This window comes from Stenotrophomonas sp. Bg11-02, from assembly GCF_002836635.1.
Taxonomy (GTDB): domain Bacteria; phylum Pseudomonadota; class Gammaproteobacteria; order Xanthomonadales; family Xanthomonadaceae; genus Stenotrophomonas; species Stenotrophomonas lacuserhaii.
On record NZ_PJAY01000052.1, the window covers coordinates 1 to 57,017 of the forward strand.

50 protein-coding genes, 1 tRNA gene and 1 pseudogene (1 of these 52 running past the window's edge) are annotated in these 57,017 nt (G+C 62.1%); 14 read left to right on the forward strand and 38 right to left on the reverse strand.

Annotated features, from left to right (window positions below):
- Nucleotides 1-130 precede the first annotated feature (130 nt).
- On the reverse strand, nt 131-1,966 hold the full coding sequence (gene ilvD, locus CXG43_RS06370) for a dihydroxy-acid dehydratase (RefSeq protein WP_101099201.1): 1,836 nt from the start codon (nt 1,964-1,966) through the stop codon (nt 131-133).
- A gap of 189 nt (nt 1,967-2,155) precedes the next feature.
- On the opposite strand from ilvD, the gene CXG43_RS06375 reads away from it, so the two are divergent.
- Nucleotides 2,156-2,728: a DUF1190 domain-containing protein gene (locus CXG43_RS06375; protein ID WP_101099202.1), complete on the forward strand. Its 573-nt coding sequence runs from the start codon at nt 2,156-2,158 to the stop codon at nt 2,726-2,728.
- A gap of 3 nt (nt 2,729-2,731) precedes the next feature.
- Complete coding sequence (locus CXG43_RS06380; protein ID WP_101099203.1) at nt 2,732-3,910, forward strand: glutathionylspermidine synthase family protein; 1,179 nt, start codon at nt 2,732-2,734, stop codon at nt 3,908-3,910.
- A gap of 147 nt (nt 3,911-4,057) precedes the next feature.
- On the opposite strand, the gene CXG43_RS06385 is transcribed toward CXG43_RS06380, so the two are convergent.
- The 9 genes from CXG43_RS06385 to CXG43_RS06425 form a co-directional block, all read right to left on the reverse strand.
- Nucleotides 4,058-5,356, reverse strand: a complete 1,299-nt coding sequence (locus CXG43_RS06385) for a DUF58 domain-containing protein (RefSeq protein WP_101099204.1) — start codon at nt 5,354-5,356, stop codon at nt 4,058-4,060.
- On the reverse strand, nt 5,353-6,366 hold the full coding sequence (locus CXG43_RS06390) for a MoxR family ATPase (RefSeq protein WP_225212042.1): 1,014 nt from the start codon (nt 6,364-6,366) through the stop codon (nt 5,353-5,355). The genes CXG43_RS06385 and CXG43_RS06390 overlap by 4 nt, the downstream gene beginning before the upstream one ends.
- The gene (locus CXG43_RS06395) at nt 6,363-7,559 is read right to left on the reverse strand and encodes a DUF4350 domain-containing protein (protein WP_101099344.1); all 1,197 of its coding nucleotides are present in this window, start codon (nt 7,557-7,559) and stop codon (nt 6,363-6,365) included. Before CXG43_RS06395 ends, CXG43_RS06390 begins: the two co-directional genes overlap by 4 nt.
- Nucleotides 7,556-9,181, reverse strand: a complete 1,626-nt coding sequence (locus CXG43_RS06400) for a DUF4129 domain-containing protein (RefSeq protein ID WP_101099343.1) — start codon at nt 9,179-9,181, stop codon at nt 7,556-7,558. The genes CXG43_RS06395 and CXG43_RS06400 overlap by 4 nt, the downstream gene beginning before the upstream one ends.
- Nucleotides 9,171-10,169: a stage II sporulation protein M gene (locus CXG43_RS06405; RefSeq protein WP_101099205.1), complete on the reverse strand. Its 999-nt coding sequence runs from the start codon at nt 10,167-10,169 to the stop codon at nt 9,171-9,173. Before CXG43_RS06405 ends, CXG43_RS06400 begins: the two co-directional genes overlap by 11 nt.
- A complete protein-coding gene (locus CXG43_RS06410) occupies nt 10,166-10,858 on the reverse strand; it encodes an RDD family protein (protein WP_223181712.1) in 693 nt (230 codons plus the stop codon). The genes CXG43_RS06405 and CXG43_RS06410 overlap by 4 nt, the downstream gene beginning before the upstream one ends.
- Before the next feature lie 131 nt (nt 10,859-10,989).
- Complete coding sequence (locus CXG43_RS06415) at nt 10,990-11,520, reverse strand: gamma carbonic anhydrase family protein (RefSeq protein WP_101099206.1); 531 nt, start codon at nt 11,518-11,520, stop codon at nt 10,990-10,992.
- A 139-nt stretch (nt 11,521-11,659) separates the two neighbouring features.
- A complete protein-coding gene (mnmG, locus tag CXG43_RS06420) occupies nt 11,660-13,549 on the reverse strand; it encodes a tRNA uridine-5-carboxymethylaminomethyl(34) synthesis enzyme MnmG (protein WP_101099207.1) in 1,890 nt (629 codons plus the stop codon).
- A 542-nt stretch (nt 13,550-14,091) separates the two neighbouring features.
- Complete coding sequence (locus tag CXG43_RS06425) at nt 14,092-14,637, reverse strand: hypothetical protein (protein WP_101099346.1); 546 nt, start codon at nt 14,635-14,637, stop codon at nt 14,092-14,094.
- Between the two features lie 153 nt (nt 14,638-14,790).
- On the opposite strand from CXG43_RS06425, the gene CXG43_RS06430 reads away from it, so the two are divergent.
- Together CXG43_RS06430 and CXG43_RS06435 are read left to right on the forward strand one after the other, a co-directional pair.
- Nucleotides 14,791-15,753, forward strand: coding sequence for a pyridoxal-phosphate dependent enzyme (locus tag CXG43_RS06430; protein ID WP_101099208.1), 963 nt, complete (start codon nt 14,791-14,793; stop codon nt 15,751-15,753).
- On the forward strand, nt 15,750-16,355 hold the full coding sequence (locus CXG43_RS06435) for a YdcF family protein (protein ID WP_101099209.1): 606 nt from the start codon (nt 15,750-15,752) through the stop codon (nt 16,353-16,355). The genes CXG43_RS06430 and CXG43_RS06435 overlap by 4 nt, the downstream gene beginning before the upstream one ends.
- A 118-nt stretch (nt 16,356-16,473) precedes the next feature.
- Here CXG43_RS06435 and bioC read toward each other — a convergent pair whose 3' ends face one another.
- From bioC to CXG43_RS06455, 4 genes are all read right to left on the reverse strand, one after another.
- Nucleotides 16,474-17,370 (reverse strand): malonyl-ACP O-methyltransferase BioC, encoded by an 897-nt coding sequence (gene bioC, locus CXG43_RS06440; RefSeq protein ID WP_101099210.1) that lies wholly within the window; start codon nt 17,368-17,370, stop codon nt 16,474-16,476.
- 28 nt (nt 17,371-17,398) lie between these two features.
- Complete coding sequence (locus CXG43_RS06445) at nt 17,399-18,181, reverse strand: SDR family oxidoreductase (RefSeq protein ID WP_101099211.1); 783 nt, start codon at nt 18,179-18,181, stop codon at nt 17,399-17,401.
- A gap of 74 nt (nt 18,182-18,255) precedes the next feature.
- Nucleotides 18,256-19,056 (reverse strand): pimeloyl-ACP methyl ester esterase BioH, encoded by an 801-nt coding sequence (bioH, locus tag CXG43_RS06450; protein WP_101099212.1) that lies wholly within the window; start codon nt 19,054-19,056, stop codon nt 18,256-18,258.
- A gap of 8 nt (nt 19,057-19,064) precedes the next feature.
- Entirely contained in the window at nt 19,065-20,279 is a 1,215-nt protein-coding gene (locus CXG43_RS06455; RefSeq protein WP_101099213.1) for an aminotransferase class I/II-fold pyridoxal phosphate-dependent enzyme, read from the reverse strand.
- Nucleotides 20,280-20,532: 253 nt separating this feature from the next.
- Here CXG43_RS06455 and CXG43_RS06460 point away from each other — a divergent pair, with 253 nt between their 5' ends.
- A complete protein-coding gene (locus CXG43_RS06460; RefSeq protein WP_101099214.1) occupies nt 20,533-21,222 on the forward strand; it encodes a ComF family protein in 690 nt (229 codons plus the stop codon).
- A gap of 81 nt (nt 21,223-21,303) precedes the next feature.
- Here CXG43_RS06460 and CXG43_RS06465 read toward each other — a convergent pair whose 3' ends face one another.
- The 16 genes from CXG43_RS06465 to CXG43_RS06540 form a co-directional block, all read right to left on the reverse strand.
- The gene (locus CXG43_RS06465; protein WP_042613224.1) at nt 21,304-21,753 is read right to left on the reverse strand and encodes a PA2169 family four-helix-bundle protein; all 450 of its coding nucleotides are present in this window, start codon (nt 21,751-21,753) and stop codon (nt 21,304-21,306) included.
- A gap of 178 nt (nt 21,754-21,931) precedes the next feature.
- Entirely contained in the window at nt 21,932-22,222 is a 291-nt protein-coding gene (locus tag CXG43_RS06470) for a transcriptional regulator (RefSeq protein WP_101099215.1), read from the reverse strand.
- Nucleotides 22,219-22,440 (reverse strand): hypothetical protein, encoded by a 222-nt coding sequence (locus tag CXG43_RS06475; protein ID WP_101099216.1) that lies wholly within the window; start codon nt 22,438-22,440, stop codon nt 22,219-22,221. Before CXG43_RS06475 ends, CXG43_RS06470 begins: the two co-directional genes overlap by 4 nt.
- A gap of 430 nt (nt 22,441-22,870) precedes the next feature.
- On the reverse strand, nt 22,871-23,263 hold the full coding sequence (locus CXG43_RS06480) for a hypothetical protein (RefSeq protein WP_101116297.1): 393 nt from the start codon (nt 23,261-23,263) through the stop codon (nt 22,871-22,873).
- 168 nt (nt 23,264-23,431) lie between these two features.
- Nucleotides 23,432-23,508 (reverse strand) — tRNA-Arg (locus CXG43_RS06485).
- A gap of 242 nt (nt 23,509-23,750) precedes the next feature.
- On the reverse strand, nt 23,751-24,842 hold the full coding sequence (locus CXG43_RS06490; RefSeq protein WP_101099218.1) for an acyltransferase: 1,092 nt from the start codon (nt 24,840-24,842) through the stop codon (nt 23,751-23,753).
- Complete coding sequence (locus CXG43_RS06495; RefSeq protein WP_101099219.1) at nt 24,839-26,725, reverse strand: acyltransferase family protein; 1,887 nt, start codon at nt 26,723-26,725, stop codon at nt 24,839-24,841. The genes CXG43_RS06490 and CXG43_RS06495 overlap by 4 nt, the downstream gene beginning before the upstream one ends.
- 37 nt (nt 26,726-26,762) lie before the next feature.
- Complete coding sequence (locus CXG43_RS06500; RefSeq protein ID WP_101116299.1) at nt 26,763-27,941, reverse strand: glycosyltransferase; 1,179 nt, start codon at nt 27,939-27,941, stop codon at nt 26,763-26,765.
- Between the two features lie 70 nt (nt 27,942-28,011).
- Nucleotides 28,012-29,169 (reverse strand): hypothetical protein, encoded by a 1,158-nt coding sequence (locus CXG43_RS06505; RefSeq protein ID WP_101099221.1) that lies wholly within the window; start codon nt 29,167-29,169, stop codon nt 28,012-28,014.
- Between the two features lie 2 nt (nt 29,170-29,171).
- On the reverse strand, nt 29,172-30,119 hold the full coding sequence (locus CXG43_RS06510; RefSeq protein ID WP_101099222.1) for a glycosyltransferase family A protein: 948 nt from the start codon (nt 30,117-30,119) through the stop codon (nt 29,172-29,174).
- Between the two features lie 74 nt (nt 30,120-30,193).
- Nucleotides 30,194-30,964 (reverse strand): WecB/TagA/CpsF family glycosyltransferase, encoded by a 771-nt coding sequence (locus tag CXG43_RS06515; protein WP_101099223.1) that lies wholly within the window; start codon nt 30,962-30,964, stop codon nt 30,194-30,196.
- 53 nt (nt 30,965-31,017) lie between these two features.
- Entirely contained in the window at nt 31,018-31,929 is a 912-nt protein-coding gene (locus CXG43_RS06520; RefSeq protein WP_157825115.1) for a glycosyltransferase family 8 protein, read from the reverse strand.
- Nucleotides 31,913-33,316: an oligosaccharide flippase family protein gene (locus CXG43_RS06525; protein WP_101099225.1), complete on the reverse strand. Its 1,404-nt coding sequence runs from the start codon at nt 33,314-33,316 to the stop codon at nt 31,913-31,915. The genes CXG43_RS06520 and CXG43_RS06525 overlap by 17 nt, the downstream gene beginning before the upstream one ends.
- 29 nt (nt 33,317-33,345) lie before the next feature.
- Complete coding sequence (locus tag CXG43_RS06530) at nt 33,346-34,461, reverse strand: polysaccharide pyruvyl transferase family protein (RefSeq protein WP_101099226.1); 1,116 nt, start codon at nt 34,459-34,461, stop codon at nt 33,346-33,348.
- 93 nt (nt 34,462-34,554) lie between these two features.
- On the reverse strand, nt 34,555-35,781 hold the full coding sequence (locus CXG43_RS06535; RefSeq protein WP_232767660.1) for a Coenzyme F420 hydrogenase/dehydrogenase, beta subunit C-terminal domain: 1,227 nt from the start codon (nt 35,779-35,781) through the stop codon (nt 34,555-34,557).
- A 256-nt stretch (nt 35,782-36,037) separates the two neighbouring features.
- Nucleotides 36,038-37,204: a nucleotide sugar dehydrogenase gene (locus tag CXG43_RS06540; protein ID WP_101099228.1), complete on the reverse strand. Its 1,167-nt coding sequence runs from the start codon at nt 37,202-37,204 to the stop codon at nt 36,038-36,040.
- 731 nt (nt 37,205-37,935) lie between these two features.
- On the opposite strand from CXG43_RS06540, the gene CXG43_RS06545 reads away from it, so the two are divergent.
- Entirely contained in the window at nt 37,936-40,158 is a 2,223-nt protein-coding gene (locus CXG43_RS06545; RefSeq protein ID WP_101099229.1) for a polysaccharide biosynthesis tyrosine autokinase, read from the forward strand.
- A gap of 120 nt (nt 40,159-40,278) precedes the next feature.
- Nucleotides 40,279-41,172: a 4-hydroxybenzoate octaprenyltransferase gene (gene ubiA, locus CXG43_RS06550; RefSeq protein ID WP_101099230.1), complete on the forward strand. Its 894-nt coding sequence runs from the start codon at nt 40,279-40,281 to the stop codon at nt 41,170-41,172.
- A 180-nt stretch (nt 41,173-41,352) separates the two neighbouring features.
- Here the strand turns inward: ubiA and CXG43_RS19085 are convergent, their stop codons facing one another.
- From CXG43_RS19085 to CXG43_RS06590, 8 genes and pseudogenes are all read right to left on the reverse strand, one after another.
- Nucleotides 41,353-41,778, reverse strand: a complete 426-nt coding sequence (locus tag CXG43_RS19085; protein WP_157825117.1) for a hypothetical protein — start codon at nt 41,776-41,778, stop codon at nt 41,353-41,355.
- Nucleotides 41,744-42,415, reverse strand: coding sequence for a hypothetical protein (locus CXG43_RS06555; RefSeq protein WP_101099231.1), 672 nt, complete (start codon nt 42,413-42,415; stop codon nt 41,744-41,746). The genes CXG43_RS19085 and CXG43_RS06555 overlap by 35 nt, the downstream gene beginning before the upstream one ends.
- 67 nt (nt 42,416-42,482) lie before the next feature.
- A complete protein-coding gene (locus CXG43_RS06560; protein ID WP_101099232.1) occupies nt 42,483-44,123 on the reverse strand; it encodes an AMP-binding protein in 1,641 nt (546 codons plus the stop codon).
- 66 nt (nt 44,124-44,189) lie between these two features.
- Nucleotides 44,190-44,663: pseudogene (locus CXG43_RS06565) on the reverse strand (ATP-binding protein); the annotation flags it as partial.
- A gap of 415 nt (nt 44,664-45,078) precedes the next feature.
- Nucleotides 45,079-45,660, reverse strand: a complete 582-nt coding sequence (locus tag CXG43_RS06570; protein WP_101099233.1) for an HAD family hydrolase — start codon at nt 45,658-45,660, stop codon at nt 45,079-45,081.
- Nucleotides 45,661-45,943: 283 nt separating this feature from the next.
- Nucleotides 45,944-46,507 (reverse strand): cyclin-dependent kinase inhibitor 3 family protein, encoded by a 564-nt coding sequence (locus CXG43_RS06575; RefSeq protein ID WP_101099234.1) that lies wholly within the window; start codon nt 46,505-46,507, stop codon nt 45,944-45,946.
- An 88-nt stretch (nt 46,508-46,595) separates the two neighbouring features.
- A complete protein-coding gene (locus CXG43_RS06580) occupies nt 46,596-46,916 on the reverse strand; it encodes a hypothetical protein (protein ID WP_101099235.1) in 321 nt (106 codons plus the stop codon).
- Nucleotides 46,917-47,388: 472 nt separating this feature from the next.
- A complete protein-coding gene (locus CXG43_RS06590; protein ID WP_101099237.1) occupies nt 47,389-47,832 on the reverse strand; it encodes a helix-turn-helix domain-containing protein in 444 nt (147 codons plus the stop codon).
- Nucleotides 47,833-47,914: 82 nt separating this feature from the next.
- On the opposite strand from CXG43_RS06590, the gene CXG43_RS06595 reads away from it, so the two are divergent.
- The 7 genes from CXG43_RS06595 to CXG43_RS06630 form a co-directional block, all read left to right on the forward strand.
- A complete protein-coding gene (locus CXG43_RS06595; protein ID WP_101099238.1) occupies nt 47,915-48,547 on the forward strand; it encodes a cation transporter in 633 nt (210 codons plus the stop codon).
- A gap of 77 nt (nt 48,548-48,624) precedes the next feature.
- Complete coding sequence (locus tag CXG43_RS06600; RefSeq protein ID WP_157825118.1) at nt 48,625-49,266, forward strand: thioredoxin domain-containing protein; 642 nt, start codon at nt 48,625-48,627, stop codon at nt 49,264-49,266.
- A 1,605-nt stretch (nt 49,267-50,871) separates the two neighbouring features.
- Complete coding sequence (locus CXG43_RS06605; protein WP_101099240.1) at nt 50,872-52,587, forward strand: phosphoethanolamine--lipid A transferase; 1,716 nt, start codon at nt 50,872-50,874, stop codon at nt 52,585-52,587.
- Between the two features lie 72 nt (nt 52,588-52,659).
- Nucleotides 52,660-53,031: a diacylglycerol kinase gene (locus tag CXG43_RS06610; RefSeq protein WP_101099241.1), complete on the forward strand. Its 372-nt coding sequence runs from the start codon at nt 52,660-52,662 to the stop codon at nt 53,029-53,031.
- 518 nt (nt 53,032-53,549) lie between these two features.
- Nucleotides 53,550-54,803 (forward strand): TolC family protein, encoded by a 1,254-nt coding sequence (locus CXG43_RS06620; RefSeq protein WP_101099243.1) that lies wholly within the window; start codon nt 53,550-53,552, stop codon nt 54,801-54,803.
- The gene (locus tag CXG43_RS06625; RefSeq protein ID WP_054663599.1) at nt 54,800-56,053 is read left to right on the forward strand and encodes an efflux RND transporter periplasmic adaptor subunit; all 1,254 of its coding nucleotides are present in this window, start codon (nt 54,800-54,802) and stop codon (nt 56,051-56,053) included. The genes CXG43_RS06620 and CXG43_RS06625 overlap by 4 nt, the downstream gene beginning before the upstream one ends.
- Before the next feature lie 15 nt (nt 56,054-56,068).
- Nucleotides 56,069-57,017, forward strand: partial view of a CusA/CzcA family heavy metal efflux RND transporter gene (locus tag CXG43_RS06630; protein WP_101099244.1) — the 5' portion only. The gene runs 2,288 nt beyond the window's last position; 949 of the gene's 3,237 nt are visible here — the first part of the coding sequence; the start codon lies at nt 56,069-56,071; the stop codon falls past the right edge of the window.

Genomic DNA, 57,017 nt, shown 5'->3' on the forward strand with positions numbered 1-57,017 from the left:
GGCTGTCGGTAGTGACGGCCGCTGGCCGTCATGCCCTGCGGTGTGTGGGTGACGACCGTTGGTCGTCACGCTTCTGCCTTCCGCTGCGCTCGCCGGGCATGGCTCGGCGCTACCGTGCTCGCGCCCCTTGTCAGTCCAGCAGCGCGGTGTTGCGCACGGCGCCCTTGTCCGCGCTGGTCGCCAGCAGCGCATAGGCTTTCAACGCACTGGTGACCTTGCGCGGGCGTGCTTGCAGTGGCTTCCAGCCACGTGCATCGGCGTCGGCGCGGCGCTGCGCCAGCGTGGCCTCATCCACCAGCAGGTGAATGCCCCGCGCGGGAATATCGATGCGGATGCGGTCACCGTCGTGCACCAGCCCGATCACCCCGCCGCTGGCCGCTTCGGGCGAAACGTGCCCGATCGACAGGCCCGAAGTGCCGCCTGAGAAGCGGCCGTCGGTCAGCAGCGCGCACTGTTTTCCCAGGCCCTTGGATTTGAGGTAGCTGGTCGGGTACAGCATCTCCTGCATGCCGGGTCCACCCTTCGGCCCCTCGTAGCGGATCACCACCACGTCGCCCGCTTTCACCTCGTCGGCGAGGATGCCAGCCACGGCCGCGTCCTGGCTTTCGAATACGCGAGCGTTGCCCTCGAATACATGGATGGACTCGTCCACGCCGGCGGTCTTCACCACGCAGCCGTCCACTGCCAGGTTGCCACGCAGCACCGCCAGCCCGCCTTCCAGCGAATAGGCGTGCTGCAGCGAACGGATGCAGCCTTCGGCACGGTCCAGGTCCAGCGACGGCCAACGCGTGGCCTGGCTGAAAGCCACCTGGGTGGGAATGCCGGCCGGCCCGGCGGCGAAGAATTCATGCACCTTCGCGTCATCGGTGAGCGTGGCATCCCACCGCTTCAGCGCGTCGGCCAGCGAGGGGCTGTGCACGGTCGGCACCGAGGTATCCAGCAGCCCGGCACGGTCCAGTTCGCCGAGGATGCCGAACACCCCGCCGGCACGGTGCACGTCTTCGATGTGGTATTCCGGCGTGTTCGGCGCCACCTTGCACAGCTGTGGCACGCGCCGCGACAGCGCGTCGATATGGGTCAGGTCGAAGTCCACGCCGCCTTCCTGGGCGGCCGCCAGCAGGTGCAGGATGGTGTTGGTCGAACCGCCCATGGCGATATCCAGCGTCATCGCATTGCCGAACGCCGCGGCGGTGGCGATGCCGCTCGGCAGGGCGCGCGGGTCTTCGCCGCCATACCATCGGTGGCACAGTTCCACGATCACCCGGCCGGCGCGGCGGAACAGCATCTCGCGGTCGGCGTGGGTGGCCAGCGTGGTGCCGTTGCCGGGCAACGACAGGCCCAGCGCTTCGGTCAGGCAGTTCATCGAATTGGCGGTGAACATCCCCGAGCACGAACCGCAGGTGGGGCACGCGCTGCGCTCGTACTCGGCGACCTTTTCGTCGGACGCGCTGTCATCGGCGGCGATCACCATCGCATCCACCAGGTCCAGCTTGTGTTCGGACAGCTTGGTCTTGCCCGCTTCCATCGGGCCGCCTGAAACGAAGATCACCGGGATGTCCAGACGCATCGCGGCCATCAGCATGCCGGGGGTGATCTTGTCGCAGTTTGAAATGCAGACGATGGCATCGGCGCAATGCGCGTTGACCATGTATTCCACCGAGTCGGCGATGATCTCCCGGCTCGGCAGCGAGTACAGCATGCCGTCGTGGCCCATGGCGATGCCGTCATCCACCGCGATGGTGTTGAACTCCTTGGCTACGCCGCCGGCCTGTTCGATCTCGCGCGCCACCAGCTGGCCAAGGTCCTTCAGGTGCACGTGGCCGGGCACGAACTGGGTGAAGGAGTTGGCGATGGCGATGATCGGCTTGTGGAAGTCGCCGTCCTTCATGCCGGTGGCACGCCACAGGGCGCGGGCGCCGGCCATGTTGCGGCCGGCGGTGGAGGTGCGGGAACGGTACTCGGGCATGGGCTGGCAGTAACGGGCGGGCCGTACGACGTGGGTGTCTCCCGATGATGCCCAATTTTTCCGGTTGCGTTTGCAACCACCGGGCCAGCGCCGATCTGACCCGCCGTTCATCTTGCCTGCTTTGCCGACTTTGGTTGCCGGCGCTGATGCGGCATTATTGGCGGGTTGATCCGCATGAGGCATGAGGCCATGAAACGTTCCCGCACCACCGCGCTGCTGTTGATGAGCGCCGCACCGCTGCTGTTCACCGCCTGCCAGAAGGACGAACCGGTGCAGGTGCAGGAAGGGCTGTATACCTCCGTGCAGGCCTGTACCGAGGCCACCGGCGATCCCTCATCGTGCCGCAACGCCTTTGCCGATGCGCAGCGGCAGTCTGCCGATGCCGCGCCGAAGTATGCCGACAAGGCGGCCTGCGAAGCCGATTACAAGCCGGAGCAGTGCGTGGAACAGCGCACCTCGGCAGGCACTTCGTTCATCGGTCCGATGATGATGGGCTTCTTCATGTCGCAGATGATGAACAGCGGACGTGCCGGCCTGGCCCAGCAGCCGGCCGCCGCCAGCCCCGCTTACCAGGACAAGAGCGCCGGCTGGGCGCGCGCGGCCCCCGGTGGCAGCGGCGGGCTGAACACGGCCAGCGGCATCGGCGCCGGCAAGGCCGGCCTGGCCCCGGTCAGCAACGTGCCGAACCGCGCCACCACCGCCAGCCGTGCCGGCTTCGGCAGCACCAGTGCGCGCCGTAGCGGCGGCAGCTTCGGCGGCTGATCGATGCAGCGTGTACGCATTGCCGAGCGCGCCCAGTGGCGCGCTCGTGCCGAAGAAGCCGGCTTCCGCTTCCACACCATCGACGGCCAGCCGTACTGGGATGAAACGGCGTACTACGCCTTCACCCTGCGCCAGATCGAACAGGACATCGAAGACCCCAGCGCCGAACTGCACCAGATGGCGCTGGCATTGGTCGAGGAGGTCGTGGCGTCCGATGCGCTGATGGACAAGCTGGCGATCCCGGCGCATTACCGCGACTGGATCGCCGACAGCTGGCGCCAGCGCCAGCCGCACCTTTACGGCCGCCTGGACCTGGCCTACGACGGCAGCGGCCCGGCCAAGCTGTACGAACTGAACTACGACACCCCGACCTCGCTGTTCGAAGCCAGTTTCTTCCAGTGGCAATGGCTGGAAGACCAGCGCAATGCCGGCCGCCTGCCGCAGCACGCCGACCAGTTCAACGCCCTGCATGAAGCCCTGGTGGAGCGTTTCGGTGAGCTCGCCGCCAAGCTGCCGCCGCCGCTGTTCTTCAGCGCCGTGGGCAGTTCACATGAAGACGTGGGCACGGTGGAATACCTGCGGGACTGCGCCGCGCAGGCCAACCTGCACGGCCAGGGCATCGCCATCGAAGACATCGGACTCTCCGAAGATGGACGCTTCACCGCGCTGGATGACACGGTGATCGGCACGCTGTTCAAGCTGTATCCGCTGGAAGACCTGATGGCCGAGGAATTCGGCCGCGCGCTGCCGGCTTCCGGCGTGCAGCTGCTGGAACCGGCATGGAAGGCGGTGCTGAGCAACAAGGGCATCCTGCCACTGCTGTGGGAGCGCCATCGCGGACACCCGAACCTGCTGGAATCGCACTTCGACGACGGCCGCACGTTGGGCGCCGGCTGGGTCCGCAAGCCGTTGTTCTCACGCGAAGGCGCCAACATCGAAATGCACCTGGACGATGGCAGCGTGCAGCGCAGTGACGGGCCCTACGATGGCCCGGCGATCCTGCAGAAGGCGCATCCGTTGACCCGTTTCGAAGGCGGCTATCCGCTGATCGGCAGCTGGGTGATCGGCGACCACGCCTGTGGCATCGGCATCCGCGAGGATGACAGCGCGATCACTCGTGACAGTGCGCGTTTCGTGCCGCACGCGATCATCGATGAAGCGCCGACGCAGATCTACGTCTGATCCAACGCGGTGACGACCAACGGTCGTCACCCACCAAGGCCGGGCTGGCATGACGCACCGGGGCCGGGCAGGAATCCGGTAGCGCCGAGCCATGCTCGGCGGGGGGGGCGTCGTACGCGATTGACGGCCAGCGGCCGTCACTACCGCTTACAACAGGCCGTCGCGCTTGACCGACAGGTAGCGCTCCACCAGCGCGCCGGGCAGGGCTTCGGCGGTGACATCCAGCACCATCACGCCATGGCTGCGCAACGCATCATGCGCCTGCGCACGCTGTTCCAGGTACATCGCCGCGGCACCGGCATGGGCGGCATCGGTGGTCTCGTCCACCGGTTGCAGCAGGGCCTGGTCCAGTACCTGTTCGCGCAGACTGGCCACGCACACCAGGTGGCGCCGCTGCAGCAGCTTCACCGCCGCCAGCAGGTCTTCGATGTCCTCATCGCGCACGTTGGTCACCAGCATCACCAGCGCGCGCCGCCGCTGCAGCACCGACAGCCGGGTGGCGGCCGCCAGGTAGTCGGTCGCCACCGCTTGTGGCTGCAGGTCATGGCTGGCGCGCAGCAGGTCGTCGATGGTGCCCATGCCCCGCTTGGGGGCCACCCAGCGCGGCTCGCCACCAATGGCATGCAGGCCGACGCCGTCGCCCTGCCGCAGCGCCAGGTAGGACAGCACCAGCGCGGCGTTCAACACCTGGTCGAAGTGCGACAGTCCGCCATCGCTGGCCATCATCCGGCGGCCGGTGTCGAGCATCAGCAGCATCTGCTGGTTCTTCTCGTCCTGGTACTCGCGCGATACCAGCCGGCGCGCGCGCGAGGTGGCTTTCCAGTCGATCTGGCGCAGGCTGTCACCGATGCGGTACTCGCGCATCTGGTGGAAATCGGTGCCTTCACCGCGCCGGCGCTTGAGGTGCGCGCCGACCATGCGCGAGGCCTGTTCGGCACTGAACAAGGCAAAGCGGGTCAGCGGCACGAAGTTCGGGAACACCCGCACATCGAGTGCAGGCGGCACGGTGCGCCGTTGCGTCCACAATCGCCACGGCGACTGCAGGCGAAGCTGCACGCCATCGAACCGGAACGCGCCCCGCTGCGGCGGCTGCACGTAATACGCCAGCGTGGTCGCAAAGCCGTCACGCAGGCGCAGCCGTCGCGGCAGGCCTTCGCTGTGCCACCCACCGGGCACCAGATCAAACACCTCCAGCCGCACTGGTTGCTCGGCCTGCAGGCTCAGCTGCACCTCGCGGCGCACGTCCAGCGCCAGCGATTCCGGCATGTGCCGCTGCACGCGTGGCGAGGGCATCCGGCGCAGCCGCAGCAGATCGGCCAACCCGAGCAACAGCAGAATCGCCAGCAGCGCCCACCAGCCCCAGCGCGGCAGCCAGCCGGCCAGCACCGCACCACCCACGCCGGCCCAGGCCAGCAGCAGCCACAGCAGGGGCAGGGCAGGCCTCATCGGCGCGGCGCGTCCACCTTGGCCAGCAGGGCCGAAAGCACATCGTCGGCATCCTGGCCTTCGATCTGCAGCTCCGGTGCCAGCGCGATGCGGTGGCGCAGTGCGGGGCGTGCGATATCGCGCACGTCGTCCGGGGTGACGAAATCGCGCCCGGACAACAGCGCCTGTGCACGCGCTGCACGCACCAGCGCGATGCTGCCGCGCGGCCCCGCGCCGAGCGCGATGCCCGGCCATTTCCGGGTGGCGGCGACGATCCGCACCGCGTAGTCGATCACTTCGGCATCCACGGTGATGGCGGCCGTGGCCTGCTGCAGCGCGACCACTTCGCCGGCGCTGAGCACACGCGGCACCCGCTGCAGGTCGAAGTCGCTGGCGCTGCGGCCGGTGGTGACTGCATCGACCATGCGCTTCTCTTCCTCCAGCGCCGGGTAATCGATGATGATCTTCAGCAGGAAGCGGTCCAACTGCGCTTCCGGCAGCGGGTAGGTGCCTTCCTGTTCGACCGGATTCTGCGTGGCCAGCGCCATGAAGGGCGGTGCCAGCGGGAACGACTTGCCTTCGATGGTGACCTGGCCTTCCTGCATCACTTCCAGCAGCGCCGACTGGGTCTTGGCCGGCGCGCGGTTGATCTCATCGGCCAGCAGCAGGTTGGTGAACACCGGTCCGCGGCGGATCTTGAAGCTCTCGCTCTTGGGGTCATACACCGCGTGGCCGCTGACATCGCTGGGCATCAGGTCGGGGGTGAACTGCACCCGGCCGTGGTCCAGCTCCAGCGCCTGTGCCAGCGCACGCACCAGCAGCGTCTTGCCTAGTCCGGGCACGCCTTCGATGAGCACGTGGCCACCGGCCAGCAGCGCGATCAGGATCTGGTCCAGCACGTCCTGTTGGCCGATGAAGGCATGGCCGACCGCTTCGCGGATCGCGTCCACGCGTTCGACCAGGTCACCGGCAACCGGCGAAGGTCCACCCAGCGGTGGCGGGGTCGTAGGGGTGTTTTCCAGTTCGGTCATAGCAGGCGTCTCATCTGCAGCAGGAGGGCAATCCGCTCTTTCAGGGCGGTGAGGTCGTTGGCAGCGGGCGCGGCCAGCGCGGTGTGCACGCGACTGGCCGGCCATTGCAGCAGGGTGGCGATGGCATGTTCCTGGGCGGCGCCTTCCAGTGCGGCGGCGATCGGCGCGCGTGCCTGCAGCCGGCGCAGGAACAGCCCACGTACCGCGGCATGCAGGCGCGGGCCCTGGCGCTGGCGCAGCAGCAGTTCGCCGCTGGCGCGCACGTGTTCCAGCAGCGACCGGCGTTCGGCCAGCGGCGAGGGCAGTTCACTGCCCAAGCGCTGCGAGCGCATCCACAGCCAGCCCAACAGGGACAACAGCAGCGGCAGCCAGACCGGCCAGCCCTCGAAGAACATACGCGCCCACAGCGATGGCGGCCGGCTGGCGTACACCAGCCACATCGTGCCTTTGCCGTAGTTCGGCTGCAGCAGGTAGCGGGTCAGGTCGCGGTGTGGACGGTCGTGCAGGCCATCGACAGCGGCGGTCTGGATCCCCTTCGGGCGCAATGCGGCCGGCAGGAAGGAGTCGGTGTCGGTCTGACCCTTCATGAACTCCATGTCCGCCAGCACATCCACCACGCCGCGGCCGTGACCGATGCGGGCAAACACGTAGCCGTCTTCGTTGCCCCACTCGCGCTGCACCTTGGCGTAGGCCGCATCGCTGACGTCGAAACGGCGTCCGCTGCAGAACTCCCGGTGGCGGTCCTCGCCTTCCACCTGGAACGGCTGGCACGCACTGCCGAAGCCCAGGCTGCCCACGCCCAGCGCCTGCAGCAGGGCCGGTTCCTGGCGCTTGTCATCCTCGCCGGTAGGGGGCGTGCGCACCAGCAGGTGGCCGCCGCGCTGGACCCAGGCCAGCAGTGCGGCCACTTCCGGTGCCGGCAGTTCGCCGCTGTCCTGCAGCAGCACCACGGTATCGCCGGCGGCCGGAGACATCGCTGCCATGTCCAGCCGCGCGCGTGCCTGCACCTGCAGGCCATCGGCGCGCAGCGCCTGGCCCAGCACGTACAACGGGTTGTAACTGGCCTCGCCCTGCGGCGGCAGCGTTTCGGTCCTGCTCACCTGCTCGTGGGTACGCAGGAACCACACCACCAGCGGCACGCTGACCAACACCGCCAGGCCGATCAACAAAGGCCACAGCACGCGCGCCTTCATGCCGGCCACCGGTACTGCGCCTGCAGGCTGTCAGCCAGTGCCTGGAAGGCATCGCGCGAGGGCAGGCGGTTGCCGTAGGCGGCGTACTGCCACATGCGCACGATGGCGCCGAACAGTTCGCGGTCGCGCGCGTCGGACATGCGGCGCGATGCACGCAGCACCTGCGCTTCGGTGGCGCCCGGCGGCAATACCACGCCACTGCGGTCGACCACCGTCCCCACGCTGGCGCGGTACAACAGGGCCAGTGCCTGGCGCGGTAGCCCGCTATCCCACAATTGGCGCGCGCGGGTCGCCACGTCGGGCGGCACCACCTCAGGCAGGGTGATCGAATCTTCGACCAGCGCGCCCGGGGCGGCGGCCTTGTGCCGGCCGGATCCGCGCAGCCACGGCAGCCAGCGCCGCGCGGTCAGCAGCAGGATCAGCAGCAGCACCCCGAGTAGCAGCCATAGTCCCCATTCCATCGCCAGGGCGACCATCTTCGCGGCCGATCCCACCAGCTCTTTGGATTTCCCTGCGTCGGCTTCGCGCTTCAGCCGCTCGCGTTCCTTGCGCTCGGCTTCGTCCTCGGGTTCACGTGTCTTCCACTCCGTGACCTCCCGCGTGGGACTCTGCAGCGGGTCTTCATACGCGCGCTGCACGGCCTGGCGGAAGCCGGCGGTGTCGACCGGTGCATCACCGAAGATGCCGGCCGGCGTGTCGTCGGGGTCTATCGGCGAAAGCGTCTCTTCTTCTGCCTCTTCTTCTTCTTCGGCTGACGCTGTCGCGTCGTCGGCAACGTCCTGTGGGGTGTCCTGCGCGTGCACCGGTGCGTACGCCCCCGGCAGCGCGAACAGCAGCGCCAGCAGCAGCAACGGCGCGGCCTGCTGCAGGCGCCCGCGCAGGCGGCGGAAGCTGATTTCAACGTCCCAGGCTTCCATCTGCGTGCGGCGGTTGAGATACAGGCCGAAGCCCGCCCCGACATGCAACGGCCCGATCACGCTGGCGACCAGCCAGAACACGCCATTCAATCCAAATTTCGCCCAGGCCGGGGTGTCCTGCCGCACCAGTTCCCACGCCGCGCGCCAGGAATCGCTCAACAGTTCCACCGGCACGAACAGGAAGATCGCCGACAGCGCGCCGATCACCAGCACCGCTTCGAAGCCCAGGCACAGCAGCGTGAGCAGCATCGAAGGACCGGCCGCCGCGCTCAGCACCGCACGCCGGCGCAGGCTGCGCAGCGGCGCGTCGGCGCCTTCCAGCAGGTTCACCGGCAGGCACACGTTGCGTACCGGACTGAAGCGCCGCCAGCCAAGGTAACCCCAGAACCCGCTGACGCCCCAGCCGCGCTGCGCGCGCAACGCCTGCCACGCGGTGACCGGTTCGCCGAATACATCGCGTGAGAGCACATACAGCACCACGCGATCAAACGCCGGCTTGCACCACCACAGCAGCAGCCATGCCCAGCCAAAGGCATCGCCGTGCCACCACGCCAGTGCATTGAACAGCACGAACAGCGGCGCACTGGCCAGCAACCAGGCGCCCCATGCCGCCCGCGGTTGGCGGCGTACCAGCGCCATGCCCAGTTCCATCGCCTCCCAACTGCTGCGTGCGCGCAGCGCTACGTTGAGCTGGTCAATCCGCATGCGCACCCCCGCGGCCACCGCGCCACAGCCACAGCAGGACCAGCGTCCACAGCACCGCAGCGACGCTGTACTTGCCCCACGCCGGAACGCTGGCGATGGATGACCAGAATGCTTCGATGAAGGCCGCCACCAGCAGCATCGCGGCGATGCCCAGGCACAGCCGTGCGCCGATCCGTCCACCTTCCACCAGCGCATCCAGGCGGCGTTTGCGCCCGGGTGCCACCAGCCGCAGGCCGAGCTGCAGGCCGGCGCCGCCGGCGATCACGATCGCGGTGAGTTCGAAGGCCCCATGGCCCACCACGAAGCGCCAGAACGGATCGCCGTGGCCGACGTGCTGCAGGTGCCCGGCCACCGTGCCGATGGTGATGCCGTTGAACAGCAGCACCAGCACCGTGCCGACACCGGCCAGCAGGCCGCTGGCGAAGGTGCGCAGGCCGATGCTGATGTTGTTCATGATGTAGTAGCCGAACATCATCCAGTCGGTGCCACTGTCGCGGCCCAGGTTGGGTGATGACGGGTCGTACATGCGTTCCACCTGCGCCAGGCGTGCGTTGTCCATCAACAGGTGGACCAGGTCCGGCTGCAGCTGCACGGCCACGAAGCTGCCCACCAGCGGTACCGCGAACAAGGCCAGCGCCACCCACATCACCGTGGCCTGGCTGCGTACCAGCTGCGGGAAATCGGCGAGCAGGAACTCCAGCACTCCGCGCCAGCGGAATGCCGGCGTGCGGTACAGCAGCGTGTGGCCGCGCTGCATCAACTGCTGCAGGTGTTCCACCAGCTGCGGGCTGTAGCCGCGCTGGCGGGCCAGCGCCAGCTGCTGGCACAGGCGCCGGTAGCGCTGCGGGAACTCCGCATCGGCGGGCAACGCAGGATCCACCGGTGCACGCGCGCGACGACGGCGGCCCAGGTGCGCACGCTGCTCCAGCCAGGCTTCCAGGGCCTGCCATTCGGGTTGGTAACGGCTGACGAACTGTTCCTGCTTCATCGCCTTCCCAGCAACCAGTTGGCCATGGCATACAGGCGCAGCACGCCGACCTGCCCGTTGGCTTGGGTCAGTGGGCTGGCGATGGCTGCCAGTTCCTGTTGGCGGGCCGGTGCCAGCAGCGGGGCGCGTTCGGCGAAGGCGATCACCGCCGATTGTTCCAGCGGTTGCAGCGCAACCGGGGGCGGCAGCGCGCTGTCGATGGTGGCGGCCGGCGCACGGATGCGCGCATCGCCGTGCACCACCAGCGTGCCGGCGACCAGATCGCCCAGCCGTCGTCCATTCGCATCGAACAGGCTGCTGAGCAGGCCCAGCGCGTAGCCGAATGGCAGCATGTCCACGGTGCGCAGCAGGTTGCGCGTGACCGATCCGCTCCAGCCCACCGGTGCCCCATCGCGAGCGATCACCCGCAGGCCCATCGCCCGCTTGCCCAGGGTCTGGCCCCAGATCGCTTCCAGCACGATGGTGTAGGCCCAGTAGAGCAGGAACATCAGCGCCAGGTGCAGCCCGCGCCCGAACTCATCCAGCAGTGCCAGCGGGAAGGCCAGCACGATCAGCACGGCCGCGCGGATCGCGAAATCAATCAGCCAGGCCAGCGCACGCGGCAGTGGGCCGGCGGCACGCAGCTGCAACGGCACGCCTTCCGGCGTAACCACTTCGCGGTAGGTATCCAGCATCGGCGTTGCGGTCATCTGTGCCGGATTCCTCTCCGGCAGGCGGCCACGGGCATGTGAGTCTCGACGTCATCCTGGGTCGGAGTCTGACTTTAGCAGGTTGCCGCGGCCACCGAGCCAACGGAAGTTGGCTTTACCGCAGCCGGGCCTCAGCCCAGGTACTCGTCTTTCAACCGCACGTAGTGGTCGGCCGAATAGTGCAGCGCTTCGATCTCGCTGTCCTTCAGCATGCGCGCCGGGCGGGCCGGGTTGCCTACCCACAGTTCGCCTTCACCGACCACCTTGCCCGGACCCACCACCGCGCCGGCGCCGACGAAGCCGTGCTTCTCCACCCGGGCCCCATCGAGGATGCAGGCGCCCATGCCGATCAGACTGTAATCGCCGATGCTGCAGGCATGGATGATGCAGCCGTGGCCGACGGTGACCCCTTCGCCGATCAGCGTGGGATGGCCGGCCTTGTTGAAAGGGCTGTGGTGGCTGACATGGATGATGGTGCCGTCCTGCACGTTGGTGCGTGCACCGATGCGCACGAAGTTGACGTCACCGCGGATCACCGTGCCCGGCCACACCGAAGCGTCTTCGCCGATTTCCACATCGCCGATGATCGTGCAGGCAGGGTCTACGTAGGCACGCGCGCCGAGCACCGGCATCTTGTCGCGGAAGGGGCGTAGCGGGTTCATCGGGTTCTCCGGTACAGCGCCGAGGCCTGCCCGGCAGAAAAGGTAGCGCCGAGCCCTGCCCGGCAGAAAAGGTAGCGCCGAGCCATGCCCGGCCATAAGGGTAGCGCCGAGCCATGCTCGGCGAGCACAGCGGCCCGCCTTACGCCACGCGCCCGCGGCGCGAACGTTCCAGGTGCACCAGCAGCAGCGAAATCGCCGCCGGGGTCATGCCGGGGATGCGCTGGGCCTGGCCGATGGTCTGCGGCCGCACGCGTTCGAGTTTCTGCAGCGCTTCGGCCGACAACCCGCGCACGATCGCATAATCGAAGCCCTCGGTGATCGGGGTGGATTCATGCCGTTGCTGGCGCTCGATCTCATCGCGCTGGCGGTCCAGGTAGCCGGCGTACTTGACGCCGATCTCCACCTGCTCGGCCACCTTGGCATCGTCCACGCCCGGGCCCAGCGAGGGCACCTGCATCAGCTTGGCGTAGTCCAGTTCCGGGCGCTTGATCAGGTCCAGCACGTTGGTTTCCCGGCTCACCGCCACGCCCAGCACCTGTTCCACTTCGCGTCCCAGGGCATTGCCGGGCGTTGCCCAGAGCGCACGCAGCCGCGCACTTTCGGCGCCCACCGCCGCCTGCTTGGTCTCGAACGCCGCCCAGCGGCGGTCGTCCACCAGCCCCATCGCGCGGCCGACCGGGGTCAGGCGCTGGTCGGCGTTGTCTTCGCGCAGCTGCAGCCGGTATTCGGCGCGGCTGGTGAACATGCGGTACGGCTCGGTGGTGCCGTGGGTGATCAGGTCATCCACCAGCACGCCGAGGTACGCTTCATCGCGGCGCGGGCACCAGCCATCCAGCCCACGCACCTGGCGGGCAGCATTCAAACCGGCCAACAGGCCCTGCGCGGCGGCTTCTTCATAGCCGGTGGTGCCGTTGATCTGGCCGGCGAAGAACAGCCCGCCCACGGTCTTGGTTTCCAGCGATGCCTTCAGGCCGCGCGGATCGAAGTAGTCGTATTCGATGGCGTAGCCGGGGCGGGTGATATGCGCGTTCTCGAAGCCGCGGATGCTGCGTACCATCGCCAGCTGCACATCGAACGGCAACGAGGTCGAAATACCGTTGGGGTAGATCTCCACGATGCCCAGGCCTTCGGGTTCGACGAAGATCTGGTGGCTTTCCTTTTCGGCGAAGCGCACCACCTTGTCCTCGATGGACGGGCAGTAACGTGGGCCGATGCCTTCGATCTGCCCGCTGTACAGCGGCGAGCGATGCAGCGACTCGCGGATGATGTCGTGGGTGCGCGCGCTGGTATGGGTGATCCAGCAACTGACCTGCGGCGGATGCTCATCCACCGTTCCGAGGAAGGACATCACCGGCCGCGGATCGTCGCCGGGCTGCTCGTCCATCACGCTGTAATCCAGCGAACGGCCATCGATGCGCGGTGGCGTGCCGGTCTTCAGCCGGTCCACCTGGAACGGGCGTTCGCGCAGGCGCGCGGCCAGCGTGGTGGCCGGCGGATCGCCCATGCGGCCGGCGGCGTACTGGGTGGGCCCGACGTGGATCTTGCCGGCCAGGAAGGTCCCGGCGGTCAGCACCACCGCTGCCGCATCAAAGCGCAGGCCGGTCTGGGTGAGCACGCCACGCACCTGGTCGCCCTCGATGACCAGGTCATCCACGGCGGCCTGGAACACGGTCAGGTTCGGCTGCGCTTCCACGATGGCGCGGATCGCCATGCGGTACAGGTTGCGGTCGGCCTGGCAGCGGGTAGCGCGCACCGCCGGTCCCTTGGACGCGTTCAAGGTGCGCCACTGGATGCCGGCGCGGTCGGCGGCGTGCGCCATCGCCCCGCCCAGCGCATCGATTTCCTTGACCAGATGGCCCTTGCCGATGCCGCCGATCGCCGGGTTGCAGCTCATCGCGCCCACGGTTTCGATGTTGTGGGTGAGCAGCAGGGTGCGCGCGCCACCGCGTGCCGCGGCGAGCGCCGCTTCGGTGCCGGCGTGGCCGCCGCCGATGACGATGACGTCGTAACGATGGAAGGAGTCGGTCATGGGGAAGGCAGGGGGTGGCCGCAGCCATCGGTTGGGCAGGCGCAGGCGCCTTGGAGGGTGGCGATTTTAACGCCAATCGTGGCCGGGGTCAGATTCCTTTGGCCCCCGCCGGACAGAAATCAGGGCAGATTCGTGAATCGGCCCTAAAGTTGGCATGGAACCTGCAGATATATCCTTAGCACCCAGCGTGATCGGCGCCACTGGCGCTACGGACCGGAATTGGAACAGGGGCTGGTCCAGATGCACATTGGGGAAGCGTAGGGCCGGCAGTCGGGGGACTGTCCGGCCCTGTTTTTTTCCGGAACACCGGAGCAAGGCCGTTCCACCTGCGACAGACGCTAAAAAGACAAGGCCCCGCTTGCGCGGGGCCTTGTCTTTTTAGGTGCCGACATCCGACAGGGCCGGAACAGGGGGGATCCAGATGTTCCTGGCGGATATCGACGTAGATCGTATGACCGGCTGCGTCGACTTTGTCACTTTTGGACGCGGCGGGTCAATCCGGGCCTACTTTGAACCTTCCCGGCGGAAGGTTCAAGAGCCGATCACCGCTCCTGCTGTCGTTCTGTGGCGCGGTTCAAATTTCGCCACGGCGAACCACTGGGACGCGGTGCCGACGCCGGGCGTGGCGGCGGTGACGGGCGCACCTGCTGCGGCTGGGGACGGCTCATGCCCTGGCCCTGCGGCGGACGCGACGGACGCGTGTTGGAATCCAGGTTGCGCCACGGAGAGCCGCCGTTGTTGCCCGGCGGGCGGGTGTTCGGCGGACGCGGACGGTCGGGCGGCGGACGATTGCCCGGCGGACGGTGGCCATGGTGCGGCGGACGATAATTGGGGTAGGGGCGATAGACCGGGTACCCATAGCCATAGCCGCCACCGTAATAGCCACGACCGTAGTAGCCGCTGCCGTAACCATAGGGGCTGCCGCCGTAGCCGTAGGGATAACCCGCCGGGTAACGGTATTCCGTGGACGGGGAGCCATGGTAGTACCCACTGCCGCCGCCACCACCGCCACTGCCGACATAGTCATACGTGGCGCAGCCGGACAAGGCCAGCAACAGGCCTCCGGCAACGATCAAGCGCATCTTCATGGTACGGCCCCCCAAGGGTAAGGTCTCCAGCTTAGCCTTTCGCATTGAATCGCCGATAAATTCACCCGCGCAAGCATGAATGGTTGGCAATCGGCCCGATGGGGTCTGCGGCAGGCGCTGCGAGCGGGTGGGGGCATACGTTAATCTTTGCAGATGAACGAGGCGCCACCACCCCCCGCCCATGCCGTACTTGAAGCTGCCGCGCGGATCGCCCCGCACGCGGCCGTGACGCCCGTGCTGCGCTCGCAGACGCTCGACGCGCTGGCCGGCGCGCAGCTGGCGTTCAAGGCGGAACACCTGCAGCGCAGCGGCGCGTTCAAGTTCCGTGGTGCCTGCAATGCGGTGTGGTCATTGCCTGCCGAGCAGGCGTCGGCCGGGGTGGTCACCCATTCGTCCGGCAACCACGGCGCCGCGCTGGCGCTGGCCGCGCTCACCCGCGGCATTGCCTGCCACGTGGTGGTGCCCGAAGGGGCGGTGGCCGCCAAGCTGGCCAACATCGCCCGCCACGGCGCCACGTTGTGGCAGTGCGCGCCGACCATCGCCGCACGCGAAGCGATGTGCGCACAGGTCCAGGCCGATACCGGCGCCACGCTGGTTCACCCGTATACCGACGCGGCGGTGATTGCCGGGCAGGGGACTGCCGCTCTGGAACTGCTGCAGGCCGAAGGGCCCTTTGACGTGCTGGTGGTACCGGTAGGCGGCGGTGGACTCGCCGCAGACACGGCGCTGGCGCTGCAGCAGGTGTCCCCGCAGACCCGGCTGGTGCTGGCCGAACCGGCCGGTGCTGCCGATACCGCGCGCTCGTTGCAGGCCGGTGAGCGTCGCATCGACTTCGTGCCCGATACCGTCTGCGATGGACTGCGTGGCACCCTCGGGGCGCCCAACTTCCAGGTGCTGCAGGCGGCGGGCGCGGAGGTGATCGTGGTCGACGATGCCGCCACCGTGGCCGCCATGCGCCTGCTGTGGCAGGTGCTCAAGCAGACCGTGGAACCGTCCTCGGCGATTGCCTTCGCTGCAGTACTGGCGCAGCCGCAACGCTTCGTCGGCCTGCGCGTGGGGCTGGTGCTGTCCGGTGGCAACGTGGACATCGACGCCTTGCCTTGGTCGGCCGCATGAGCCGCCACCGTGTCGGCCTGCTGGGCTGGATGTGGCGCCTGTTCGTGCTGCTGGTGGTGTGGCTGCTGGGCGTGACCGGCTGGATCATGTGGATCGGCGAGCGCGACCAGGCGGCCAAGGCTGATGCGATCATCGTGCTCGGTGCCGCCGCCTATGACGCCAAGCCGTCGCCGGTGTTCCAGGAGCGCATCCGCCACGGGCTTGACCTGTACCAAGCCGGCTATGCGCCGCTGCTGATCTTCACCGGCGGCTATGGCGGCAGTGGTGCGCGCTTTTCCGAATCACAGGTGGCGCGGCGCTACGCGCTGAAGCAGGGCGTACCAGCGAAGGCGATCCTGATCGAAACGCAGTCACGCAACACCGTGCAGAACCTGGTCGAAGCAAAGCGGCTGATGGACCAGCGCGGGCTGCACCGGGTGATCATCGTCAGCGATCCGCTGCACATGGCACGCGCGCTGCGGCTGAGCCGGGCGATGGGCATCGATGCGCTGGCCTCGTCCACGCCGAGCACGCGCTTCCGCAGCTTCCACACCAGTTGGCGCTTCCTGGCGCAGGAAATCTACTTCTTCCACCGCGACCTGTTCGTGCAGGCGGTTGGGTAACGGCCATTTTTGGTGGGTGACGACCGTTGGTCGTCACGCTCTTGGCATCGGAAAGGATCAAGGAAGAAGCCGTGACGACCAACGGTCGTCCCCCACCAAGAGCCCCAGGAACAGCCTATCAACCCGGTCGGCGGCGGATCGGGATCGCCGACAGCGGCACCGCCGCGATGTCCTGGCCCTGTTCGCGGATCGGCGCGCCGGCCTGTGGCGCCCATGCGTGGGCATAGATGACATCCCAGCTGCTGGGCAGCTTGCCGTCGGCGCGCCGCATCGGTTCATACGCCGCCGCCGCCGCCTTGAAACGGCCCGGCCCGGTCAGTGCGCGCCGCCGATCAAGCCGCGCGTTGGTCGCGCCCAGCGCGCGCAGTTCGGCCATCAGCGCCGGCAGGTCGTCGTAGGTCAGGGTGAACAGATCGCGGTCCAGCACCGGGTCGCGGAAGCCGGCCATCATCAACGCATCGCCGAACTGGGCAATCGGCGCGAAGCGGCTCACGTGCGGTTGCTCGTCGGCGGCGTGGAAGGCTTCGGCCAGCTCGATCAGCGTCTCCGGCCCATAGGTGGAACACAGCAGCAGCCCGCCGGGCTTGAGCACGCGGCGGAAACCGGCGAACACCGCCGGCAGGTCATCCACGTACTGCAGGCACAGATTGCTGAAGATCACATCCACGCTGTTGTCGGCCAGCGGCAACGCCGTCGCACTGGCACACACCCGCTGGAACGGCTTCCACCAGCCGGCCTGGCGCTTGGCCTGGGCGAGCATCGGTTCGGCCACGTCCAGTGCGATCACCTGCGCTTTCGGCCAGCGCTTCTTCATCAGCGCACTGGCATGCCCGGTGCCCGCACCGACATCCAGCACCACCTCCGGCACGCGGGCTTCCAGGTACTCCAGCGACTCCATCAGGCGCTGCTGCACCTCGCGCTGCAGCGCGGCGGCGGCATCGTAAGTGGCGGCGGCGCGGGAGAATGCGCGGCGCACGTGGCGGGGATCGGGGCGGGGGTCGGTACGCTGGTTCATGCGGGTCTCGGTGGAGCAGGGTGCGGCCTCAGAACGTGCCCGGGTAGGCGCCGCCGTCGATGAGCAGGTTCTGTCCGGTCAGGTAGCCGGCCAGTGCACTGCACAGGAACGCGCAGGCCGCGCCGAACTCATCCGGCTGGCCAAAGCGCCCGGCGGGAATGTGGCGGCGTTTCTGCTCGGCGATGGCCTCTGCATCGGCGTCCTGCTGCTTGGCCATGAAGGCGAAGTTGCCGCGCAGGCGGTCGGTGTCGAACTGGCCCGGCAGCAGATTGTTGATGGTGACATTGGCCGATACCGTGCGCCGCGCCAGCCCGGCGACGAAGCCGGTCAGCCCGGAACGCGCACCGTTGGACAGCGCCAGGATGTCGATCGGCGCCTTCACCGACGAAGAGGTGATGTTGACGATGCGGCCGAAACCACGCGCGATCATGCCATCCACCGTGGCGCGGATCAGGGCGATCGGCGCGAGCATGTTGGCATCCAGCGCGGCGATCCAGTCCTCGCGTTCGAACTGGCGGAAGTCACCGGCCGGTGGCCCGCCAGCGTTGGTGACCAGGATGTCCACCTGCGGGCACGCGGCCAGCGCGATGGCGCGGCCGGCTTCGGTGGTGACATCGGCGGCCACCGCGACCACCTGGCCGGCACCGGGCAGGGCGCGCAGGGCATCGGCAGCCTGCTGCAGGGCCTGCTCGCCACGGGCGACGATGACCACGTTCACGCCCTCGGCCGCCAGCGCACGCGCGCAGCCCAGGCCGAGGCCCTTGCTTGCGCCGCACACCAAAGCCCAACGGCCGGCGATTCCAAGATCCATGTCAGTCCACCTTTTGTTGCGGACGGCGGTTGGCCGTCGATCCTGCATTGTCGGTTGGCGGCCAGCGGCCGTCACTACTGCATTGTGGGTTGACGGCCAGCGGCCGTCACTACCTGCGCCGTGATGAAGTGTTGCAGCTGCGCGGCAACCTCGTCGGCCTGCCCGAGGAACGGCGCATGGCCACCGTGGGCGATGGTCTGCGCCCTCGCTGCACCGTCCGGGCACACTGCGGCGGCGGCATGCGCTGCGGCCGGTGGCACCAGTCGGTCGCGGTGGCCGGGCAACCACAGGCTGGGCGTGCGCAGCGACGGCAACACACCGCGCAGGTCGGCCGACTGCAGCAGCCGCGCGCCTTCTTCCAGCACGCGTGGGGCCGGTGCGCCGGCATCCAGCAGGCGCTGGCGCAGGCCACGCAGGTCGGCGCGTGCCGGGTCTGTGTTCATCAGGTCCAGTGCGAGGAAGCGATCCACCGTGGCGGGGAAATCGACGGCCAGGTCATTCGCGAACTGCGCGAACACCGGTGCCGGCACCGCATGCGGCCAGCCTTCCTCACGCACGAAGCGTGGCGAGGAGGCCAGCATCACCAGCCCCTGCACCTGCGGCCGGGTCGCGGCGGCATGCAGCGCGAACAGGCCGCCCAGCGACCACCCGCACCACACCGCCGGCGGCGTGGCCGCGGCAATGGCAGCCACCACGGATTCGCATTCCAGCGGCGTGGCATCTTCGCGGCTGCGGCCATGTCCGGGCAGGTCCACCACGTGCAGGGTGAACTGACCGGAAAGGCGTTCCACCAGCGGCGCAAAGACGTCGCCCTGCAGGGCCCAGCCATGGATCAGGACCAGCGCTGGGCCGCTGCCACTGACGGCGATATGCATGCGCGGGGTCAGGCCAGCGCGGCGGCCGGCAGCAGCGTGCCGGCGTGCAGGCCGTCGCGTGCGCGCGCGATCGCATCCACCAGGGCCTGCACCTGCGCAGGCACGTGCAACGCCGACAGGCTGACGCGCAGGCGCGCCGCGCCATCGCCGGTAAGGCTGGCCGGCACCGTGCCGACCCACATGCCGGCCTGCTGCAGGTTCTGCGCCAGCGCGATGGCCTGTTGATCGGTGGCGAAGGACAGCGACTGGATCGGCGTTTCGGCAGCCATCAGGCCCAGGCCGTGGCCACGCGCGGCGCGGCGGAACACGCCGACCAGTTCAACCAGTTTCTCGCGGCGCCAGTCATCGCGGCGCGCCAGCCGCATTGCCTCCAGCGATGCGGCGGTCAATGCGGGCGAAAGGGCAGGGGAATACAGATAGGGCCGCGCGGTGGCAGCCAGATGCTCCAGCAGTGCGGCGTCACCGACCACCAGCGCACCGGAGCCACCGAGTGCGGCATCCAGCGCGAACACCTGCAATGGGACATCGGCGGTGCCCAGGCCGGCGGCCGACACGCTGCCACGGCCGCCCTCGCCGAGCACACCGATGCCATGCGTATCGTCCACGCACAGCAGCGCCTCCTGCATGCGCGCAACCAGCGTCAACGAGCGCAGCGGCGCACTATCGCCATCGATGCAGAACACCGCATCGGTGGCCAGCATCGCCGCGCCTTCGGCGGCGTGCTTGAGCTGGCGCATCGCGCCTTCGGCATCCAGGTGCGGGTAGCGGCGCAGGCGCGCACCGGCCAGTGCGGTGGCATCGAGCAGGCTGGGCTGGTTGAGCTGGTCCTGCGCGCAGACATCGCCGTCTTCGCACAGCAGCACCTGCTGCACGGCCAGGTTGGCCAGATAGGCACTGCTGAACAACAGGGCACGCGGATGGCCCAGCCACTCAGCGGCTTCGATTTCCAGCGCCTGGTGCAGCGCATGGCGGCCACCGGCGGCTGGCGCGGCGCTGCCGTTGACGCCTTCGCGCGCGACTGCATCCTGCAGCGCATTGACCACGCCGAACTGCTGCGCCAGGCCGAGGTAGTCGCTGCCGCGGAAGCTGGTCAGCGCCTGGCCATCGACATCGACGCGGACGCCATCGCGGCGGCCCACGGCCTGCACTGCCGGGCCCGAACGCAGGCTGTCCGCGCTGGCGCGCAGGGTCTGGATTCGCTCGAACAGATCAGGACGGGCCATCGGGGCGCACTACGGATGAACGGGCCGATAGCGTAACAAACCCACCGCCAGCCGGGCCGTGAGCCGACCCCACCGCCGGTCGGTAGTGACGACCGCTGGTCGTCAATGCATCCAGGTAGTAACGGCCGCTGGCCGTCAGAACGGTTCGGTGGGTGACGACCGTTGGTCGTCACAGGCGGGGCATAGCCCCGCTGCACTCCGCGCCCTCTCCCGATACCAGATACCCCCTACCAACCGCATCCTCATCCCCACCATGCCGCTGCCCACCACCCTCCGCACCCTCGCCAATTCCCTGCTGGGCAGCCTGCTGCCCCCGGTCTGCCAGATCTGCGCCGACCCCGGCGAGCGCGGCCACGAACTCTGCGGTGCCTGCAGCCTGACCCTCCCCTGGCACAGCGACGGTTGCGCGCGCTGCGCACTTCCGTTGCACGAAGACGCGGACGAGCTCTGCTTCCACTGCGAAGAATCCGCGCCACCGCTGGATGCCTGCTGGGCCAGCCTGCGCTACGAGGATCCGATATCCGGCCTGCTACTCCGCTACAAATTCCATTCCGACTTGGCCGCAGGGCGATTGATGGCGCAGTTGATGGCCCTCAATCCACCGCCGTGGCCGCTGGCGCCACTGGTGGCCGTGCCGCTCCATCCCCGCCGGCTGCGTCAACGCGGCTACGACCAGGCTGCAGAGTTGGCCCGCCTGATCGGCGCGCCGCGCTGGAAAGGACTCCGCCGGATCCGCGCCACTGCGCCGCAGTCCGAGCGCAACGCCGATGCGCGCCGGCACAACCTGGACGGTGCCTTCGCAGTAGTGGGGGAGGTGCCGGAGGCGGTGGTGCTGGTGGACGACGTGATGACCACGGGCAGCACGCTGCATGCGTGTGCGCAGACATTGCGGAAAGCAGGGTGCAAAGAGGTGAACGCGTGGGTTTGTGCACGGGTGCCGTGATGGGGCATCACTTCATGGCGCCCACGAAAAAGCCGACGCTGCCAGGCAGCGTCGGCTTTCAGAAAGATGCAGCGTGAGGTCTTACGACTTCATTGCGTGCTTACGGGCGCGCATGACCGCATGGGTCTCCTGCACTTCCGGCAGCAGTCGGGTGACTTCGGTGCGCACCGGGGCCGGCACGTCGTTGTCGGTCAGCACGTCCTTGAAGGCCTTCAGCAGGCGATCTTCGGACTCTTCCAGTTCGGCAACGTAGCCGTACTCGGTGTCACCCAGGGTGGCGCGGATGTTGCCGTACATCTTCTGCACCGAACCGACGAAGGTGCCGTGTTCCGCCGGCTCACCGCCGGTGGCGGCAACGGTCGCGCTCAGCGAGGTGACAATGTCGGCCTTGCTGCCGGCGATGCGGGTGAACAGGGCGGCAAGTTCGGCGTCCTTCACCTTGGTGGCAGCTTCGCTGTAGAACTTCTGACCATCACGGGCGATCTCAATCAGGTCATTGAGGCTGTGTTCGATCTTGGACTGGGTGCTCATGGATAGTGCTCCGTGTGAGTGGTCGAATGGAACGGCGGGAGTGATGCCGTGCCGTTGGAGACCACCATGGACAGGAGCGAGTCCACTGCAGGTGAGCACCGTTTGATGCGCCCGTCATGTGGCCCAACGGCGGCTGACGCTGCCGGTATGCAGCCCTTGAATGGCCACTTGGGCGGGCTCAGGCGGAGGCCTCTACCCGCAGCTGGATTCCCAGTGCACGCATGACGCCCAGCACGCTGTCGAAGTACAACGGACGCGTGCCATTCAACTGCCGTCGCAGGGACTCGCTGCTGAGGCCGCACTGCTGCGCGACATGACTCATGCCGTGCAATTCGGCTACCAGCAGCAACGAGCGCGCAAACGTGCTCTCATCGTAGTGGGCCATGTGCAGACGGGTGTCCAGGTACTCGGCCATCTCGGCTGCGCGGCGGTTCGCCAGATGCGCCTTTGCCTGCTCATAGTGCGTCATTCCTGACTCCCCTTGTCCTGCCGGGCGTCGCATCCGTTGTCAGGGGCAGCTTGCCGGTGCAGGACGACGTGGGCGCTCGTCAGGGAGGCTTCGAATTCTTCCAGCCGCCGCTCAAGACGTTCGATGAAGTGAGGCGGGAAGTCGTGCATCTTGTCGCCCATCAGCGCGTGCAGGCGTTTGGCGCTCCGGGGATTTTGCGATTCAGTCGGCGTATCCATGACGAACCTCACAAGGCTTGAGGCCACCTGCGCCGAAGCGTCAGGTGGCGGGCGATGCGGGTTCGCATACCGGTTGAAGACGGTCAAAAATCCGGCGGATCAGGGATCCCCCGCATCGCCCGCCGTATGAACGGTGCGCGATGCAGTGCATTCTCCGCCGTGCCCAGAGGGCAAAACAGAGCCAAGTACCGCCTTCAAATCAGGATGCGAATCCCGGCTGGCGCTCTACGTCGCCAGCAGGTTCATCCCATCAGTCGGGTGCCTTTGCGTACATGGGCAAAGTTGCAGTTGTGGATGCGGCATAGGGCCGGCGCGTCGCATGGACGGCGCAGGGCATCAGTCGAAGGCGACGTGCCCAAGGAGGGGGCTGTAATGCGGAATACGCCGCCGGCTCAAGGCAAGCCCCCGCATGACGCGGGGGCCGCCGGGTTCAATCGCGGTCGAGCTTGAGCTCCAGACCATCCGCCGTGTTGCGTACCACAATCACATCGAAATCGCGGTTGCCATTGACGGCCTTGATCTCAACTTCGTCGGTGTCGTCGGTCTTGATGCTGTAGACGCCCGCACCGAACTCCTTGGACAGCGCATTGGAGATGAGCACCGCAGCCGCTTCGTGATTAGTGGCGGCCGGGATGGCGATGGCGACATTGGTGGCTTCGCCTGCCTGCGGGGTCACCGCGAGGGTGATCTCGCCATCGATCTTGGATCGGCCCTTCAACTCTACGTTCCATTTGTTCGACGGCGCAGCGAAAGCGGGGACGGCCATGGCGAAGGCGACAGCCACGGCCAGGGACCGGGCGAGCGGGGTACGCAGGATATTCATCGATGCCACTCCTCTGCAGGCGGGCAGGTGCCCGTGGGAGGCCGATGCTGTCGCAGGGGAGTTGGAGGGGGCGTGAAGCGTCGCTGCCGTGGCTGAACAGGCCTTCAGGGGGCCCTGTTCGCGGCGTCCGGGCCGTGGGCCTGGGACGCGGGGGGTGAAGCGAAGAGATGGTGCGCCCGGAGGGATTCGAACCCCCGACCAATGGCTTCGGAAGCCACTACTCTATCCGGCTGAGCTACGAGCGCGCTGGCCAACTAGTGTAGCGGAAATCCGGCCAAGTAGTGCAGTCACCTCGCACGGTCGCTGCAACTTCTTCGTTGGCGGAGCGGCGGGCACAGGGCGTGCCAGTTGTTCCGCCCTTCGTGATCCAACTTACAGGCTGGCGATGCCGCGCTAACTCTTCAATGTCTCGCAACGAACGAGCGCATTCAAACGGCGCGTCGCTGGAGCAAGTTGGACGATTGCCGAAAGGCCCAGAGAGTACTCCTTACCCCAAGATAATTCGGCCGGCACGAGCCGGAAGCAGTCGTCTTAAGCAGCTTATTATCAATGAGCAGGCGAGCAGAGTTGCCGTTGCACAGGCCAAGACGTATAGCGGCTGAGCCATAAACAAAGATCTGACAGTGCTCAGGGCTCGCGCGATCGGTGCTAGCAGCAGCATGTGAATAAGGTAGATCGCGAATGAGTTGGCTCCGAGCCACGCCAAGGCCCGGCTTCGATGGAGCATGGAGTTGCTTCGCTCAAACCTTATGGCTGCAACAAACAAGGCAATTGCGTAAAGAAAGTTGCTTGCCTTCAGCTGCGACGTTGCGAATTTGCCGCCTCCATCAAGGAGCCAATACAGGCTTTCCAAAAATGCGAAAATTGCAGTAATGGCTAGCGCTATCCAGATCACATGAGCGGGGATCTCTTGTATTTCACCCTCGGATTTGTAGCGCGAAATGAAAAGTCCAAGATGGTAAAATGGATACCACACAAAGAAGGGCAGAGCATAGAAAGGGAATGATGAAATCGGGTGGTCCGGCTGCAGCGCTGGGAAGCAATAGGTAAAGGAAAGCCCCATTAGCATAATGGTCAGCATCGTGCCGAGATGTCGGGAGGGCGTCTTTATCGCTAGAAGAATTGGCGTTAGTAGGATGAACTGGAGGAGCACGACGACGAAGTAGCCGATCCCTATCCCGGTGCCAAATATGAAGCCTTTAACCACGGTCAGGATAGATACCTGCTCATCCAAGGCGCGGATGCATAGGTAGGCAATTGTCCAAACGGCGTAAGGCCAGAAGACTCGCCCTATGCGTTTCACGTAGTAGTCGATGGGGCTTCCCGCTGCCAGGTTGCCCGCGAAGTAACCCGACAGCGCAAAGAACAAAGGTACGGCGAAGTTGACAACTTGCCGGATAATCAATCCCGAAATTCCATTAGCCGAAATTGGCGGGAAGTCCGAAAAACTCGCGCAGGCGTGAATGATCACAACTGCAATGATCGCTATACCTTTCCAGCAATCCCAATAAAGAGACCGCGCCGATCCTTCGTAGGCTGCGATAGCTTCGCTGGATGCCCGTTTCGGGAGTGTATTCATAAGGCGACTCTCGAGCGCCGGGCGCCACTGCTCGGTAAGCTCCCACGAAGCGACAGAGCCTGACCTACCGGAACTGCGAGCAGGCGGGCCGCGTGCATGCTCGGATGATGTGCGTCAAAGAAAATAGGATGCCCATCAACGATCAAGTTGCAACGACCCATCGCGCAGAAAATGCCGCGAGGCATAACAACTTCTGCATGTTCCGCCATAGTTTTTCTGAATGCCTCATCTGCTGGCGCGTGGTCCTTCACCCATGGAGCCCCACCCCGAGCTAGATAGGATGGCACGTCCGAATGTCCATCGAGGAGAGGATAGGGCCTAACTATGACGACATGCTTGCCAGCTTGCCTGAGTCTTGCTGCAGTCATTGAAACTTGCTCGGGAAGTGCGGTCTCACGCGACGAGTAATATGCGACCAGAACCACACTTCGCAGTTGTTTGCTCGACACAATACGATTGAATACGCGATTGTTATGTTGTTGGCAGTAGGGTCTGCTAGGCGGGCTCGGGCGGTACAGGGCAGGAGGGCAGGACGAGTAGGTTAACTCCTGGACCGAATAACCCGCCTCACTAATCGCTTTTGCTAGTTCTACTCCATGACTATCACCCCATACCGCTAACGTGGCGTCCCCAGCCCCGAGAACGCAAGCCTGATCCAAGGATGGCAGGCCTGGGTCAAAATGACATCGCTCTCTGTCCGGGCTACGGTCATTGCGCGCTTTGTCATAGGCCACAACTTCCGATGAGAAACGCGCTGGACAACCGTTGAGCGAGCTGTAGAAGATTGACAGTCCTACAAGCACTACCGCTACCCCACCCACCGCGCTTGCCAAACCCCGTGGCGTAAACCTTTCTCGGTTGCGAGTTGGCGCCTCAACATACTTAGTCGTCAGCCAAGCCAGCGCCAGTGATAGCGCTATCACCACGCCTTTCCCTATAGAATCATCCAGCCAGCCTGCGTTCCTGAAAATGACTACCAGAGGCCAGTGCCAAAGGTAAAGCGAGAAGGAAATCAGGCCTAGTCCCACCATGGGGCGTACTGACAGGAGCCTGCCTACTGAGCTGCTTTCGCCACTGTAGATCAAGAGCGCGGCGCCGACGACCGGGGCGATTGCGGCAACGCCTGGGAATACAGTCATTTTCGAGTAAAGAAAGACTGGAGCGACAACCAGAACTAAGCCCAGGCACCCGAGGATATTAGGCGCCAGGACGCTGCGCTCGGATGACGACATTTTGCGCTGATCGAAAGCTTGAAGCGCGAGCATGGAGCCTGCCAGGAGCTCCCACGCGCGTGTCGGTAGCAAGTAGAACGACGCGCCAGGCATGCTGGGTGTGAAGTACACACACGCAGCAAGTGAAAAGATAAACGCAAAGCCGACAGCGGCGAACTTAAGCTTCGGAATGTAGCGAAAAATCACATAAAGAAGCAGTGGGGCGAAGACATAAAATTGCTCCTCTACGCCTAGTGACCACATATGAAGGAGCGGTCGTGACTCGGCATCCGCAGCAAAATATCCGGTTTGAAGCCAGAAATTTATATTTGCGACGAACAGCAGCGAGGCGATAGCGTCACGGCCAAGGTTGATAAACTCGCTAGGCAACAGGAAGAGCGGGGCTGCGGCAAGCGTGAACGCTATCACCAACAAAAGGGCAGGGAAGATCCGTCGAATTCTTCGCTCATAGAATGACGCCAAGCTATAGCGGCCCTCAGATATCTCTCGTGCTAGGATTGACGTAATTAAGTAGCCACTGATTACGAAGAAAACATCGACGCCTACGAATCCGCCGGTGAAGGCTGGTACGCCTGCGTGGTACAAGACAACCGGGGCGATCGCAAGCGAGCGCAATCCATCGATGTCTGGTCGGTACTTGTTAGCACTCATATGCCTACCGGAGAGTAGCGATTGCTGAGCCGGGGACCTACGCCGGCTTGAATAGATTCGAAAGCGACTCGAAGTAAGTGTTTGGGTCGTGATGGTCTCTTACTCGCGCAACGGATCGCTCGGACAGAGAACTCAGTGCTGAACGATCATAGTAGAGATGACGCAGTTTAACCTTGATTCCCTCAATGATCGCAGCGCGAAAGCGTTCGGCTTCCGGCCTAGATTCAACAACGATCTCACCTAATCTGTTCAGCGGCACGTTGATCAGCAGCTCGGCGAAGTTGATTTCGGGTAATGCACGGACATTTGTAGTGACCACCGGTGTGCCACAAGACTGCATCTCAAGCACGGAGTATCCATAGGTGTCTGCCCACGTTGGCAAGAAGCCGAGCGAACTCGCTGCCATCAGTGCTAATACCTGACTATTTGGTATGCCCTTCTTTACCGCGAATTCCCTCTTCGATATCAGTTTCTCAACCCTCTCGGCGAATATGGAACTATCCTGGAACCCGTTGAGTGCATAGTTGGACCTTCTAGTCAGATCACCAATTAGCGTCACGGAGAGATCGCGGCCCGATAGGCCTTCATCAGACATGAACTCATCCAGTGCAATAACTAACTCAGCGCCGCCTTTCCTGTAGAAATCATTGCCAACAAAAATTACGTTGAAAGTGTCTTCGCGATATCTTCGCGCACCCGGTAATGTCAGGATTGGCTGGGGTGGGTGGGTGACACGCATTTTGCGTAATATCACATCCTGAAGCTCGGGATACGATCTAAGTAACTCAGATTGAATATTAAAGGCGCTCTTGGACAAGGCGTTAATTGCTAGGCAATTGTCGCTGCACATTGATCGCAATCTTCTCTCGACTCTCGGATTTCGCGGGTAATTGATCGCTTCGTCTCTCAGGCGATGGATCGCCATGACCTCATCCATGCGCGGTATAACGGTCTCGAAGACCGACGCCCACGGCCTGCTGGTTAGCGCCACCTCGTTGAACAGGCAAATGCCCGAGATCCTTCGGTCGGTGAATGGTCTGCAATCACGAAACAGCTCGCCTGCGCGCTTTCTACCCAAAAGCTTCTGTACTTGATTGATGTATCGATAAGTATTGAATTTTTCCAGATCAATAAATGTCGCCCAATCATGCGAAGTGATGCATCGCTCTACCGGGTAGTTACTCCTGCTCACGCCGATGTGGATACCGGATTTCAACGAGAATCTCCTGAGAATAACAATGTGTATCTAATGACAGTGCTCATCTGATCAAGGTTGTCAACTGAGACTATTCTAGGGAGTGCGTGTGCTCAGCCTTATTTGCAGAAGCGGCAAGGCAAAAAAATGCAATCCCCAAAGCCGTGTAGACGCTGTTCAGTGCTGACACTGAAAGGCCATTGACGAAAATAATTCCGATCAAGCAGCCGCGTTGGATCAATGTCGCTGATCGCGTCAATCGTAGAAGGTAAAGGCCGGCCAGCAGAGATATTATTATTCCGTGGTCATAGATGATTCTTAGATTGAAGCTGTGCAAGATAACGGAGTAGCAGGTTCCATTTTTATCGTAGCTAAATAGGGAGGCGTAGTAAGACAGGCTCGAGCAGACATGGCTAGGTAATGGCGTCAGCCGATCTGCACCAAGTAGATAGTCAAAAAGCCCCCAGTCAGCAACTGATTCAGAGAACATCAAGAAGAACCGGAACCTGTCAATTGACTCGATGCCGCCGTGAGAGCGGCTCTCAAAAACTATTAGCGCCAGCACTATCCCAACTGCGCCAGCAATCAGGCCGCCGATGAGCTTGGTGGCGCTTCTGGTTCTGAAATCATATGTGAGGGCTACGGCAAGTGCTACCGCTATTGCGGCGGAGCGCGAGCCCGACAGTACGACGATCACAAGAAGCGTCAACGTTTGCGCTATCGATATTCTTGTGCCTGCCACAAAGGCACTGTAGTAAACGAGCGCGAGGAAGACGAGCTCAAAGTTATTCTCGCCGATCAGGGTCGGTCTATCAAATCCCAATAGACGCTTTATGGCATACACAAGGAAAAACATCACCAGCGAGATATTGAGCAGCCTGCGAAAGTCAATTGGCTTCATTGCTCCTTCTGCCCACGCAAACGGGGCCAGCAATGCGAGATACCAAACGAACTTATAGGCCTGAGCAAAATCAAGCAGGTTTACGCTCCGTACCCAGACAGCAAGGAGGAATCCAGTCGCCAAATAGCCGGCCCAGAAAATCTGCTGCGTTAGTAATGGATCTCTCTTCGCCCCGTAACGCCAAAGCATCAGTAAAGATCCAGTGAGGAACAGCGCGTCGAAAGACGCTGTGCCGATGCCCGCACCGAGCGTCGCAGGAAGCCACCCCGTAACGAGTATGAAAATAGTGCCTAAGTATAAGGTGGAGATGGCAGCCGGTCGGCGTTCGATAAGTAGAAGTCGATTCATAGTCATTTCGTGCCGCCATGTCTCTCACTGGACGAATGGCCCCTAAGCTTTATCGCCAAGCTGACGACACCTCGATACACATCCTTCGGCAAGCAGAAGCGCAGCCACTGCCGAACGGCTACCTTGGCTGGTACTTTGGCAATGGTGACTCCAAGCATCAGGTCTCGAGCAACCTGGAAAGCCTTGTACTTAGGCTGGTAGTAGGCAAGGACAGTGGCGCGGTAGCCAAGCAGTTCCTCACGGGTCATGAGATGGTCATGGGCCTCCAGCCAAGCCTGTGGAGCTGCAGCCCCCGCATGGCGCGAGGTACGACCAATCTCGCTGATGTCCATCCACGTGATCAGCGGCGACTCGATCATGTGAAATCGAACACCTGCCACGTCCGCACGCAAGCAGAAGTCGAGGTCTTGACCCTTTCGGAGTGAGGGATCGAACATGATCTGTCGTGCGACCACAGTGGCCATCACGATCGTGGAGGTCTGCACGAACTGGTTCGCTATGAATAGATAGCTAGCCATTGACTCACCATCACGAATTGGTCGATCAGGGCGAATCCAACGCTTTCCTGCAACACCTCGATCCACGTTCGCGTAGGAGTAAGCAGCGTCGCATGGCTGCGCCTCCAACTGGTCGCGGAAAACCTGGAGCTTCTGCGGGAAGAACAGGTCGTCCGAATCCAAGAAAGCTACATACTTGCCTTTGGCGTGCGCAATTCCGGTATTGCGGGCAGCGCCGCCACCACCGTTGGTCTGGCGAATCACCCTGAATCTTGAGTCAGAGAGACCCGCTACGTACCTCTCGAGAAGTTCTACATCGTCGGAACCATCATCAACGATGAGGCATTCGAAGTCGCCGTACGTCTGGTCCCTGACGGAGCAGAGCGTAGGTCCAATCGAGCCTGACCTGTTGTACGTAGGGACGACAACTGAAAAATAAGGTGGCATTGACATGCTCGTTCGCTGTGATTGCTAGCCCAATGCTGTTAAGCACGCAGCGCTGGGATGAACTGAAATTGATCGCGACCTCAGTACTTGGGTCTATCGCGTGAGGAGTTATCCGTGAGTGCGATCCAAAGCGCGTGCGGCGTCGTCTTGAGGTAGCGCCCTAGCATCTCTTTTGGGCGTGTACCAAGCCTATGGATCCATTCGATATTGGCCTGCTGCATCCAGTTCGGCGCGCGAGCATAGTCACCTGTCACATAGTTAAAGCAGCCGCCGCATGTGACGGTCCAGGCCGGCTTGAGCTGGTCACGCCAGCGCAGGCAAAACTCCTGCTCCTTCGGCTTGCCCAAGCCCACCCATAGCACGTCTGCGCCCGAAGCATTGATGTCATCGACGATCCTTTGTTCTTCATCGGCGCTAAAGAAGCCATTGCGTCTTCCGGCGATCTTCAGATTCGGATACATGGCCTTGAGCTCCGCAGCGCATCCAGCATTCACCCGCTCCTCCGAGCCCAGCAGATAGAAGCTGTGAGGCGTTGCTTGGAATGCGCTCGCAAAATCGTGCAACATGTCGGTGGTCGCACTTCGCTCGGGTATAGGGTTGAGGTTAAGTCGCTTCGATAGAGTTACCAAGAACCCACCATCGGCATGAATGATGTCGGCCTGACCAATCATCTTTCTAAAGGCCGGGTTAGTCTTAGCGAGAGACAGGGCGTGGCCATTCGCGTCGAAGACCACTTTGGTTCGAAGGGGGCGGGCGCTGCAATCTTCCAGTGCAAGGTCAACAAGATCCTGCCTAGAGGCGCATAAGATGCTGAAGTCCCCAAACCTGACGTGTTTAAGGTCAGTGCCCATTACGCGCGCGCTTCCATTGGTCCGATTATTCATTCGATGACTTCTCGACCATTTCAGTAAAAAAAGGGGTTCGACTGAATAACAGAATATTTCAGTTTGCGAAGAAGGCCGATCACGAAGTCTTTAAAGGTGCCTTGGCGTGGCTCGATCAAGTGACTGGCGAGCGTCCTGTACTCTGCTGAGTACCTGATGCGATTGCTGGAGTGCCACTGCTTATGCCCTGCTGAAAAGTGCATCACGGCAGGATCGCTCAAGAAATCGACCCGCCAGCGTGGCAAAAGCTCGGGGCCGAGCTCGCGGTAGCGGATGAGCATCGACACTTGGCAATTGAACGTGGGATCAACCTCGACCCACCGTCCTCGCAGGATAACGTTGAGCGCATCCTGATCGGGCATCTGAAGCAATTCTGCATTCTGCCGAAGATAGGCAAGGACCCTATCCTTAACCTCTGAGTCCAGCCATGCTTGAGTGTTGATCAGCATGATGCCCGAGTTAAAGTAGATCTCATTGACCGCCAAGCCAAGGCGACTAGCATCGTAGAACGGATTGACCACGGCCGCTGCGAGGTATCCCTCCAGGGGAGTAGCAAACAGAGGCCCAAGGTCCTTCCTGACCAGAACGTCACAGTCCAAATATAGAACTTTCTCAGCTTGGACCAGCTCGGGAATCATGAGGCGGTAGTACATACCTCGCGAGATATGGGTCACCTCCAGCAGGTCTCCGAACTGGTGCGGATCAATGACATGCACGCGCAGCCGCCCGGGACAGAAGTTCTCCAAGGCGCGACGGAAGTCTTCCGAAGGCTCATGGTCGGCGATCACATCCACCGCAATGCTGGTGTCGGGGCTCGCGGCTCGCCAAGCCGATTCGACTGCAGGGACGATGAATTCGAGGTACTTTCCATCTGCGCAGAAGCACAAATGCACCGTTGTACTCGCAGGCTGCGTATTAGCGATTGAAGACATGTTGGATGATCTGCTTGCGGCTGAGTACGCCATAGATGAGCATGAGCGGTATGTAGATTGCGGCCGTCTCAAAGAAGCCTAGATGCAGGAATTTTTCGAAGCCTAAGCCAAGCACTATTATGGCTGTCAAAGAGCCCGCACATACGAGGTAGGGGCCTAGATGATTAGCCAGTTGGATGGCTGCGTTCGTTGCCCCAACTCCCGCATAACTCATTGCTGCGAAGTAGAAGAGCATTCCTGCTGTAATGCGCTGAATGCCGACTGCGACGCAGGCTCCTGCTACCCCGTACAACGTCCCGCCAATCCAGACGAGGACGATTAGAGACGCCGCATCGACAACTGAGAGAAGCGTCCGCGCCCGGTAGTTCGCCATTGCCTCTAGGGCGGAGGAGCCCAAAGGAGAGGACAGCAGCCGAGGTGGGACTGCAAGGGTAACGATGAGAACCAATGGTATCGATTCGTCCCATTTGCCGTCCCAGACAAAATGAATGACGAACGGAAACCAAACCAAGAGTGACAGGCAGAGCGCGCCTGACATCAGGCTCAGCGCATCACCAGCCTTCTGCATCCCAGACCGAATGCGTGATGGATCGTTCCTGATCGCCGAGAACAAAGGTAGAAGGAGATGGCTGAGGGCCATACCTATGAGTTGCACAGCTGCGGCCATCAACTGATACGAGAAATAATAGAGACCCAGTGCCACCTTGCTGAGAATAAGGGAGAGCACTAAGTAGTCTCCACGTGTGGCGAAGTTGTTCATATATGAGCTTAGGACAAGCCATTTTGATCGGCTCATGAAAGACTTGAACTCGACGAGCCCCGGCCAGATGGGCGCTTGAATCGGCGGCTGACCCCATCGATACATCGCGTAAAGCATGAGGGTCAATACTATCTGGGAGACGACAAAGCTATACACGCCTGCACCGGCTGCGGCCAGCGCCGCCATGCTCAGATTGCTTGCGAGTATGGAGCTAGATTCGACCTTGGATATTCGCTTGAAATCAAAATTTATTGCAAGACGAGCCTTGTACGGCAAGGCCGCGATGTTGAATGGCATAGCCAGCACCAGCAGCGCGGTGATCAACAGCAACCTGGGGTCTGCGTAATGGTTCGCAATAAGCGGCCCTGCGCAAAGGAGCAGTAACACGCCACTCATGTTGAAGATTTGGGCAGCGGAAGTAAGCTTCGGGGCTTTGGCCTCGAAGTTGTCCCGTTCCTCTTGCAGGACCTGATACAGGCCGACCTCCCTGAAGCCCGATGCAAGCAGATAGACGATCGAGATGATCGCGATAACTCCGAAATCCTCCTTGAACAGGAAGATCCCCATCACCCACTGCGCAAGGAAGGCAGAAGCCCTGCTGGTCGCCACGATAACGAGCAGGTGCATGAACCCTTTGCGGCCGACTGAACTGAGACTCACCTGGGTTCCAAAGCCGCAGCGAGATAGGCCTTTGATTCGTCGATCTTCTGTTGCAGCTCAGCGCTGATCATGAGCCTAGCGCCGCCATTGCATACCTTTTCCACAACCCGATTCACACTCACGGGATCGCTGTCCAGCAGCAGCAGGTCCGACGCGTCAAAGTCCTTCATCATGCTGATGATCCGCTCTGCACGCCAACCGGACGAGTACGCGATGCAAGGCCGGCCAAACTTCTGGGCAAAGATGGTTCCGTGGAATGAGTCGGTGACGACGTATGCGGCGTCCTGAATTGCCTCTAAAAATTCGACAGGCCCATACGAGTTGATGAGGTGGCTGGCCCAGGCTGGCTTGTCGAAGTTTTTCTCTCCGTTGACAAAGTGTACTTCGAGCTCTGGTTGCGCTTGCCGCAAACGATTTGCAATGCTCTCAGCGACGGGAAAGTTTGCCGTATCCAAAGCGTAGACCATCACAAACGGCGCTCGCTGCGAGGGTGCAGAGGCGCGTTTGAGCTCACTAAAGTCATGAAGCAGGGTCGGGTCCACGACAACTTGTGGCTTGATGTTCGAAATGCGTTCGACGATGTCCCGGCTGACCTCGTTTCTGACCGCGACTGAGTCGAAGTCTTCCAAATCCGGTGCGGCGAGGGCGAGGATATCTTCCTTCTGCTCACGCGTACCGAAGCAAGAAGCGTAGCTTATCTTTCTAACAGCTGTACTCAAGAAACCTTGGAAATAGTAGGAGTCATACGCTGGCATGAACTTGGTGTTCCAAGTCTGGTCGCTGCCTGTCAGCACTGCATTGAACTCTGCAATGTTTGCGCTGATTGCTTGCTTCGACGAAAGCGAGGGATCTATAGGTAGCTGATTCCTGAATTCGTCAAAACGCCTATAGCGAGTGACTTGTCTGAGCCTGCGCAATACTGCTGCCAGCGGGTTTCCACCCTTGAGTCCCATGCCGCGCCATAGAGAGGTGTTTCCCACCATGTGAGCAGGATGACTCGTCGGGACCGTTACGTCGTGCCCCATCATTTCCAGATGCTTCACAGTCGCGTATGCCTGAAGCAGACCGCCGTAGTTGTAGTTGAAGGAGTACGTCAGGAGTAATACTTTCATAGGTTGGCTCGCTGTATTGAACGGCGCAAAGCTTGTCACGTTTGGAGGCGATCCCAATGTCCGGGATCCCGGTCACTGCTGTCCATGTGGCAACTAACGAGCCCAGTGATTCAATTTTGTGAATATTTTAAGTAACGCACGATGAGGAAACATTCGGATATCGAAATGCTTGGCAAGCGGTTTCCTTCGCCAGTGTGAAATGCTGGCAAACCTTGTGCGTTCTCGTTGAATCTGCACTAACGACTGCAGGATCGGCACCTTCTTAAGAACGCGCTGCCGGACTGCAGGCACCGGATGGCGTAGGAATTTTGCCAGGCGTATCCGAAACTGCAGTGCGTCCCAACGGTGTGCAAAGCTGGCTCGTTGAGATGAGATGATCTGTGATGGGTCTGCGGATGCAACCGTCAGCGACCCGTCACTTATTCCCTCCTGCAATATCTCGTCGGCGACTTTTGTGCGGGTTACTAGCACGTTATGGCCCAGCCCGTCTTCACGGTATACGGGAAGCCAAGCATCGCCGAGCGAAATATCAGCCAGCTCCGTTAATACATCGGTGCAGAAGTCGCATGCTTTGGCCTTGAACATGCCTGTACCCCACATGTCGCCAACACGCGCCATCTTTATGCTGTGCTGATTACCGTCAGCCGAGATCGCGGCGAACGAATAGTCGTTGGCGCTGCTCTTCGCGTCCTTGATGCGATACTGGGGATACTGATAATTATCGCCAGCGCCGGCTTTATCAGCAAGGTAGTCTGTGAAAGAGGCACTTTTCAGGCCGCCGCAGATGATACCAACGATGAAGGGGATTTTCTCCGCATAGCGTGGGTTCTGGGCCTGATAGATGCGCACTGCTTTCACAAAGCACGCAACGCCCGAAACGCCGATTTTTCCATCCATCGTCTCAGTGATGGAGAAAAAATCTTCAAGCGTGACAGGGAAGTAGCGTGTCTTTGAGGTCGCATCGACTTCTTCAGCGCTGCTTACAAGTCTGTACTTGAAGGCAGCGCCGTCTTGCGATACGACGAAGATATGGTCAACGATCTTGCGGCGAAGGATTTCATGAAAGACGTATGTGGCAAGCCCGCCCGATGATGATGTTTCTCGGTGTGCCGGTGCATGGCCGATATATGTATTTTCGAATCGACCAACCTTGGGGTCGCTACGGCTGGAATCTCGAAGGAATATGCCTGCGAGCGCGTCCTCATCGAGTGCATTGGTGTCTCCTTCCTTTGGGAATGGGCAGGCGCTAAACGCAGCTTCGGGTATGTTACTGGCGGAGACCTTCTTGGGGACCAGGAATCCGTCTGGATCCCAGTCCATGCGCACTGTGCCCTCCGAGCGTGCGGCGCATGCGCCACAGCCGGTGCAGTAGGGGCTAATTGGGTTTGGGCTTTTAGCGCTTTTCATTGTTGTATGAATTTTTCCGTGGTGTCATTTCGTGCGTGACATGCGCCATGGGGCTTGGACACGGGGTTTTCGGAAATCTACTTCAGTCGTCGCCAGATTCTGCTTTAGTGCTTGCTTCGGCCGAACTTGTGGATCCCTTGGCAGAAAATGTAGAAGGCTCACTGACCCCTCAATCATGGCCAAACAAATCCCGTGTGTAGACCTTCGCTTCCACATCAGTCAGGTCGTTCGACAGCCGATTCGCCACAATCACGTCGGCTTCGCGCTTGAACGCCTCAAGATCGTTCTCCACGCGCGATCCATAGAACGTCGGCTCGTCCAGGACGGGCTCGTAAACGATGACCTCGATACCCTTCGCCTTGATCCGCTTCATCACGCCCTGGATGGCGGAGGCACGGAAGTTGTCTGATCCGGCCTTCATCACCAGCCGGTGAATGCCAACGATCCGTGGCTTGCGGCGGATCACCTCATCGGCAACGAAGTCCTTGCGGGTCCGGTTCGCATCCACGATCGCGTTGATCAGGTTCTGCGGCACGTTGCTGTAGTTGGCCAGCAACTGCTTGGTGTCCTTCGGCAGGCAGTAACCACCGTAGCCGAACGAGGGGTTGTTGTAATGGCCGCCAATGCGCGGATCCAGGCTGACGCCTTCGATGATCTGCCGCGTATCCATGCCTGCAGTGGCAGCGTACGTATCCAGTTCATTGAAGTAGGCAACGCGCATCGCCAGGTAAGTGTTGGCGAACAGCTTGATCGCCTCCGCTTCTGCGGCGTCGGTGTACAGCGTGGGCACATCCTTGCGGATGGCGCCTTCCTGCAGCAGGCCAGCGAACGTCGCGGCGCGCTCGGAGCGCTCGCCTACGATGATGCGGCTGGGGTGCAGGTTGTCATACAGCGCCTTGCCTTCGCGCAGGAACTCGGGCGAAAAGATGATGTTCTCAGTGCCGAACCGTGTCCGCAATTCTGCCGTGCAACCCACAGGCACCGTGGATTTGATGATCATCACTGCATCTGGATTGACCTCCAGCACATCGCGGATCACCGACTCCACTGAGGAGGTGTTGAAGTAGTTGGTCTGCGGATCGTAGTCCGTCGGCGTTGCGATGATGACGAACGAAGCCCCTTCGTAAGCCTCGCGCCGGTCCAGCGTGGCAACCAGGTTCAGTGGCTTGTTCGCGAGGAAACTTTCGATCTCGCGGTCTTCAATCGGCGCCTTTCGTGAGTTGATCTTCTCCACGCGGGCGGCGTTGATATCAAATGCAACAACCTGGTGGTGCTGTGCCAACAGGACAGCATTGGACAGGCCGACATACCCTGTCCCGGCCACGGCAATCTTCATTGCGGGGGATCCTTTGTATCTTTTACGCACTGCGATGGGGGAGGCAGGAATGACGAAGCCAGTGAAGGCGCGTGCCCCCTCAGACGCGCCACTGTTCGCCACTACCCGTTACTAATGGAACTTGTGCTGCTGGGTGCTCCCTGTAGGGCCGCTCCCTGCAAGCGTAGGGGATCGTACTACAGGCAGATGCGACAGATTCCATCGGAATCACACTTGAAGCCATCGCAGGCATGGCGTGATTCATTCTCGCCTGTGCTTCGATTGATCGGGTCACCGGAGTGTATTGCGCTGGCATGCGGGCTGGTGCTTCAGTCCTTTGGCTATTGCCCGATACCCTATGGGCTCCTTGCGCGGCGAGTCATGAACGGATTCATGCCCTCGACAATCGGGGCAGCGATGATACCAATCGTGGGCTCACGCGGCATGCGTAATCTTGCGTCAGCAGATACGCCTTTCTACAAGCGAGATTCGTTGGAACTGCGTCACACTTTTCTCGGGCCCAGCCTGGCATCACGGCCCGCTCGTTTGCTGTGATGCGGTAAACTGTCGCGCTTGGCCCTGAGCATCGGTGCCAAGTGCTTGATGGGGAAAGGAATTGGTCCCTGCTACAGGCTTCATGATGCGACGTGGTTGGTGGCCCGTAGGAGCGGTTGTCCTGGGTTGCCCTGATATAGAAATCCGACCGATCCGCCCTGCGCCTTGCGCGGCTGGTCCTGAATCAAGTGGAAGCAATGACAAAGCAAACGGGATCAAGTGTGGTCAAGGAAGACGAGATCGATCTGCGGGAGCTGCTGGGTGTTCTGATCGACCGTAAGTGGTGGATCATTGGAACGACCGCGCTGTTCTTCATCGTCGGCGCAGCCTACGCACTGCTCGCCTCGCCGGTGTACCAGGCGCAGTCCATGGTGCAGGTGGAGTCGAAAGTGCCAGCGATCCCGGGCATATCGGATCTCGCGTCTATGGGTGCGCCGACCAGTGCCGCCGCGACGACCGAAGTTGCATTGCTGACGTCGCGCACCGTCATCGGTACTGCGGTGGACCAGTTGCAGCTGGACACCGTGCTTACCCCGCGTCGATTCCCATTGGTGGGCGAGTACTTCGCACGCAAGTTCAAGCCGGAAACCCCCGACGCCGTCGCGCCGCCGCGTTTCGGTGCCAGCAGCTATGGCTGGGGTGGCGAAGCCGTGCAGATCCATCGCCTGGACGTTCCTGCGCAGATGATCGGCGCGCCGCTGGTGCTGCAGGCCGGCGCTTCGGGCAGCTTCGTGCTGTACGACGATGAGGGCGAAGAAATCCTGCGCGGCCAAGCGGGCAAGGCGGCCGAAGGTCGCGGCGTAACGCTGGAAGTGGTCGCCCTGCGCGCCAATCCGGATACGCGCTTTGATCTGGTCAAGCTGCGTCGCTTCGATGTGGTGTCCAGCCTGCAGCAGGCCGTGCAGGCGGTGGAGCAGGGCAAGGAATCGGGCATTCTGCAGCTCAGCTACGAGAACGAGGATCCGATGCTGGCAGAGGCGGTCATCGCCCGCGTCGCCGATGCCTACGTCCGCCAGAATGTCGAACGCAGCTCCGCTGAAGCAGCCTCACAGCTTGATTTTGTGCGCGAGCAGCTGCCGGTTGTCCGCCGCCAGGTGGAGCAGGCGCAGGTCGCCATGACCGCTTATCAATCGAAGGCGAACTCGGTCGACATCACCATGCAGACCAAGGGTCTGCTGGACCAGGAGGTTGCCGTTGAGGCCAGCATCCAGCAGCTGCGCCTGAAGCAGGCGGAGATGGATCGCAGCTTCACCCGCGAACATCCGGCCTACCGTGCACTGCTGTCGCAGATCAGCAGCCTGGAAGGGCGCAAAGTCGGTTTCCAGCGCCAGGTCGGCCAGCTGCCGGATACGCAGCAGGAACTGCTGCGCCTGACCCGTGACCTGCAGGTCAGCAACGAGATGTACACCGCGCTGCTCAACCAGGCCCAGCAGTTGGACGTCGCCCGCGCCGGTGCGGTGGGCAACGTGCGCATCGTTGATCCGGCCGCCGTGGACATCGCCCATCCGGTCAAGCCGCGCAAGTCGCTGATCGTGGCCATCGCCACCCTGCTTGGCGCTTTTCTCGCCACGGCCTTCGTCTTCCTGCAGCGCATGCTGAACCCCGGCATCGAAGACCCCGCAGTTATCGAAGAGCTCGGCCTGCCGGTCTACGCCGCCATCCCGCTCAGCGTATCCACCACACTGCCGAAGCTGCGCAAGGGCAAGCACGGCACTCGTGTTGTTGCCGATGGTCGCCAGCATCTGCTGGCGGTGACCTCGCCGGCAGATCCCACTGTGGAAGCGCTGCGCAGCCTGCGTACCAGCCTGCACTTCGCGATGCTGGAGGCGAAGAACAACATCCTGACCATCTCCGGCCCGCGTCCGGGTGTCGGCAAGACGTTCGTGTCCAGCAACCTGGGTGCGGTCATCGCACAGGCTGGCCAGCGCGTGCTGGTGATTGATGCGGACATGCGCAAGGGCACCCTGCACAAGCTGCTGGGCATCTCGCACCAGAAGGGCCTTTCGGACGTGCTGGGCGGCAAGCTGGCAGTCGAGGCGGCCATCCATCCGGTGCCGGGTCTGGACAACATGCACTACATGGTGCGTGGTGACATTCCGCCGAACCCGGCCGAGCTGCTGATGCACCCGCGCTTCCAGCAGATGCTGGAGTCGCTGTCGGCGCAGTACGACCTGATCATCGTGGATACCCCGCCGATCCTGGCCGTGACCGATGCGGCGCTGGTCGCAACGCATGCCGGATCGAGCCTGCTGGTCACCCGTTTCGGCGTGAACCAGGCGAAGGAAATCCTGCTTACCCTGCAGCGCTTTGAACAGAACGGCGTGCAGATCAAGGGCGCGATCTTCAACGCGGTGGAAAAGCGTGCGACGGGCTATTACAGCTACGGGTACTACGAGTACAAGTCCGACGGCAAGGATTGAGGCTGTTGTTCTGAGGGCCAAGGCGTGACGACCAACGGTCGTCACCCACCGATTGCTGACGCATGACGGCCAGCGGCCGTCACTACCTGGGCCTTTGCCGGGCGGGAGTATCATTTCCCCATGTCACACACTCCCCTTGATGCGTCCCACGCGGACGCGACGCCGCGCTGGCGGCATTACTGGAAACTGATGCGCGCCGATCGCCCGATCGGTACGCTGCTGCTGCTGTGGCCCACCTGGTGGGCGCTGTGGTTGGCGTCGGGCGGGCTGCCGCCGCTGTGGACGCTGTTCGTGTTCACCGCCGGGGTCTGGCTGACCCGTTCGGCCGGTTGCGTGATCAATGATTACGCCGACCGCTGGCTGGACCCGCACGTCAAGCGCACCAAGGATCGTCCGCTGGCCAGCGGCGCGGTGCGTGGCCGGCACGCGCTGATGCTGTTCGCGGTGTTGATGCTGGTGGCGTTCGCCCTGGTACTGACAATGAACTGGCTGACCGTGGCGCTGAGCTTCGTCGGCATCTTCCTGGCGGCGAGCTACCCGTACCTGAAGCGCTATACGCACCTGCCGCAGGTGTACCTGGGCATGGCCTTCGGATGGGGCATTCCGATGGCCTTCGCTGCCGTGCAAGGTGAAGTGCCGGCACTGGCGTGGCTGCTGTATGTGGGCAACATCCTGTGGTCCACCGCGTATGACACGTGGTACGCGATGGTGGACCGCGATGACGACCTGAAGATGGGCTCGCATTCCACCGCCATCCTGTTCGGGGATCTGGATCTGGTGATCCAGGGCGTGTTGTACGCGCTGTTCCTGGCGGCGATGACGCTGGTGGGCGTGCGGGCGGAGCTGGGGGTGTACTACTTCGTTTCGGTAGGCGTGGCGGCCGGGCTGGTGGCGTATGAGTTCTGGCTGTGCCGCAATCGCGAGCGCGATCCGTGCTTCAAGGCATTCCTGCATAACAACTGGGTGGGGGCGGCGCTGTTCGTGGGGATCGCGCTGGCACTGGCGGTCAGGTAGCGCCGAGCCACGCTCGCCGAGCGCAGCGGGAACAGCGTGACGACCAACGGTCATCACCCACCCATGCAACGGCATGGCGTCCCTTGGTCGGCACGCTTGGTGGAGGCCGTCATCGGAACGTCACGATCCAGGCTACGGCTGAATAGGCCAAAGCACGCCGCGCCATGAACTCATGCAATCCTAGTATGAACTCTTAAGGTGCTTGTTCCATAAGGGTTTCGGGGTGTTTTGCAGGCGCGGAAACAACGTCGTGACGCCGTCCTCCACACATGCGCACACATGGTTAACCAGCGTCTGCAGAGGATGGCCATGACCGCGGCATTCCGCATGCGGCTTTAGGGAGACATCCAGATGGCCAATCAGCAGAATCAGCAGAACCAGAAGAACCAGCAGGGTCAGCAGAACCAGCAGGGCCAGCAGGGTCAGCGCGACCAGCAGCAGCAACAGCAGCAGGAACAGCAGCAGCGCAACCAGAACCAGCAGCAGGGCACCAACGAAGAAGAAGAATGAGTTGTTGCACTGAGCTGAAGAGGCAGAGCCCCGCACCCGCGGGGCTTTGTTTTTGATGCCCTCAGCGGCTGCGCACGCTCCAGCCTTGGCCGGCATCGGCCACTTCCGCAGCCCCATCAGGCGCCTCAATCTCCACCACCAGTCCCTGTGCATTCGGCAGATCCACCTGTTCGGGGAACCAGTGACGCGTGGCATCCACCAGGATCAACAGGCCTTCGTCATCGCCCATCGGTGCGAAAACCTGCGAAGGTTCCGACAGCGGCTGCAGCCCGAAGCGCTCGCTCGACACGCGCTGCGTCGCCGGCACATCGGCAACCGGCAAGCCGACCTCGCTCAGGCAGGTGAGCTCGCTGCCATCGAAGGGCCCCACGTGCGATGACGCAGGCAGGCGCCGCCGGCCGATCAATTCCAGTATCAGCCCATCCGGGCCAGTGAAGTACACCGACTGGGACTGCCAACTGCTTTCAAGGGCGAAGTAGTCCTTCCCATCGGGCGAACGCTGCAACGGCGTGCGCGCGCGCAGCCAGGACATCGCCTCGGCGAAGCGGTTGTCCGGTACGTTGAAGGCCAGGTGCACGCCGCCGACCGGCCGGGCATCGGCGGGAGCGAGGGTGATGGTGCTCCAGCCAATCACTACCTGGTATTCGTACACGGGCAACTGCAGCGCGTCGCGAAAGTAGCGGGCGACGCTGTCGGGATCGGATACGGGAAGGGTGAGGTTTCGGATGCGCATGTTCAGTCACTGCAGGGGACCAGGGCCCATGCCTCTACTGATGTGATTCTAGCGCACGCGCGCCGGCTCATTGCCGCGCCTGCCGGGCCACTTCCGCCGCCCGCAGCACGAAGCGCTGCACCTTGCCACTCGGCGTCTTCGGGACCTCGCTGACGAACTCCACCAGCCGCGGATAGGCATGCGCGGATAACCGTGTCTTGACGTACTGCTGCAGTTGCGCGGCCAACGCCGCATCGCCTTCGATGCGATTGCTGGTGATCACGAAGGCCTTCACGATCTCGGTGCGCTCCGGATCCGGTACGCCGATCACCACCGCCTCGGCGACGGCGGGATGTTCCAGCAGCGCGCTTTCCACGTCGAACGGACCGATCCGATAACCGGACGAGGTGATCACATCATCGGATCGCCCGATGAAGCTGATAGAGCCGTCGTCCTCGCATTCCACGGTGTCGCCGGTCAGGTAGTAGCCATCGCGGATGGCCGGTGTGTCCGCGCCGTAGTAGCCGGTGAACCACATCAGCGGCGAGCGCGCGATGTCGATCGCCAGGATGCCTGGCGTTCGCGGGGGCAGCTCGCGGCCGTCATCGTCCAGCACCGCCACGCGGTAGCCCGGCATCGCGAAGCCGGACGATCCCGCACGCACCGCATGCTCCAGCGCGTGATGGTTGTTGACCACCATGCCGGTCTCGGTCTGGCCGTAGTGATCCAGTACGGTGGTGGACAGATGGGCAGTGAACCAGCGAGCGATCTCGGCATTCAACGGCTCGCCGGCACTGCTGACCGCCCGCAGCTGGCCAGCGACGCGCGCGGCCGACGCCTCGCCGGCCGCGATGATTTGCCGGTAGGCGGTCGGCGAGCCCGCCAGGTTGGTCACGCCCAGCCGTTCGATCACCTCGTGCAGGCCCTGCACGGTGAAGGGCGCCTCGTTGAAGGTGGTCGCCTCGCCGAGCATCAGCGGGCCGATCACCGCGTAGTACAGCCCATACGCCCAGCCGGGATCGGCGATGTTCCAGAACACATCGCCGGGGCGGAGATCCACCGCCAACTGCATGTAGCTGGCGAAGGACATCAGCGCCCGCAGTGGTACCGGAACGCCCTTCGGCGCGCCGGTGGTGCCGGAGGTGGACAGCAGCACCATCAGCGCATCGCCGCGCAGCAGCACCGGTTCGAAGGGCGCGCTGCCGGCGTCGGCCAGACGCGCGCGCCAGTCGATGTCCGCTGCTTCAGCTGACTGTCCGGCGGGGAGAATCGTGGCGACCGGCGGACAGTCTTCGACATCATCCAGCTTGTGCCGGTTGATGTGATCGGTGACCACCAGCCGGGTGCGGCCGGTGCGCAGCCGCGATTCAATGGCCTTGGCCCCGAAGGCGGTGAACAGTGGCTGGTACACGGCGCCGACGCGCCACGTGCCGAGGATCGTGGCCAGCAGCTCCGGCGTGCGCGGCAGCATGCCGGCGACCACATCGCCGCGGCCGATGCCCTGTGCGGTGAGCACATGCGCGACCCTGGATGCGGCCGCGCGCAGGTCTTCGAAGGTGTACAGGTGCAGGCTGCCGTCCGTGCTGATCCAGCGCAGCGCCAAGCGATCATTCCCGCAATGGCGGTCACAGCATTCCACGCAGGCATTGAGCCCGTTCTGCAGGTCTCCGTGCAGGCGGCTTTCCCAGTCGTGGAGGTTGAAGTCATCCACGGCACGTTGATAGGTCATGGGGGGGGAGCTCCGGGGCGTGTCTGGCACGATAACCGGTTGCGTGTGGCTGTGGGTGGGTCTCGCCTACGCCCCTCGATCCAACTGGCGATAACCGATCGCCTCGGCCAGATGCGCGGTATCGATGCCATCGCTCCCCGCCAGGTCCGCAATCGTGCGCGCCACCCTCAGTATCCGGTGCATTGCACGAGCAGACAGCTGAAGCCGCTCGATGGCCTGCTCCAGCAGGTTCTGGTCGGCCTCGGAGAGGTGCGCGCACAAACGAAGTGCCTTGCTGTCCATGTGGGCATTGAGCGCGCCACGCTGCAGCTGACGCTCGCGCGCACCGATCACCCTTGAGCGAACATCCGCGCTGCACTCGCCTGCCGGAGCCCCCTCGCGCAACTCTTCCGGCGACAGGCGGCTGACCGTCACATGGAGGTCGATGCGGTCCAGCAACGGGCCGGACACCCGGCCGCGATAGCGCTGGATGCGCTCGCTGGTACACAGACAGCGGTTGCTGCGATCCCCAGCCCAACCGCAAGGGCACGGGTTCATCGCTAGGGTTATCAACCCCGTTATCTGCAAAAATGATCCCAGTAGCACCTTCCATGCCGGACCCTGCAACCGTCCGGTTCTTCAGTCGTGGCGTTTGACCGCCCATTGGTGTCCCTCAACCCGCTTTGCGCTTGTCTGGCCGGGCGACGAGAGTCTGGTCGAATTCGTTGACCGCAGACACTCGGTTGGCGCGTCAAAGTCTAGGAAAAGAATCAGGTACGACGCCTACTGTGGCCCATACCATCCGCACCCTAGGACGAAGCTAGGACTCACGGCGGCCAGCCCTTATCCACCCTCCCGCCATCCGGTTTGAGTGAATAGCACCAACTGGGAATCGAGCCGTCGTGGCCATTCAAGAACTGACACGGTGATTTGGCTCAATGAAAGCACGCTTAGCTGACACTGATAGTTTCTCACTCTACGCTTTCAAAAAGCCGGGATGCTCGTTTCCTCGCTGCGATAGCAGATCGCGCCATCCTCGTTTATCGACTGCACGGATATTCGGCACCTCCTCAAGCACTTTTAGATAATGGATCAGATGCAGCAACTCATCATCTGACACGTCGCCGAGGAATTCCCGTGCCAGAACTAAATTCCCATAGTTCCGAGCGTACTTGCTAGCGGTGTCATCTATTCCGATGATCTGGTCCAGTGTGAACCCATGCTTCTTCAGCTTCGCTATCCGCTTCTGTGTTGAGTAGCCGCCTTCCTCCCAATCCCTAACTAAGCTGCACCTCTCGGATGACCATACAAATTCTAGGGGACGCTTTGGCATCAACTGTGCGACAAGAGGCTCAGCGTAGAGACGTCCAGACGATGTCCAAACGCCGACCCTAAACCTTGAGAAGGCGAAGTCCAGAAATGTGTCGAGATGGGGCCGCTTGTAGACGTGATACCCGACGACACTCAGATCCGCTGGACGATCCAAGGGGCGCTCAGTTGAGAAGACGAGCGTTTCATCAAGGTCTAGTACCAGAAGCTTCCTTTCTCGGAGACTCATGGGCGTTTCTCCTTATTCTGATGTCGCTGTTTGGCGGATGTCGAGATTCGTTCTGCACCGTGACCCTGCTGGTACGCATGCGGAATCAAGAATTCCTTGATCGAGCTCCGGGATCTGAGGAGGACCAAATACACTCGCCGCCCGAAAGTGCTACGGGGTGGTCTGGCAAGGCTCATCAATCGGCGATGGTCCTCCGCCGGTTCTTTCCTATCCGATAATCTCGAAAGGACGTCTTTCGATCAGTCAGAGAGTCAATGGCGGAGTCCGAGCCATTTCGCGCCGGCTATACTCTGTGCTCTTCAGCCCACTTGTGGATGAAGCATTCTTGCTCGAGTGTCTCTACAGCTCCGGGACGAACCCTTCGTACCGCGAGGATCGCGCTTTCAGCATCACTGTTCGTCTTAGTGCTCAATAGAAGCAGCGAGGCAACTAGTCCTGCACGACCCAACCCTCCCTTGCAATGCACGACTACTCTTCCTCCGTCGAGCAGGGCGCGACTCAGATATGGTCCGAGCTCCTTCCAACGTGCCAGGAAGCGGTCGTCTGGCGCGCTACCATCCGTGATAGGCAGTCCATGCCAAGCCAAGCCATGCTTAGCAGCATGATCAGGTAGGGAGGAGATCCTGAGGTCCTCGAACTCCCACGGCTCGATAAGCGTGATCAAAAATCTTGCGCCCCAAGCACGAATCGCCTCCAAGTCCATGTCTAAATCCCTAGCCCAAGCGCCAGTCATTGCGCTCTCTTGATGCTTTCCGGGAGCAAATGTCACGCCAATTGCCCCATCCTTCGTTCCCACCGGTAACTCGGCAATAGCCAGTGGATGGGTGAGACTAGTTCGACTTGTCATAGTAGTAATGTGCCATCGACATTCTGCGCTCTTGCGCGTCGCTTCGGCCAACCAGAAGGCGGGTGCAGAGAGAGGTGCGGCAATGGATTCAAGGCCACCGGCCGCGCGAGGCTATGAAGAGATGCATGGCCTGACGGGACTCCATAGCCTGCTCAGGAAGTTCAATCTTTCGTTGGTAGCAGATTGAACGGGCATAGGCGATCTGCGCTTTTGTGGGCCTTTTGACATCCCAGTCAAGCATCTCTGGGACCAGTCTAGATAGCTCGGCGGCAAGGCGTCTGGAGAGGGTTCCGGCGTCTCCGCCCTCCTGAAGCTTTGCGAGTTGGCGCCGCAGATCCTGCTCCGACTGTTGGCTCAATGACAGTTCTAAGGTGAACTCTGATTCAGCATCTACCAAGAAGAAGCTCATACCTACCTGCCAAGGTCCGTAAGCGGCGCAGGCCCCCGAATGGGAGGTGGGGAGGGGGCGGCCATTGTCAAATATGCTACCGTAAGTACTGTAGACCAAAAGTACTACGAAACCAAAGCTTAGGGGGTGAAAACTTCCAAGCACCAGTTGGCCCTTGGCGCCGCCGTGAAGGCGAGACGGACGGCGCTGGGCGTCTCTCAGGAAGATTTCGCAGCCCGACTAGGTATGCACCGTACGCAACTTGGGCATATTGAGCAGGGAAAGAAGGACTGCAGGCTCTCTACCGTTATTAGGCTCGCCGATGCGCTTGGTCTATCGGCGTCAGGCCTGCTCCATACTGCGGACCTCTAGCGGTTAGTTTTGAGTGCAGACCCGGTGTTGGTTCCGGGTTTCTTGAAGCGTCTTTGACTATCCTTGCCGGTAGCAGGAAGATCTCTACGTGCTCGGCAAAGGTCAGCGCTCTCAGGGACCTTCACCGTTTCGGGGGCTGAATCCCGCCATGTTTAGCCGGCCCGACTGGCGCCTGCAAAGCGCCGAGGACTCGACACTCGGAAACCAGACCACCTGGACAGTGGGAGAGTATGCGAGTTAGCTCTTTGTTCAGTGCCTGGAGGTCTCTTACCTTCTCCTCAATACTGCGAATCTGACTCCGGACCAACTCATCCACAGCCCCGCACTCCTGGTCGCCATGGGTCTCTAATTCAATGAGATCCCGGATCTGGGCGATGGGGAGTCCAAGCTCTCTGGCACGGCGAACGAAGGCAAGCCTGCGCCGATCAACTTCAGTGTAGTGGCGGTAGTTGGCTTGTGAACGGGCCGGAGACGCAAGGAGGCCAATTTTCTCGTAGTAGCGAATCGTCTCAGCCTTGGTTCCGGTACGGAGTGAGAGTTGGCCGATCGTGAAGACGGTGGACATAGCTTGACCCTCTAGTTGCTACAGGGTTGATAAAGGCAGGATGAGCTGATTTCAACCCCAGAAGCCTTTTATAGGACTCACGATGGACCACTGCTGCGGTAACAAGCGCCAAGAACTCGAGCGGATGGCACAACAGGGCGCTCAGCGCCGCGTGCTGCTATGGGTGATGGCTATCAACTTGGTGATGTTTTTCGTCGAGTTTGGCGCCGGCATAGTCGCCAACTCAAGTGCGCTCCAAGCCGATGCGGTGGACATGCTTGGCGATGCAGCCGTGTACGCGCTCAGTCTCTGGGCCGTGGGGCGTGGTAGTCGGTGGGAGGCAGGCGCGGCCTTGGTAAAGGGCTTCTTGATCCTTGGATTCTTCGTTTTCATTGTCGTCGAGGTCGTGAACAAGATGATCACCGCGGTTCCACCGGCCAGCGGCATCATGCTCATCTTCGGATCAATTGCACTTGTGGCGAACCTATCCTGCTTGGCTTTCCTTTGGCGATTCCGCGCCCTAAACATCAACATGAAGAGCACGTTCGAATGCTCACGTAATGACGTGGCTGCCAACGTGGGCGTTCTCGTAGCCGCGGGCGGGGTGGCCCTCATCGGCAGCGGGTGGCCGGACATCGCCGCAGGATCAATCATCGCCCTGCTCTTTCTTCGATCTGCTGTAAGCGTGATCGTTGAGGCGTGGCCCGCATGGCGCTTGGGAGCCGAGCAGCGTTAGTTGGTACTGCGTCACACCAAGCTACCCGAGCCGCATCGGTCCTTTCAAACACCACAAGGCACACTGGAGCTATTTCAATGAAAGCAGCACGCACGATCATAGCGGTGTTGATACTATCTCTCGCCGCATTTTCCCCCACTTCATTCGCTCGGAGTGCCGAGGGCCCGGCCAATGACCAATCGCCTCAAGCCGGTGTGGTAGTACGGCCTCATTCGCCTGTCATAGGCCCGGTCAATGCGCCCGTCACCATCATCGAGTTCTTCGATCCAGCTTGTGAGGCCTGCCGGGCCATGCATCCAGAGGTCAAAAGGATCCTGAGAGAAAATGCGGATGCTCGGCTGGTGCTTCGCTATACGCCCTTCCACGGGAAGACATCTGTCCTCGGCATAAACATTCTTGAGGCTGCGCGCCAGCAGAACCGGTTTGCGGCCGTTCTCGAAGCGCTAATGGATGCCCAGCCCGCCTGGGCTTCACACGGGCGGGAAGACTCAGCGATTGCTTGGGAATTTGCGCGAAAAGCTGGCTTGGACGTGGCTAAAGCCCGCGCATACATCGCTACGGGCGTAGTGGAAAAAGTGATTGCGGTCGATCTCGCCGACGCGAAGGCTGCAAAGATTGGCGGAACTCCGTCCTTTTTTGTGAACGGAACTCCGCTCCCGCGACTCGATCCCGCACTGCTCAGCCAGTTAGTCCGTACAGAAGTCAAGGCAAAGCGTTAATTTGTCGTCCCGCCCGCATCGCATGTGGTTAGTCCTCAACCCGTTCATTCTTCCGAGCAAGCCGCAGGATGCGACTCATACACGACCGCGCGGTTGATGAACAAGTGCCGGCTTGCTGATGAGCGCCGTCCACGGTATCTTCTCGACCTCAACCGTATTGGTCAGAGCCGCACGTGACTTCCTTCGTCATCCACGCTAAGCGCTACGCTCTGGCACTGCTACTTGCAGTGCTGGTGGTCGTGCCTTTCGTGGATGCGTCGATTTGCTCTTCTGAAGAGCAGGCCCATCAGGACGTAGCAGGGGCAGGCGACGGCCATTCCGACAAGTCACACCCTGCGTGTGGTCATGGGCACTGCCACCACAGCAGCACCTTCGTCGCGTCCAACGGATTCACCAGTGCCGACGCTGCACTAAATGAAGACGGGCATACGTTCTACGAACAGCCTGTGACTTCCCACACGCCCGAAAGGCTGATTAGACCTCCCAGGGCTTGATCGCGACACAGGCGCAGCGCGTCTGCTCGTACTTCTGCGATCACCTTTAACAGGTCTCTCCATGATCAAACTTTGTTGCTGGGCGCTTGGCGCGCCCGGCCGACGCGTGGCTGCTGGTGCAGCCGCCGAACGGCATCGTGCCGCCTTCAAAAAGGTGGACTAAATGCCTCTTCCGATTCCCACCTCTAACCGAGTTTCGTACGGTCAATCTGCCGTGCTGACGACAGCTTCTGTGCTGATCATTCCCGCACGCCCTGGAGACGGTGCTCTATCTCCAGCCGGTGAGGCACGTTTGGCCTCGGTCTTCTCCCCTGAATTCGTGGATACCGCTACCTGGTTGCCGTGGCACAGGGACGGCCTGGTCGTAGGCAGACCTCCGCTACTGACCGGGATTCAAGCCACGCTGGCGCAACTAACCGAAACCTTGCGGACTTCCTTCTTGGGTGCCTCCCGGGTATCAGTCTCTGCGTATGCGTGGATACGTAGTGTCTCAGTGCTTTCAGTCTCACGCGGTGCGTTGAAGAGGCCTTCCCCGGGCATGAGCGCCGTAGGAGTCGTCCAGGCGCTTGCGAGTTCCAAATGGCACAGCGCTTCAAAGCTATTTCCAGGGACTTCCGCGCGAGTAGCCAGACGTACCCGGCCCTCCGCAGCGCATAGACGCTACAAGTGGCTCGGGGAGCATTCGGCTTCGACGCAGTCAGTCGCGACCGGTTATGGATTCGCGCAAGCCAGTCAGCGGCAGCCTGCACTGGTGATGAACTGTAACCGCCACCGACTGCGCAGGCGTCGACTACTTATCGAGGGATCAGCGCTCGGCGACTGTCCCGGTGAAGATCCGAAACCTCGCAAGCTCTCTACCCCAACCAATCGCTACTTCAGGACTCTGCCTCTTGGCGGCGATGCGTCTGCTTGCGCGGACTCAATACAGCGGCCTTATGCATCGCCTCTTGCGAGTGCAGACGCACCTTCTCCCAGACCTGCATCGCATCTCTAAGCGCCCGTTGGAATTAGACCCGCGAGCAGGAACGCCCTTCGACGAGTTGGCGCGGTCTGCGAAGTGCCTCCGCATGCGCCATGAGCGCATTTGGCGGTCGATCAAAAGGAAGCAGCTATGCGTTACATGAAAAAATACCTGAACCACAGTTGGAAGCTTGGTGGGAATGGCTCAAATCCACTAGGACGGCTCGGCCGGCCTCTTCGTGGGCCTCAGGCCGGGATCAACACACTAATCGTGATCGTCGCACTCTACTTCACGTTGTTCCTCAACAACGCCTTCTTTGCAGAGGTAGTTGAAAAGAGTGGTGTGGAGGGTGTGGCGCGAGCGCTGCTTGTCGCGTCTACGGCCGCGCTTCTTACGGCTATGAACGTACTTATTCTTGGGCTTCTGTGCGTCCGATGGACGTTGAAACCGATTGTTGCTTTGCTCCTCATTGTGTCAGCAGCGGCGGCATACAACTCCGACAATTACGGCGTGTACTTCGATTCGAGCATGATTCGAAACGTGCTGAAGACTGACAGCGCGGAGGCCGGAGAGCTGCTGACCTGGGGATTGTTCCTGTCGGTGCTGGTCAAAGGTCTGCTTCCCGCCGTTGCGGTATGTGCGGTACGAATTCGACCTCACTGCACCATGGCGCGCGGACTACTTTCCAGAGCTCTCTTGCTGGGCATGGCTATAGTGGTAGTTGTTGGTGCGGCACTGGCCTCATTCGACAACCTATCCTCGCTTATGCGCAACCACAAGTCAGTCAGATACCTTGCGACGCCCGGGAACTACCTTGCCTCGATAGGGAAGGTCATCAAAGAGGAGACGCGCGCAGAGCGTGGACCGATCAAAGTAGTCGGTCCCGACGCCACGATGGATCCTCATCCACCAGGCGCGAAGCCACACTTTCTTGTCATTGTTGTAGGCGAGACGGTTCGCGCCCAGAACTGGGGGCTGAACGGATACGCTAGGAACACGACACCGCAACTTGAAGCCCTGGACGTCGTGAACTTCACCGACGTGACGGCCTGTGGTTCCAATACCGAGGTGTCCGTTCCTTGCATGTTTTCTATGTATGGAAGGCGAGACTACGACCGAGACAAGATCAAAAGATCCGAGTCGCTTCTGCACGTATTGGAGCGCGCCGGAATCAAGACCCTGTGGCGCGACAACCAGACGGGATGCAAGGGGGTGTGCTCTGATCTTGCATTTGAGTCTTACCGCGTTCCCGCCAAAGATAGTCTATGTGACGATCAGGCTTGTCGCGACGAAATCATGCTGCAGGGATTGCATGACTCCATTGACGACAATCCCGGCGACGTCGTCGTGGTTCTGCATCAGCTTGGTAACCACGGACCTAGCTACTACAAGCGATACCCCGAGAGCCTGAGGAAGTTTACTCCTGACTGCCGCAACGCCGACCTTGGCAAGTGTACTCGCGCCGAGATAGTCAATGCCTATGACAACGCAGTCTTAGCGACGGATGACTTTCTGGCAAAGACAATCCGTATGCTCGAACAGGACAAGAGCCACGATACAGGCTTGATCTATGTATCCGACCACGGGGAGTCATTGGGCGAGGCGAACGTCTATCTGCATGGTCTTCCCTACGCCATTGCCCCGGAGACTCAGATCAAAGTGCCGATGGTGATGTGGATGTCAGAGGGCATGAAGAGCAGCAACAAGCTGGATATTGAATGCGTCCAGGGACGTTCAAGGCTGCCAGCCACTCACGACAACCTCTTCCATTCTGTGCTCGGTCTCATGCAGGTGCGGACAAAAGCGTTGGACCAGAGCCTAAATCTGTTCTCCGGCTGCTCCGTTGGCAGTGTCGCCGCCCCATAACCATTTCTCGGGAGCAGCGCTGCCGGGAGATCCCGGCAGCGCCTCCTAACGGCAGAAGAAGGAAACATCACAATGGCAGACATGTATGGTCATCGTCCACGGAGCATCGCCCGTGTGTTGAAAGCGCTGCGCTGGTCTCTTCAGGGGCTGCGATCGGCCTGGCTGCATGAGTCTTCTTTTAGGCTAGAGGTCGTCATGGCCCTGGCGGCTCTACCCGCCGCAGTCTGGTTAGGCGACTCAGGGGTAGAGCGAGCCCTCTTGGTAGGGAGTGTGCTGTTGGTGCTTGCGTTGGAACTACTGAACTCGGCCATCGAAGCAGTTATTGAACGATACGGGCCGGAGATCCATGAGCTCGCTGGTCGTGCCAAAGACATGGGCTCAGCCGCTGTGTTCGTAGCACTTTGCAATGTCGGACTGACCTGGGCATTCCTCCTCCTAGACTGACCACCTTAGCTCCAAACCTGAACGGAAGCCTAAATCGTGCCAAAAGCGGTCGCTTCCACCCTTCTATGTAATTGTATCCGTCTCAATCAGGTTGATAGCCTTCCCACCATGCGCCGGTCCCTTCCTGCCATTCGTATGTACCTAATGCTGCTGCTTTTGGCGGTATTTGTGGTCGTGCCTGTGGCCGAGTCGTTGGCGTGTGCGCAGGAAGCACCGGCTAGCCAGGGAGATGTTCACGCCCTGAGCAGTGACTCAGACCTGGAATCGGGCAAGGACAAGAGTAAGCAATCATCCGGCGCCGACTCCTGCGGTCACGGGCATTGCCACCACTCAACCGCTAGTCTCCCCGCCGCCGGCCACGACGATCTGCTCGCCAATGGTCGAACCTTGCTGCGCAATACCGAGCACGGGGATGTCTACGCACTTCGACTCGACGGGCCCATGCGCCCCCCCCGTATCTGATCTCGCTCTGCCCCGCGCTAGCGGGTAGTTCGCTCAGATAATTTACGGGAGTTTTTATGTCGATTTTGACAGGTCGGTCGCTATCAGCGACCGGGTTGGCTGTTGCTGTTCTGCTGGCATTGGTGCCTGGCGGGGATGTAGGTGCTCAAACTGCACCGTCTTACGAATCGTTGCTTTCTCGTTTGGACCAGATGCCTGCGTCCGTCCAAGGTGCCGCGCTGGCCGAGGCCGCAGAGGCTCGGGTGCAACAGGCCCGGGCTGTACCCAATCCGACGGTCTCCATCGACGCAGAGAACGCGTACGGTACTGGTGCCTATCGGGGTTTCTCCAACGCTGACACCATTGTGACGCTTTCCCAGCCGCTCGAAATTTGGGGTCAGCGGGGCGCGCGAGTGCGCGCTGCGCGTGCAGAGGCAGGCGCAGCGGGCCTGCGGGGCGATCTGATGCGCAGCGATGCGGCTGGTCGTCTGGCAGCCACGTATGCGGAGGCAGAGGCTGCTCTGCGCCGCTATGAGTTGGCTAGCGAAGCTTTGGCGTTGATTGAACAAGACGCGAAAGCCGTAGGTGCGATGGTTAGCGAAGGTCGGGAACCCAACTTGCGCGGCGTCCAGGCGCGTAGCGAGGTTGCTAACGCGAAGGCCAGCCTGGATGAGGCCGAGGCCTTCCGGGACGCGGCTCTAGCGCGGCTAGCCGGGGTGTCTTTGTTGGATGGCCGGCTTACCGAGATCGGTGAAAGCCTTCTGGATCGCGTGCCATCTCACCCGGTCGCAAACGAGGCCGCCCCGCTCGCTGTTCGAATCGCCCAAGCCGAAGCGGAGGCGTCAGGTCGGCTCATCGATGTCGAGCGTAAGCGCGCTTTGCCACAACTGAGCGCATCTGTGGCTCAAACGCGCTTCCGCCAAGCAGGCGACGAGGCCTACAACGTTGGCATCAGCCTTTCCATTCCCCTGTTTGACCGCAACCGCGGGGCGATTCGGGCTGCATATGCCGAGCAACGTGCAGCTGAGGCGGTTCTAGAGGGTCAGAAGCGTGACAGCGAGGCGGCTCGGTTGGGAGCGGTAGCGAGTCTCAAAGCGTCCAACAGCCGCGCGCGAGCTGCGGATGAGAGCGTACAAGCCGCAGACGAAGCCTATCGGTTGGCCCGCATCGGATTCGAGGCAGGTCGTATATCGCAATTGGAGCTGCGTAGCACCCGATCAACTTTGATTGCTGCGCGTGGCAGCGCTGTAGATGCCCGCCTTAGCCGGGTGACAGCAGAAATCGACCTCGCTCGCCTTGAAGGGCGCGCACCGTTTGTGGAGGCAAAATGAATAAGTACGGAAACAAGACGCTCATCGGAGCGACGCTGGTGGCTGCCTTCCTGCTCACCGGGGGGCTTACCGCATGCAGTGGCGGTGCGGAGGAAACGGAAAAAGCCGCCGGCACCGAGGCCAAGAGTAAGGGCAGCAAAGAAGAAGGGAAGGGTGGTCACGCAGATGAGGCCACGCCTGATGGTGCAGAAGCCCACAATGATGGCGACGGCGACGGTGAACACGGCGAGGAGGAGGCTGAGGAGGGGCTAGTCAAGCTGACGTCCGATCAGATCAAGGCATCTGGCATCGGCGTGGTTGCAGTAGGGCGGGGCGGTGGCGCTTCAACTAGGCTTGCAGGTCGCGTCGAGCCCGCCATCGGGGGGCGCGCAGCGATCGCCTCGACGGTCACTGGCCGGGTTGAGCGCGTACTCGTTGCGCCAGGAACAGCGGTCAAAAGCAATCAACCTCTAGTAGTTGTGGTTAGCGGCGAAGCTGCGACGTTCAAGGCCGCAGCTACTGCGGCGGCGGCAGAGGCAGAAGCTACTCGCTTGGCCTACAGCCGCGATAAATCTCTGGTGGACCAAGGTGTGGTGGCGCGTCAGGAGCTGGAGGCCTCGCGGGCCCGCTCTTTGGCGGCCGATGCTGCGGCCAGTGCTGCCCGTGCTCAAGTCGCTGCCAGCGGCTCTCCGGACAGTTCCGGCCGGGTGACCATCACCAGTCCGGTCGCTGGGTTGGTAGGCAACGTCCAGGTAACACCAGGTGGTGTCGTCTCGGCTGGAACCTTGGTGGCGGAGGTTTCCAATCCCGACATGAATGAACTCGTGTTTACCGCGCCCCCCGCGCTGGCCACCGTCGCCATGCCAGGGATGAAGTTGGAGGTCACGGGCCCCCGAGGTAGCTTCGAGGCTGAAGTAATTGCTGCGGCTGCGAATGTGATGCAGCAGGGTGGCACCGCCACGATTCGTGCCAAGCCAATCTCCGAGAAACTTCCACCGGCCGGCTCCCCCGTTTCGGCACTGATCATTGCCGGTGGTGCCGCCGAAGGTATGAGCGTGCCTGCTGACGCGGTCCAAACCGTTGACGGCAGAAGCGTTGTCTTCGTGGCCGTCGAGGGCGGCTTCAAAGCAACGCCGGTACTCGCCGGGCGCCGTGCAGGCAATCGAATCGAGATCCTTAACGGTCTGACGGGCAGTGAGCGCGTCGTAGGCGCCAACGCCTTCCTGCTCAAAGCCGAACTGGCCAAGGGCGAAGCCGAACACGGCCACTAAGGGAACTCATTCACCATGTTCAACATCATCATCGAAGCAGCGGTCAGGTTCCGCTGGCTCATGGTGTTTCTGGCCGCATTGATTGCCTGCTTTGGCTTGTTCCAACTAAGCAAGCTACCAGTCGATGCCGTACCAGATATCACCAACCGCCAGGTCCAGATCAATACCATCGCCCCAGCCCTGACCCCTGAGCAAATCGAGCGTCAGGTTACGTACCCCTTGGAGACGGCCTTGGCTGGCATCCCGGGGCTGAACACCACCCGTTCGCTATCGCGCAATGGCTTCTCCCAGGTCACTGCAATCTTCACCGACAAGACTGACATCTACTTCGCACGCCAGCAGGTCGCTGAGCGCATGCGGGAAGCGGCCGGGGACCTGCCTGACAATGTCTCACCCATGCTTTCGCCCGTTACTACGGGTTTGGGTGAGGTACTGATGTGGACAGTGGACTTCAGGCCATTCGACCCCAAGAAGCTGGCCAAACCTGGCCAAGCCGGTTGGCACGAGGGCGAGGTCTACCTGACCCCGGAAGGCGATCGCCTTGCTACCGCGCAGGAGCGCGCAACGTATCTGCGTACCGTCCAAGATTGGATTATCGCGCCCCAGATGCGCTCAAGCCCGGGCTTGGCGGGGGTTGATACGGTAGGTGGCTACGTCAAGGAATACGGTATCTACCCCGACAGCGCACGGCTGGCGGCATACCGACTTGGCTTGGCCGATCTCGTACAGGCATTGGAGCGTTCCAACGTTCAAGCAGGTGCGGGCTTCGTTCAACGTGCAGGTGAGGGCCTGGTAGTACGGGCCGACGGCCTTGCGTTGACGACCGACGACTTGGCCCAATCCCCGGTAGCGACCAAGGACGGCGTGGTTATTCGCGTAGCCGATGTAGCAGAGGTCGGTCTGGGTCGTGCCCCGCGGCTGGGCGCGGCTAGCCGTAACGGACATGAGGCCGTGCTTGGCACTG

What these genes read in the sequence shown, in the direction of transcription:
- CXG43_RS06540 (WP_101099228.1), bottom strand. Translation starts at nt 37,204, where the DNA reads ATGAAGATTGCCGTGGCCGGGACAGGGTATGTCGGCCTGTCCAATGCT.
- CXG43_RS06455 (WP_101099213.1), bottom strand. Translation starts at nt 20,279, where the DNA reads ATGGCCCGTCCTGATCTGTTCGAGCGAATCCAGACCCTGCGCGCCAGC.
- CXG43_RS06475 (WP_101099216.1), bottom strand. Translation starts at nt 22,440, where the DNA reads ATGGATACGCCGACTGAATCGCAAAATCCCCGGAGCGCCAAACGCCTG.
- CXG43_RS06385 (WP_101099204.1), bottom strand. Translation starts at nt 5,356, where the DNA reads ATGAGGCCTGCCCTGCCCCTGCTGTGGCTGCTGCTGGCCTGGGCCGGC.
- CXG43_RS06505 (WP_101099221.1), bottom strand. Translation starts at nt 29,169, where the DNA reads ATGAATCGACTTCTACTTATCGAACGCCGACCGGCTGCCATCTCCACC.
- bioH (WP_101099212.1), bottom strand. Translation starts at nt 19,056, where the DNA reads ATGCATATCGCCGTCAGTGGCAGCGGCCCAGCGCTGGTCCTGATCCAT.
- mnmG (WP_101099207.1), bottom strand. Translation starts at nt 13,549, where the DNA reads ATGACCGACTCCTTCCATCGTTACGACGTCATCGTCATCGGCGGCGGC.
- CXG43_RS06390 (WP_225212042.1), bottom strand. Translation starts at nt 6,366, where the DNA reads ATGACCGAACTGGAAAACACCCCTACGACCCCGCCACCGCTGGGTGGA.
- bioC (WP_101099210.1), bottom strand. Translation starts at nt 17,370, where the DNA reads ATGAACCAGCGTACCGACCCCCGCCCCGATCCCCGCCACGTGCGCCGC.
- CXG43_RS06620 (WP_101099243.1), top strand. Translation starts at nt 53,550, where the DNA reads ATGTCGATTTTGACAGGTCGGTCGCTATCAGCGACCGGGTTGGCTGTT.
- CXG43_RS06375 (WP_101099202.1), top strand. Translation starts at nt 2,156, where the DNA reads ATGAAACGTTCCCGCACCACCGCGCTGCTGTTGATGAGCGCCGCACCG.
- CXG43_RS06490 (WP_101099218.1), bottom strand. Translation starts at nt 24,842, where the DNA reads ATGAATACACTCCCGAAACGGGCATCCAGCGAAGCTATCGCAGCCTAC.
- CXG43_RS06590 (WP_101099237.1), bottom strand. Translation starts at nt 47,832, where the DNA reads ATGTCCACCGTCTTCACGATCGGCCAACTCTCACTCCGTACCGGAACC.
- CXG43_RS06470 (WP_101099215.1), bottom strand. Translation starts at nt 22,222, where the DNA reads ATGACGCACTATGAGCAGGCAAAGGCGCATCTGGCGAACCGCCGCGCA.
- ubiA (WP_101099230.1), top strand. Translation starts at nt 40,279, where the DNA reads ATGTCACACACTCCCCTTGATGCGTCCCACGCGGACGCGACGCCGCGC.
- CXG43_RS19085 (WP_157825117.1), bottom strand. Translation starts at nt 41,778, where the DNA reads ATGCCGGCCAAGGCTGGAGCGTGCGCAGCCGCTGAGGGCATCAAAAAC.
- CXG43_RS06560 (WP_101099232.1), bottom strand. Translation starts at nt 44,123, where the DNA reads ATGACCTATCAACGTGCCGTGGATGACTTCAACCTCCACGACTGGGAA.
- CXG43_RS06580 (WP_101099235.1), bottom strand. Translation starts at nt 46,916, where the DNA reads ATGAGCTTCTTCTTGGTAGATGCTGAATCAGAGTTCACCTTAGAACTG.
- CXG43_RS06460 (WP_101099214.1), top strand. Translation starts at nt 20,533, where the DNA reads ATGCCGCTGCCCACCACCCTCCGCACCCTCGCCAATTCCCTGCTGGGC.
- CXG43_RS06425 (WP_101099346.1), bottom strand. Translation starts at nt 14,637, where the DNA reads ATGAAGATGCGCTTGATCGTTGCCGGAGGCCTGTTGCTGGCCTTGTCC.
- CXG43_RS06400 (WP_101099343.1), bottom strand. Translation starts at nt 9,181, where the DNA reads ATGCGGATTGACCAGCTCAACGTAGCGCTGCGCGCACGCAGCAGTTGG.
- CXG43_RS06395 (WP_101099344.1), bottom strand. Translation starts at nt 7,559, where the DNA reads ATGAAGGCGCGCGTGCTGTGGCCTTTGTTGATCGGCCTGGCGGTGTTG.
- CXG43_RS06570 (WP_101099233.1), bottom strand. Translation starts at nt 45,660, where the DNA reads ATGAGTCTCCGAGAAAGGAAGCTTCTGGTACTAGACCTTGATGAAACG.
- CXG43_RS06465 (WP_042613224.1), bottom strand. Translation starts at nt 21,753, where the DNA reads ATGAGCACCCAGTCCAAGATCGAACACAGCCTCAATGACCTGATTGAG.
- CXG43_RS06445 (WP_101099211.1), bottom strand. Translation starts at nt 18,181, where the DNA reads ATGGATCTTGGAATCGCCGGCCGTTGGGCTTTGGTGTGCGGCGCAAGC.
- CXG43_RS06530 (WP_101099226.1), bottom strand. Translation starts at nt 34,461, where the DNA reads ATGAAAGTATTACTCCTGACGTACTCCTTCAACTACAACTACGGCGGT.
- CXG43_RS06555 (WP_101099231.1), bottom strand. Translation starts at nt 42,415, where the DNA reads ATGCGCATCCGAAACCTCACCCTTCCCGTATCCGATCCCGACAGCGTC.
- CXG43_RS06575 (WP_101099234.1), bottom strand. Translation starts at nt 46,507, where the DNA reads ATGACAAGTCGAACTAGTCTCACCCATCCACTGGCTATTGCCGAGTTA.
- CXG43_RS06605 (WP_101099240.1), top strand. Translation starts at nt 50,872, where the DNA reads ATGCGTTACATGAAAAAATACCTGAACCACAGTTGGAAGCTTGGTGGG.
- CXG43_RS06415 (WP_101099206.1), bottom strand. Translation starts at nt 11,520, where the DNA reads ATGAACCCGCTACGCCCCTTCCGCGACAAGATGCCGGTGCTCGGCGCG.
- CXG43_RS06525 (WP_101099225.1), bottom strand. Translation starts at nt 33,316, where the DNA reads ATGCACCTGCTCGTTATCGTGGCGACCAGCAGGGCTTCTGCCTTCCTT.
- CXG43_RS06610 (WP_101099241.1), top strand. Translation starts at nt 52,660, where the DNA reads ATGGCAGACATGTATGGTCATCGTCCACGGAGCATCGCCCGTGTGTTG.
- CXG43_RS06625 (WP_054663599.1), top strand. Translation starts at nt 54,800, where the DNA reads ATGAATAAGTACGGAAACAAGACGCTCATCGGAGCGACGCTGGTGGCT.
- CXG43_RS06515 (WP_101099223.1), bottom strand. Translation starts at nt 30,964, where the DNA reads ATGGGCACTGACCTTAAACACGTCAGGTTTGGGGACTTCAGCATCTTA.
- CXG43_RS06410 (WP_223181712.1), bottom strand. Translation starts at nt 10,858, where the DNA reads ATGACCGCAACGCCGATGCTGGATACCTACCGCGAAGTGGTTACGCCG.
- CXG43_RS06435 (WP_101099209.1), top strand. Translation starts at nt 15,750, where the DNA reads ATGAGCCGCCACCGTGTCGGCCTGCTGGGCTGGATGTGGCGCCTGTTC.
- CXG43_RS06520 (WP_157825115.1), bottom strand. Translation starts at nt 31,929, where the DNA reads ATGTCTTCAATCGCTAATACGCAGCCTGCGAGTACAACGGTGCATTTG.
- CXG43_RS06600 (WP_157825118.1), top strand. Translation starts at nt 48,625, where the DNA reads ATGAAAGCAGCACGCACGATCATAGCGGTGTTGATACTATCTCTCGCC.
- ilvD (WP_101099201.1), bottom strand. Translation starts at nt 1,966, where the DNA reads ATGCCCGAGTACCGTTCCCGCACCTCCACCGCCGGCCGCAACATGGCC.
- CXG43_RS06405 (WP_101099205.1), bottom strand. Translation starts at nt 10,169, where the DNA reads ATGAAGCAGGAACAGTTCGTCAGCCGTTACCAACCCGAATGGCAGGCC.
- CXG43_RS06495 (WP_101099219.1), bottom strand. Translation starts at nt 26,725, where the DNA reads ATGAGTGCTAACAAGTACCGACCAGACATCGATGGATTGCGCTCGCTT.
- CXG43_RS06545 (WP_101099229.1), top strand. Translation starts at nt 37,936, where the DNA reads ATGACAAAGCAAACGGGATCAAGTGTGGTCAAGGAAGACGAGATCGAT.
- CXG43_RS06480 (WP_101116297.1), bottom strand. Translation starts at nt 23,263, where the DNA reads ATGAATATCCTGCGTACCCCGCTCGCCCGGTCCCTGGCCGTGGCTGTC.
- CXG43_RS06510 (WP_101099222.1), bottom strand. Translation starts at nt 30,119, where the DNA reads ATGTCAATGCCACCTTATTTTTCAGTTGTCGTCCCTACGTACAACAGG.
- CXG43_RS06380 (WP_101099203.1), top strand. Translation starts at nt 2,732, where the DNA reads ATGCAGCGTGTACGCATTGCCGAGCGCGCCCAGTGGCGCGCTCGTGCC.
- CXG43_RS06535 (WP_232767660.1), bottom strand. Translation starts at nt 35,781, where the DNA reads ATGGACTGGGATCCAGACGGATTCCTGGTCCCCAAGAAGGTCTCCGCC.
- CXG43_RS06595 (WP_101099238.1), top strand. Translation starts at nt 47,915, where the DNA reads ATGGACCACTGCTGCGGTAACAAGCGCCAAGAACTCGAGCGGATGGCA.
- CXG43_RS06430 (WP_101099208.1), top strand. Translation starts at nt 14,791, where the DNA reads ATGAACGAGGCGCCACCACCCCCCGCCCATGCCGTACTTGAAGCTGCC.